The organism is Campylobacter concisus (assembly GCF_902460595.1).
GTDB classification, from domain to species: domain Bacteria; phylum Campylobacterota; class Campylobacteria; order Campylobacterales; family Campylobacteraceae; genus Campylobacter_A; species Campylobacter_A concisus_BL.
Window position 1 is genome coordinate 39,693 of the sequence record NZ_CABPVA010000003.1, and the last position, 52,390, is coordinate 92,082.

Annotated in this window: 56 protein-coding genes; 15 read left to right on the top strand and 41 right to left on the bottom strand. The window is 39.4% G+C overall.

Annotated features, from left to right (window positions below):
• From F3G86_RS06395 to F3G86_RS06430, 7 genes are all read left to right on the top strand, one after another.
• Positions 1-393: hypothetical protein (locus F3G86_RS06395; protein WP_223228569.1), on the top strand; the 393-nt coding region annotated here is incomplete at its 5' end.
• Positions 394-453: 60 nt separating this feature from the next.
• Complete coding sequence (locus F3G86_RS06400; RefSeq protein ID WP_149723356.1) at positions 454-855, top strand: hypothetical protein; 402 nt, start codon at positions 454-456, stop codon at positions 853-855.
• A 404-nt stretch (positions 856-1,259) separates the two neighbouring features.
• Complete coding sequence (locus F3G86_RS06405) at positions 1,260-1,607, top strand: hypothetical protein (protein WP_103643947.1); 348 nt, start codon at positions 1,260-1,262, stop codon at positions 1,605-1,607.
• Between the two features lie 10 nt (positions 1,608-1,617).
• A complete protein-coding gene (locus F3G86_RS06410; protein ID WP_148806279.1) occupies positions 1,618-1,956 on the top strand; it encodes a hypothetical protein in 339 nt (112 codons plus the stop codon).
• Positions 1,956-2,342 carry a hypothetical protein gene (locus tag F3G86_RS06415; RefSeq protein WP_149723357.1) on the top strand — a complete coding sequence of 129 codons (387 nt, stop codon included), beginning with the start codon at positions 1,956-1,958 and terminating at the stop codon, positions 2,340-2,342. Before F3G86_RS06410 ends, F3G86_RS06415 begins: the two co-directional genes overlap by 1 nt.
• Before the next feature lie 212 nt (positions 2,343-2,554).
• Positions 2,555-2,854, top strand: coding sequence for a hypothetical protein (locus tag F3G86_RS06425; RefSeq protein WP_149723359.1), 300 nt, complete (start codon positions 2,555-2,557; stop codon positions 2,852-2,854).
• Positions 2,855-2,858: 4 nt separating this feature from the next.
• Positions 2,859-3,197 carry a M15 family metallopeptidase gene (locus F3G86_RS06430; protein WP_149723360.1) on the top strand — a complete coding sequence of 113 codons (339 nt, stop codon included), beginning with the start codon at positions 2,859-2,861 and terminating at the stop codon, positions 3,195-3,197.
• A gap of 45 nt (positions 3,198-3,242) precedes the next feature.
• Here the strand turns inward: F3G86_RS06430 and F3G86_RS06435 are convergent, their stop codons facing one another.
• The 9 genes from F3G86_RS06435 to ileS form a co-directional block, all read right to left on the bottom strand.
• Entirely contained in the window at positions 3,243-3,596 is a 354-nt protein-coding gene (locus F3G86_RS06435; protein ID WP_149723361.1) for an MmcQ/YjbR family DNA-binding protein, read from the bottom strand.
• Positions 3,597-3,947: 351 nt separating this feature from the next.
• The gene (locus F3G86_RS06440; RefSeq protein ID WP_149723362.1) at positions 3,948-5,483 is read right to left on the bottom strand and encodes a flavocytochrome c; all 1,536 of its coding nucleotides are present in this window, start codon (positions 5,481-5,483) and stop codon (positions 3,948-3,950) included.
• 152 nt (positions 5,484-5,635) lie between these two features.
• On the bottom strand, positions 5,636-6,193 hold the full coding sequence (locus tag F3G86_RS06445) for a DNA-3-methyladenine glycosylase I (protein ID WP_149723363.1): 558 nt from the start codon (positions 6,191-6,193) through the stop codon (positions 5,636-5,638).
• Complete coding sequence (locus F3G86_RS06450) at positions 6,190-6,984, bottom strand: carbon-nitrogen hydrolase family protein (RefSeq protein WP_149723452.1); 795 nt, start codon at positions 6,982-6,984, stop codon at positions 6,190-6,192. The genes F3G86_RS06445 and F3G86_RS06450 overlap by 4 nt, the downstream gene beginning before the upstream one ends.
• Positions 6,977-7,168, bottom strand: a complete 192-nt coding sequence (gene xseB, locus F3G86_RS06455) for an exodeoxyribonuclease VII small subunit (protein WP_004317712.1) — start codon at positions 7,166-7,168, stop codon at positions 6,977-6,979. The genes F3G86_RS06450 and xseB overlap by 8 nt, the downstream gene beginning before the upstream one ends.
• Before the next feature lie 3 nt (positions 7,169-7,171).
• Positions 7,172-8,278, bottom strand: a complete 1,107-nt coding sequence (metX, locus tag F3G86_RS06460; RefSeq protein ID WP_149723364.1) for a homoserine O-acetyltransferase MetX — start codon at positions 8,276-8,278, stop codon at positions 7,172-7,174.
• Entirely contained in the window at positions 8,278-9,726 is a 1,449-nt protein-coding gene (gene guaB, locus F3G86_RS06465) for an IMP dehydrogenase (protein ID WP_103644816.1), read from the bottom strand. Before guaB ends, metX begins: the two co-directional genes overlap by 1 nt.
• A 4-nt stretch (positions 9,727-9,730) precedes the next feature.
• Positions 9,731-11,089, bottom strand: a complete 1,359-nt coding sequence (gatA, locus tag F3G86_RS06470; RefSeq protein ID WP_149723365.1) for an Asp-tRNA(Asn)/Glu-tRNA(Gln) amidotransferase subunit GatA — start codon at positions 11,087-11,089, stop codon at positions 9,731-9,733.
• Positions 11,090-11,188: 99 nt separating this feature from the next.
• Positions 11,189-13,945: an isoleucine--tRNA ligase gene (gene ileS, locus F3G86_RS06475; RefSeq protein WP_149723366.1), complete on the bottom strand. Its 2,757-nt coding sequence runs from the start codon at positions 13,943-13,945 to the stop codon at positions 11,189-11,191.
• Positions 13,946-14,040: 95 nt separating this feature from the next.
• On the opposite strand from ileS, the gene F3G86_RS06480 reads away from it, so the two are divergent.
• Positions 14,041-15,138: a CinA family protein gene (locus F3G86_RS06480; protein WP_021085289.1), complete on the top strand. Its 1,098-nt coding sequence runs from the start codon at positions 14,041-14,043 to the stop codon at positions 15,136-15,138.
• Between the two features lie 87 nt (positions 15,139-15,225).
• The gene (locus F3G86_RS06485) at positions 15,226-15,609 is read left to right on the top strand and encodes a hypothetical protein (protein WP_223228570.1); all 384 of its coding nucleotides are present in this window, start codon (positions 15,226-15,228) and stop codon (positions 15,607-15,609) included.
• A gap of 220 nt (positions 15,610-15,829) precedes the next feature.
• Here the strand turns inward: F3G86_RS06485 and F3G86_RS06490 are convergent, their stop codons facing one another.
• The 23 genes from F3G86_RS06490 to F3G86_RS06600 all read right to left on the bottom strand — a co-directional run bounded on the left by F3G86_RS06490 (position 15,830) and on the right by F3G86_RS06600 (position 38,144).
• A complete protein-coding gene (locus F3G86_RS06490) occupies positions 15,830-18,058 on the bottom strand; it encodes an MMPL family transporter (RefSeq protein ID WP_149723367.1) in 2,229 nt (742 codons plus the stop codon).
• Positions 18,055-18,573: a LolA family protein gene (locus F3G86_RS06495; protein ID WP_103605413.1), complete on the bottom strand. Its 519-nt coding sequence runs from the start codon at positions 18,571-18,573 to the stop codon at positions 18,055-18,057. The genes F3G86_RS06490 and F3G86_RS06495 overlap by 4 nt, the downstream gene beginning before the upstream one ends.
• A complete protein-coding gene (locus tag F3G86_RS06500) occupies positions 18,570-18,998 on the bottom strand; it encodes an acyl-CoA thioesterase (RefSeq protein ID WP_103603351.1) in 429 nt (142 codons plus the stop codon). The genes F3G86_RS06495 and F3G86_RS06500 overlap by 4 nt, the downstream gene beginning before the upstream one ends.
• The gene (locus F3G86_RS06505) at positions 18,995-20,605 is read right to left on the bottom strand and encodes a glycosyltransferase family 2 protein (protein ID WP_149723368.1); all 1,611 of its coding nucleotides are present in this window, start codon (positions 20,603-20,605) and stop codon (positions 18,995-18,997) included. Before F3G86_RS06505 ends, F3G86_RS06500 begins: the two co-directional genes overlap by 4 nt.
• Positions 20,602-22,158 carry an AMP-binding protein gene (locus F3G86_RS06510; RefSeq protein WP_149723369.1) on the bottom strand — a complete coding sequence of 519 codons (1,557 nt, stop codon included), beginning with the start codon at positions 22,156-22,158 and terminating at the stop codon, positions 20,602-20,604. The genes F3G86_RS06505 and F3G86_RS06510 overlap by 4 nt, the downstream gene beginning before the upstream one ends.
• Positions 22,148-22,693 (bottom strand): COG4648 family protein, encoded by a 546-nt coding sequence (locus tag F3G86_RS06515; RefSeq protein ID WP_149723370.1) that lies wholly within the window; start codon positions 22,691-22,693, stop codon positions 22,148-22,150. Before F3G86_RS06515 ends, F3G86_RS06510 begins: the two co-directional genes overlap by 11 nt.
• The gene (locus F3G86_RS06520) at positions 22,683-22,928 is read right to left on the bottom strand and encodes an acyl carrier protein (RefSeq protein WP_012140380.1); all 246 of its coding nucleotides are present in this window, start codon (positions 22,926-22,928) and stop codon (positions 22,683-22,685) included. Before F3G86_RS06520 ends, F3G86_RS06515 begins: the two co-directional genes overlap by 11 nt.
• 2 nt (positions 22,929-22,930) lie before the next feature.
• Positions 22,931-23,188 (bottom strand): phosphopantetheine-binding protein, encoded by a 258-nt coding sequence (locus tag F3G86_RS06525; protein ID WP_012140381.1) that lies wholly within the window; start codon positions 23,186-23,188, stop codon positions 22,931-22,933.
• The gene (locus F3G86_RS06530; protein ID WP_223228571.1) at positions 23,172-23,972 is read right to left on the bottom strand and encodes a lysophospholipid acyltransferase family protein; all 801 of its coding nucleotides are present in this window, start codon (positions 23,970-23,972) and stop codon (positions 23,172-23,174) included. Before F3G86_RS06530 ends, F3G86_RS06525 begins: the two co-directional genes overlap by 17 nt.
• Entirely contained in the window at positions 23,908-24,576 is a 669-nt protein-coding gene (locus tag F3G86_RS06535) for a beta-ketoacyl synthase chain length factor (protein WP_149723371.1), read from the bottom strand. The genes F3G86_RS06530 and F3G86_RS06535 overlap by 65 nt, the downstream gene beginning before the upstream one ends.
• A complete protein-coding gene (locus F3G86_RS06540; protein WP_012140384.1) occupies positions 24,576-24,992 on the bottom strand; it encodes a hypothetical protein in 417 nt (138 codons plus the stop codon). Before F3G86_RS06540 ends, F3G86_RS06535 begins: the two co-directional genes overlap by 1 nt.
• 12 nt (positions 24,993-25,004) lie before the next feature.
• Complete coding sequence (locus tag F3G86_RS06545) at positions 25,005-26,258, bottom strand: beta-ketoacyl-ACP synthase (protein ID WP_107917317.1); 1,254 nt, start codon at positions 26,256-26,258, stop codon at positions 25,005-25,007.
• Positions 26,258-26,977 carry a 3-oxoacyl-ACP reductase FabG gene (gene fabG / locus F3G86_RS06550; protein ID WP_149723372.1) on the bottom strand — a complete coding sequence of 240 codons (720 nt, stop codon included), beginning with the start codon at positions 26,975-26,977 and terminating at the stop codon, positions 26,258-26,260. Before fabG ends, F3G86_RS06545 begins: the two co-directional genes overlap by 1 nt.
• The gene (locus tag F3G86_RS06555; protein ID WP_149723373.1) at positions 26,970-27,413 is read right to left on the bottom strand and encodes a hotdog family protein; all 444 of its coding nucleotides are present in this window, start codon (positions 27,411-27,413) and stop codon (positions 26,970-26,972) included. The genes fabG and F3G86_RS06555 overlap by 8 nt, the downstream gene beginning before the upstream one ends.
• Positions 27,410-28,576, bottom strand: a complete 1,167-nt coding sequence (locus F3G86_RS06560) for a beta-ketoacyl synthase N-terminal-like domain-containing protein (protein ID WP_149723374.1) — start codon at positions 28,574-28,576, stop codon at positions 27,410-27,412. Before F3G86_RS06560 ends, F3G86_RS06555 begins: the two co-directional genes overlap by 4 nt.
• Positions 28,563-28,982, bottom strand: a complete 420-nt coding sequence (locus F3G86_RS06565) for a hypothetical protein (protein WP_223228572.1) — start codon at positions 28,980-28,982, stop codon at positions 28,563-28,565. The genes F3G86_RS06560 and F3G86_RS06565 overlap by 14 nt, the downstream gene beginning before the upstream one ends.
• Positions 28,966-29,487, bottom strand: coding sequence for a 4'-phosphopantetheinyl transferase family protein (locus tag F3G86_RS06570; protein WP_149723375.1), 522 nt, complete (start codon positions 29,485-29,487; stop codon positions 28,966-28,968). Before F3G86_RS06570 ends, F3G86_RS06565 begins: the two co-directional genes overlap by 17 nt.
• Positions 29,468-30,151, bottom strand: coding sequence for an ABC transporter substrate-binding protein (locus tag F3G86_RS06575; RefSeq protein ID WP_149723376.1), 684 nt, complete (start codon positions 30,149-30,151; stop codon positions 29,468-29,470). Before F3G86_RS06575 ends, F3G86_RS06570 begins: the two co-directional genes overlap by 20 nt.
• Positions 30,152-30,491: 340 nt before the next feature.
• Entirely contained in the window at positions 30,492-31,349 is an 858-nt protein-coding gene (locus F3G86_RS06580; protein WP_149723377.1) for a TPM domain-containing protein, read from the bottom strand.
• Positions 31,349-31,942 (bottom strand): LemA family protein, encoded by a 594-nt coding sequence (locus F3G86_RS06585; RefSeq protein WP_149723378.1) that lies wholly within the window; start codon positions 31,940-31,942, stop codon positions 31,349-31,351. The genes F3G86_RS06580 and F3G86_RS06585 overlap by 1 nt, the downstream gene beginning before the upstream one ends.
• Positions 31,943-32,051: 109 nt before the next feature.
• The gene (locus F3G86_RS06590; protein WP_149723379.1) at positions 32,052-37,073 is read right to left on the bottom strand and encodes a retention module-containing protein; all 5,022 of its coding nucleotides are present in this window, start codon (positions 37,071-37,073) and stop codon (positions 32,052-32,054) included.
• Between the two features lie 294 nt (positions 37,074-37,367).
• Complete coding sequence (locus tag F3G86_RS06595) at positions 37,368-37,775, bottom strand: hypothetical protein (RefSeq protein WP_012140396.1); 408 nt, start codon at positions 37,773-37,775, stop codon at positions 37,368-37,370.
• Positions 37,776-38,144, bottom strand: a complete 369-nt coding sequence (locus F3G86_RS06600) for an L-arabinose ABC transporter (RefSeq protein WP_223228573.1) — start codon at positions 38,142-38,144, stop codon at positions 37,776-37,778.
• A gap of 84 nt (positions 38,145-38,228) precedes the next feature.
• Here F3G86_RS06600 and F3G86_RS06605 point away from each other — a divergent pair, with 84 nt between their 5' ends.
• A complete protein-coding gene (locus F3G86_RS06605) occupies positions 38,229-38,750 on the top strand; it encodes an ATP/GTP-binding protein (RefSeq protein WP_087582932.1) in 522 nt (173 codons plus the stop codon).
• An 18-nt stretch (positions 38,751-38,768) separates the two neighbouring features.
• Here the strand turns inward: F3G86_RS06605 and F3G86_RS06610 are convergent, their stop codons facing one another.
• Together F3G86_RS06610 and dut are read right to left on the bottom strand one after the other, a co-directional pair.
• Entirely contained in the window at positions 38,769-39,509 is a 741-nt protein-coding gene (locus F3G86_RS06610) for an EI24 domain-containing protein (protein WP_149723380.1), read from the bottom strand.
• Complete coding sequence (gene dut, locus F3G86_RS06615; protein WP_149723381.1) at positions 39,506-40,201, bottom strand: dUTPase; 696 nt, start codon at positions 40,199-40,201, stop codon at positions 39,506-39,508. Before dut ends, F3G86_RS06610 begins: the two co-directional genes overlap by 4 nt.
• 129 nt (positions 40,202-40,330) lie before the next feature.
• Here dut and F3G86_RS06620 point away from each other — a divergent pair, with 129 nt between their 5' ends.
• Positions 40,331-40,519, top strand: a complete 189-nt coding sequence (locus F3G86_RS06620; protein ID WP_002940779.1) for a hypothetical protein — start codon at positions 40,331-40,333, stop codon at positions 40,517-40,519.
• Here the strand turns inward: F3G86_RS06620 and F3G86_RS06625 are convergent.
• Entirely contained in the window at positions 40,516-42,885 is a 2,370-nt protein-coding gene (locus F3G86_RS06625; protein WP_149723382.1) for an EAL domain-containing protein, read from the bottom strand. The two genes, F3G86_RS06620 and F3G86_RS06625, sit on opposite strands and share 4 nt — an antisense overlap.
• Positions 42,886-42,949: 64 nt before the next feature.
• Between F3G86_RS06625 and F3G86_RS06630 the strand changes: the two genes are divergently transcribed.
• Complete coding sequence (locus F3G86_RS06630) at positions 42,950-43,489, top strand: hypothetical protein (RefSeq protein WP_149723383.1); 540 nt, start codon at positions 42,950-42,952, stop codon at positions 43,487-43,489.
• Positions 43,490-43,507: 18 nt separating this feature from the next.
• Here F3G86_RS06630 and F3G86_RS06635 read toward each other — a convergent pair whose 3' ends face one another.
• Positions 43,508-45,868, bottom strand: coding sequence for a putative bifunctional diguanylate cyclase/phosphodiesterase (locus F3G86_RS06635; protein ID WP_149723384.1), 2,361 nt, complete (start codon positions 45,866-45,868; stop codon positions 43,508-43,510).
• A complete protein-coding gene (gene ciaB, locus F3G86_RS06640) occupies positions 45,861-47,705 on the bottom strand; it encodes an invasion protein CiaB (RefSeq protein WP_149723385.1) in 1,845 nt (614 codons plus the stop codon). Before ciaB ends, F3G86_RS06635 begins: the two co-directional genes overlap by 8 nt.
• Before the next feature lie 90 nt (positions 47,706-47,795).
• Between ciaB and F3G86_RS06645 the strand changes: the two genes are divergently transcribed.
• Positions 47,796-48,209, top strand: a complete 414-nt coding sequence (locus F3G86_RS06645) for an acyl-CoA thioesterase (RefSeq protein ID WP_021084995.1) — start codon at positions 47,796-47,798, stop codon at positions 48,207-48,209.
• A gap of 150 nt (positions 48,210-48,359) precedes the next feature.
• Positions 48,360-48,998: a Crp/Fnr family transcriptional regulator gene (locus F3G86_RS06650; RefSeq protein WP_149723386.1), complete on the top strand. Its 639-nt coding sequence runs from the start codon at positions 48,360-48,362 to the stop codon at positions 48,996-48,998.
• 7 nt (positions 48,999-49,005) lie between these two features.
• Here the strand turns inward: F3G86_RS06650 and F3G86_RS06655 are convergent, their stop codons facing one another.
• Genes F3G86_RS06655 through F3G86_RS06665 form a run of 3 tightly spaced genes read right to left on the bottom strand, consistent with a single transcriptional unit; the run spans position 49,006 to position 50,141 of the window.
• A complete protein-coding gene (locus F3G86_RS06655) occupies positions 49,006-49,473 on the bottom strand; it encodes a molybdate transport repressor (RefSeq protein WP_149723387.1) in 468 nt (155 codons plus the stop codon).
• 10 nt (positions 49,474-49,483) lie between these two features.
• On the bottom strand, positions 49,484-49,918 hold the full coding sequence (locus F3G86_RS06660) for a molybdopterin synthase catalytic subunit (protein WP_009295363.1): 435 nt from the start codon (positions 49,916-49,918) through the stop codon (positions 49,484-49,486).
• 1 nt (position 49,919) lies between these two features.
• On the bottom strand, positions 49,920-50,141 hold the full coding sequence (locus F3G86_RS06665; RefSeq protein WP_002941462.1) for a MoaD/ThiS family protein: 222 nt from the start codon (positions 50,139-50,141) through the stop codon (positions 49,920-49,922).
• Between the two features lie 84 nt (positions 50,142-50,225).
• Here F3G86_RS06665 and nspC point away from each other — a divergent pair, with 84 nt between their 5' ends.
• The gene (gene nspC / locus F3G86_RS06670) at positions 50,226-51,365 is read left to right on the top strand and encodes a carboxynorspermidine decarboxylase (RefSeq protein ID WP_149723388.1); all 1,140 of its coding nucleotides are present in this window, start codon (positions 50,226-50,228) and stop codon (positions 51,363-51,365) included.
• 295 nt (positions 51,366-51,660) lie between these two features.
• Here nspC and F3G86_RS06675 read toward each other — a convergent pair whose 3' ends face one another.
• Positions 51,661-52,257, bottom strand: a complete 597-nt coding sequence (locus F3G86_RS06675) for a DJ-1/PfpI family protein (protein ID WP_149723389.1) — start codon at positions 52,255-52,257, stop codon at positions 51,661-51,663.
• Between the last annotated feature and the right edge of the window lie 133 nt (positions 52,258-52,390).

Sequence of the window (52,390 nt, forward strand, 5' to 3'; positions counted from 1 at the left end):
ATAAACATGATTATTATCTTAATAGGGAGTATTATGCCAATATATAAAATAACTCAACAGCAGGGTAATAGAGTTATTACCTCCACGCTTGAAGCTAAAAGTGTGCCTGATTTGATAGCTTTTTTAACCGCCGTTTCTACTGCTGAAATCAAGTATATTTATAAGGTTGAGTTTGAAACTCAAAAAACAAATTTTCCACCTGATGACTTCAATTATAACAAGCAGTTTAAAGCTTTTGTTTCTAATAAAAATCGTATGTGTAAGCAAATTTTACTTCATAACGTTAAAAAGACTAAAAACGAAAATGAATTATCCACGCTTATAAAAACACATCTTGAAGTTGGTGGTTTAGCTGTTAAAGGGGTTTCTTGTTCTTTATTTATGGATAAGTAAAAATTAATCTTGCTTATCTATAATTACATTAATTCTATTTTTTAGAAAAAAAGGACTATTATGCTTAATAAATTTTTTTTATTATGTTTGTTTTTTAGTCTTTCTTTCTCTAGCTCAAGATTTGATAATTTTAAAAAGGCTTTTATGGATATAAGTTCTTCTGAAGCCGCTTTTGTTCTTTGTCGCAATTATTCTTATCTTGAAACAGTTTCTTGCAATGGTTATCCTCCTATTGTCGATAATGATAATTGTGTTGTCGAATATGTTTTATTTAATGATACTAATGCTTTACGTGAAGCCGAAACTTATCTTGATAAACAGTTTTGTTCGGTAGATTTTTTAAGAGCTTTTCTTTTCTCTAAAGCTACTCTTATAGCTAAATTTTATAATTCTAATGGTTCTTTGCAAAAAACTAAACGTTATAATCAGTATAACCGCCCAGCTTGCACCTTATTAAGATAAATTTATTCTCGTTTCTGTCTTCTATTCAAACACGGCATCACCACCGCTCTGCGGTGTGTGCCGTGTTTCCCCTTTCTTCCCCCTAAGCCTGCTTTTTATCTTTTGGTCTTTACCCTTTACCGATCCTTTTCCCTGCTTAATTGATTTCGTTTGCGTTGTGGCGTTAGTTTTCTGCTAATGGCTTGAAAGAACTTCAAATTTATAGTTTCTTTTTAGCTAGCTAACGCCACGCAAACACATCGCGGACGAAAACCGCTAGCGGTTTGAGCGTCGCTGAAGCGTCCGCTTAATATATTCTTAATTATTTAACTTCTTCTTTTCTGCTTAATATTCTCTTGTTTAAAACGTTTTAACAAAAAAAACAAATCGAAAAAGTCTAAATGACGAGAAAGGATATAAAAAGAATGTTAAGACAACAAATTGACGGACTTTATTCAAAAAGTCTTGTTTTTTCAACTGGTAGCGACGAAAGTGCTTTGATCCCACTTCTTGCGGGCAAAGTAGAAACATATTCGTCTTTTTTTGAAGGTGGTACGGCTGTAAGCGTTACTCCAAATCCATTAAATCGCAAAAGTGTTATCGTTGGTGCAAAAACTCCAACAGGTAGAGTTTCAACTATGATAACTATTCCACACGTTAAGCAAAGTTATATGTATCAAAATTTTGTAGCAGATTTTAAAAACAATCTTAATGCTAGTTTTGATGATACGACTAAATGCGATTACGTTACTTTGAAATTTGATAGGCTATAAGGAGTAAAAAATGGCTGAAAAGGTTTTAATTAAAAATACAATAAATGGCAGAACTTATAGTTTTTCTCTTCCTTGCTCTGGTGCTGAAAGTCAAACTTTTTGCGATAACGCTCTTGAAGGTACTTATCATATTCTTTACAGAGATGCCGAGCAAGGTAATTCAAATGAGCCTAGTGTTATTGAATACACTATTACTGGTAAAAATCAAGCAGGTCATAAGGCTACATTTAGCTTTTATTCAAAACCTAGCATCGATGAAGCTCAGGTAAAAACGGCTCTTGCTGGTAAAACATTTAACGGCGTCAAATTTGATGATATTTATATCATTGGCGCAAGAACTGTTAAATAATGTTTTCTCTTTTAAATCTTAGCTCTCTACTTAGTAGGGGGCTAATTATTCACATTTTCGCTTATTCAACTTTAGTTTTATATATATTTTTTCTTAGAAGTAGCATTAATGATCTTGAAATTGAAGCAACTAAATTAAAAGCTGATCTAGCTGTTGAAAAGCTTAATACTCAAAACGCTTTTTTAATCATTGATAATCAAAATTCTAAAATCGAGCAATTAAAAATCGATAGTGAAAAACTTTCTTTAAAAAATAGCTCACTAAGTCAAGAATTAAATAAACGTTTCAATGAAATTAAATTACCTAGCAATAGTGATTATTGTGAAAAAATGAAGTTTTATGATAATTTGCTTTTGGAGCTCAACAATGACTACTATAAGAAATAAAATTTACTTTTTTATCTTTCTCTCTTATATTGTGTTATTTGTTGGCTGTTCTGCTAAAACTCCGCAAACTACTATCCAAAAGGTCTATATTCCTATAAAGTGTGACGTAAAGCTTCCTAAAAAGCCTTTGTTTAATCCAGCTGATCCAGACAGCTTAAAGGGACTTATAATTTATTATATTCAGATAGAAAATTTATTAAAAGGATGTATAAATGGATAATTTTAATAAAGATGATGATTATTTAATCGTTGTTTTTATTATAGGCTTTATTGCTTCTATTCTAAATTTAGATCACGTCGATTTTAAAAAGACAAAGTATAAAATTCTTTCATTGCTTTTTAGTTCTCTTAGCTCTATGTTTCTTTGCTGGATAAGCTATGAAATATTTTTTTATTTTTTAAATACTTTTAAGGTTTCTCTTGCTCTTAGTGGCTTCGTTTCTTGGCGTGGCACTGAGTGGATAAATTCGATAATTGATAGAGCTATTAATAAAAAACTTGAAAAGGAGTAAAAATATGACACTTGGCGAAAATCAAGAAGCGTTCATGCGTGACGTTGAAAAACTTTTGATTTATCTTCATATTAACGGCTATTCTGTAAGGGGTGGCGAACTTGAAAGGACACAAGCCCAGCAAGAAATATACTATAATACTGGCAAAAGCAAGACGATGCAATCAAATCATTTAAAACGTTGTGCTATTGATCTTCATATTTTTAAAAATGGCGAATGGCTTCAATCTAAGCAAGACTTGCAAGAAATAGGCAATTACTGGGAGAGCCTAAATAGTCTTAATCGTTGGGGTGGCAATTTTACTTCTTTTTTTGATACACCACATTTTGAAAGAAATTGTTAAATGTTCTTGACATTTATCTTAAAATCTAAGGCTGAAAAATGGCTTTTATTTGCTTAAGCTAAAGCTTTCATCTATCAGGTCAAAAACGGTTTTTTGTGAGATTTTGGAGTTTAAATTTACGCTTATCCAGTACTTTTTATTCATGTGATATGCTTTAAAAATTTGCCTCTCGTCAACTAGCACCATGGCTAGATCAGGGCTACATTTTAGATTTAAAACCTCGATAATCTCGTCACTTTCAAGACCAAGCTTGCTAGCGCTTAGCTGCATAAGTAGCGCAAACCACTTATTGTTATTCTTGTGACGAAAGACACTAAATTTTGGATATTTTGGAAAAATTTGCTCACCCAAAATGTCAAATTTCTCTTTTATATATTTTTCAATCTCACTTCGTTTCAAATTTCACTCCGAAATAAAATTATTATTTTATTTAAATCCCCTGTCTGCTTGCAGTTACGAGGCGAAGCACGAGTAAAAACCTCTCGCACGTTAGAGATTGCTGTGCTTCACACAGGTTTAGTGATTTGTAAATTTTAAAATTTCATGAGCGAGCAATTTCGGCTCTAAATTTTGAGCTAAGCTGTAAGCGAAGCCAAAATTTAGTAGTCAATTCTTGTGAGCGAATGAAAGTTTTTAAATTTACTAATAAAAAACAAAATTTTAAACTCTGCACCGATAAATTTGGAGGCTAGCATCGCCCACTTAAGTCAATAGTAAGACAAACTGCCTCCAAATTTAGCACGAGTAAATTTAGATATTCTCCCCAGCTATCATGCCAAATGTTAAGCAGTCAAGTATCGCGCAGCTACCAAGCCTGCTAGCTCCGTGCGTGCCGCCAGTGATCTCACCAGCAGCGTAAAGTCCCTTGATCGGCTCATCGTCGATGTTTAGCACCTGAGCCTTGTTGTTTATCTTCACGCCGCCCATTGTGTGGTGAAGCTTTGGAGCGCCACGCATAGCGTAAAATGGAGCTTGTGAGATGGTGATGCCATCAGTTAGCTTGATTGGCTTGTCAAAATCCTCATCCTTGCCTTTTTTAACAAATTCGTTGTATCTCTCAACCGTTTTTTCTAGCTCACCAGCTGGCATTTTGTAGTGTTTAGCAAGGTCTGCTAGCGTGTCAAATTTCATTATGACGCCGTTTTTCATAGGATTTGCAAGGTCGCTCTCGACTAGCTTTGCAGCAGCTACTGAGTCGCATAAATTTATAGGATAGCTGTCGTTTTTAGCATCAATGATCCTAAACATAGCATCAGCTCTTATCTTGCGATCAGCTAGCTCGTTCATATAGCGTTTACCGGTCTTTGGATCGACTGAGATGCCGTATCTAAAGGCAGCTTGTGAGGCAAATTTACTTGTGATGCCGTTGCCTTTTTCGTCAGGGCATTTATATGGGATGTATTGTATCCAGCCGATTTGAACAGGCAAAGCACCTATTTTTAGGGCTGAGATCAAAGCTCCAGCAGTCGCTCCTGGGTGGTTTGTGGTGTCAAATTCAGGCACAGCGCGTGGGTCTTGAAGCTTTCTAAAAAATTTATCACTACAAAAGCCGCCGCTTGCTAGCACGACGCCTTTTTTAGCCTTTATAAATTTACGCTCGCCGCTTTTGTTCTCTTTGTCATCGCTAAATAGATTTTTATCAAATTTATAGTCATTTCGCACCGCAACGCCTACTATTGCGCCATTTTCATCGGTTACAAACTCATCAAATTTGCACCTTGTCCTAAGCTCGCAGCCTTGTAAATTTTTAAATGTCTCAGCTAGAGGCTGAACTATGCCAGAGCCGCTTGTGTTTTCGGTGTAATAAGTCCTTGGCACGCTGTGTCCGCCCTCAAGAAGTAGCTTGTCTAGGTATTTTGCGCCGTGTTTTACGGTGAAGTTAAAAGTATCAACCGCTCTATCAGCAAGGATGCCAAGAAGCTCCACGTGGTTTAGCCCAAGTCCAGCTTTGACGCAGTCTGAGATGAAAAGCTCTTTTGAGTCTTTGACTCCGTTTTTCTTTTGAAGCTCGCTGTTTGGCACGGCAAAAATTCCGCCATTTATTACAGAGTTGCCGCCAACTCGCCCCATTTTTTCTAAGATAAGAACCTTGTTGCCTCGCTCATTTGCCTTGATGCCAGCTGCAAGGCCAGCAAAACCACTACCTATGATAACGACATCCCACTCCTCGTCAAATTTGACATCTTTATCTCTAAAGACAGGCATATCGCTCGCATAAACTCCGCTTGCAGCAAGAGCCGAAACAGCACCAAATTTTATGAAATCACGTCTAGAAACTTTACTCATAGCGTCTCCTTTTTAGTATTACGCCAAAGCCTGTAAATTTTAAATTTACACCTTAGTTTTAACCCTTTGTGATTACTAAAATTATAGGATTATTTATGATAAAGATTACTTAAAATTATTTATTTTACATTAAGATTACAGTAGTAGCGAGCTTAAATTTTGCCTTTACAAAAGCACTCATTTTCGTGATCATCGATGACGCCAACGCCTTGTAAAAACGAGTAGATGATCACAGCACCTACAAATTTAAAGCCACGCTTTTTCATATCTTTTGAGATGCACTTTGAGAGCTCACTGCTTGCTGGCATGTCCTTAGCACTTTTTATGTTATTTATCACGCGCTTGCCATTTGTAAATTTATAGATGTAGTTATAAAACGAGCCAAACTCGGCACAAAGCTCTAAAAAAGTCTTGGCATTTTTTGGCAGAGAGTAAATTTTAAGGCGGTTTTTGATCGCTCTATCATCGCTTAAAAGGCTTTGAAGCTTTGCCTCGTCATAGCTAGCGATCTTTTTTGCATCAAAGCTGTCTAAAATTTGAGCAAGCCCAGCTCTTTTTCGTAGCACATAGTCCCAGCTAAGGCCTGCTTGAAAGCCCTCTAAAATGAGCATTTCAAAAAATTTCTTATCATCTTTGACCGCCCTGCCCCACTCACAGTCGTGATAGCTCTTGCTAAACTCGCTCTTTTTGGCCCAGGCGCAGCGCTTCATCTTTTAAATTTAGCCTCTATCTGCATAAAGCCCCAAGTGCTTCTAGCCTCGCTAAGTTCCTTTTTACTAAGCTCATCGATCATCATCTCTTCATTTTTGCCAAGCCTGTTCTTAACCTCGCCAAATGGGCTAATAAGCATCGAGTCGCCGTAAAAACTCCACTGCTCATCCTCGCTCTTGTGGCTCCCCACGCGATTTACACGAAGCACATAAACGTTGTTTGTAAAAGCTTTAACCTTTAAAAGCTCCTCCCAGCGCGCCTGCGAAAAAAACGTGCAAGCCGTTGGGACAAGCACGATATCGACCTTTTTAGCGCTCATATACGCCCAGCACACGTCAAAGTGTGCCTCGAAGCCAAACATAACTCCAACTTTAAATTTATCGTATGTAAAGATGGGCAAATTTAGCTCTTCGCTTGCGTTGCTAAAAAACTTCGCCTCGTTCCAGTGCGCGTAAGGCATGAGGATCTGCTGATCGTATAGCTTTACTTGTGTTTGGCTAAATTTGGCTAGGCTTTTAAATATCTCCTTGCCTTTTAAATTTATGATAGGTGCGATGATGTTTAGATCATACTTTTTTGCCATCGCAAATAGTGCCTCTTTTTTGCGCTCGCTCTGCTCTTTTATGAGGCTTTTTGGCATGGTGGCAAGCTCTTTAAAGAAGCTATTTAGCACGTATTCGCCAAGGACAACCAGCCTTGCGTTTTCGTCCGCGCAAATTTTAAGGTAATAATCAAGCCTCGCCTCGCTTAAGGGCTGCGTTGGTAGCTGAAGGGCGCAAATTTTACTCATCATCCACCTGCTTTATGCTAAGTTTTGCGTTTTCTAAAATTTCTCTTGCCTCGTTTAAGAGCTTTTTGCCCTGCTCGTGCAGCTTTATGCTGTTTTCTAAGCTCACATCATCTTTGTTTAGATCGTTTAAAATTTTATCAGCAAGGGCTAATTTCTCTTCAAAACTTTGCTCTTTTTGCTCCATTTTCTATCCTTTTAATATATTTTTTATATATCCATCAAATTTTTCTATCTCGACCAAAAAGGCGTCGTGGCCGTAGTTGCTATCTATCTCTATAAAATTTGTCTTTGCGCCTCTGCCCATTTCGCAAAGTGCATCATAAATTTCTCTCATGCAGCTTGGCGGAAAGAGTAGATCACCTTTGAAAGCGACTAGATGCAAATTTGCTTTGATCGGCGCAAGGGCGTCTTTTAGGCTATCGTAGTGCCTTGTGCAGTCAAAGATATTCATCATCTTTACGATATATAGGTAGCTTAGTGGGTCAAACCTCTTTGGGAAGTTATAGCCGTTATACTCCATGTAGCGATCTACCTGAAAATGTCCAAAAAGATCGTAAAGGCCGTCAGTTTCGACGTAGCTCCGTCCAAATTTTTTATCCATGCTATCAGGGCTTAAGAAGCTGATGTGCCCTGCCATCCTGCCGTAAGCCATGCCTTTTAGTCCATTTTTTCTTATAAATTCTGCGTCGTATTCGCCGTTTTTGAAATTTTCATCGTTTAAAATGGCTTCGATGGCGATTTTATTAAACGCTATCGCCCAAGGCTTCGTCTGATAGGTGCTTGCAAGCATTATGATATCTTGCGCAAATTCTGGAAACTCGATAGCGTAGCAAAGTGCCTGCATACCGCCAAGACTACCGCCTATCACGGCTCTTGCCCTTGTGATGCCAAGCTCGCTAAATAGCCTCATCTGCGCCTTTACCACGTCACTTATGGCAAGGACTGGGAAATTTAGCCTATACTCTTTGCCGCTACTTCTATCCACGCTTAGCGGCGAAGTCGAGCCAAAGCATGAGCCTAAGATATTTACGCAAATAACGTAAAATTTATCCGTATCGACCGCCTTTTTGCTGCCTATTAGCCCGTCCCACCAGCCAGCTTTCTCATCGCCTGCGTATGTGCCAGCAGCGTGGTGTGAGCCAGTTAGGGCGTGACAGATCACGATAACGTTGCTTTTATCAGCATTTAGCGTGCCGTAAGTCTCATAAATAAGCTTGAAATTTGATAGCATACGGCCACTCTCAAGATAGAGTGGCTCGTTAAATTTAATAGTTCTAGTTTGCAGGTCTAACACTAATTAACTTTGTAGTTTGGTGCCTCATGAGTGATAACTACGTCGTGGACGTGGCTCTCTTTTAGTCCTGCGCTTGTTATCTCGACAAATTCAGCTCTTTCTTGAAGAGTTGGGATATCTTTTGCGCCAACATAGCCCATAGCGCTTCTTAGGCCGCCTATTAGCTGATGTATCACATCTTTTATGCTTCCAGCAAATGGCACACGGCCTTCGATGCCTTCAGGCACCAGCTTGTCTTGAGCGGTGCCCTCTTGGAAGTAGCGATCCGAGCTGCCCTTTGTCATAGCGCCTATTGAGCCCATGCCACGATATACTTTGTACTGGCGACCTTGGAATGTTATAAGCTCACCCGGGCTCTCTTCGCAACCTGCAAGTAAGCTACCTGCCATAACGCAAGCTGCACCTGCTGCAAGGGCTTTTGCCACGTCGCCTGAGTATTTTAGTCCGCCGTCAGCGATAACTGGGATGCCATATTTCGCTGCTTCGCTTGCGCAGTCATCGATAGCTGAAATTTGAGGCACACCAACGCCAGCAACGATCCTTGTGGTACAAATAGAACCTGGTCCGATGCCCACTTTTATGCCGTCTGCTCCTGCTTCTGCTAGGTCTTTTACGGCTGCTGGATTTGCGATATTACCAGCTATGACATCGACTTTAAAATTTGCTTTTACCTCTTTTAAAGTGTCGATGATGCCCTTTGAGTGGCCGTGAGCTGAGTCTATGACGATGACATCTACGCCAGCATCAACAAGTGCTTTAGCGCGGTCTATCTGACCCACGCCAATAGCCGCAGCCACGCGAAGTCTGCCGTAGCTATCTTTGTTTGCGTTTGGATACTCTTTGCGTTTTTTTAGATCTTTTATGGTGATAAGGCCGTCAAGTCTGCCGTCTTTATCGACGATAGGTAGCTTCTCAACTCTGTTTTGAGAGAAAATTTTCTCCGCATCATCAAGCGTGCAGCCCTTTGGTGCGGTTATAAGCGGTGCTTTTGTCATGCGGTCTTTTACCAAAGTGCTCATATTTGTTTCAAATCTCAAATCGCGGTTTGTTAAAATTCCTATTAGTTTGCGGTCTTTGTCGATGACTGGAACGCCTGAAATATGAAGATCTGACATAAGGCTTAGAGCTTCAGCCACGGTCGCTTCTGGATTTATAAAAATAGGATCGATGATGACGCCACTTTCGCTTTTTTTGACGCGTTTGACCTCTTTTGCTTGGCTTTCGACGTCCATATTTTTGTGGATAACACCGATACCGCCGAGCCTTGCCATCATGATAGCAGTTCTATGCTCAGTCACCGTATCCATCGCAGCAGAGACGATCGGGATATTTAGCGTGACGTTTTTGCTGATCCTGGTTTTTACATCAACTTGCTTTGGCAAAATTTCAGAGTATTGCGGCACAAGAAGCACATCCTCAAATGTTAAAGCTCTCTTTACTATCTTCATATTTTTATCCTTTTATTGAATTTTCTAGGCTCTTAGCACCATTTATCAAGGTCTGTTCGTCCCACGCTTTTGCGATGAGCTGGGCGCTCACGTTTAAATTTTGATCATCTTTGCCAACTGGCACAGAGATAGCTGGTAGGCCTGCTAGATTTACGCTGATCGTGTAGATGTCACTTAGATAGGCTTGAAGCGGATCGCTGTGTGCTCCAAATTTATAAGCTGTGCTTGGGGCAACTGGCATGAAGATGAGATCATTTTCTTCTAAAATTTTCTCATACTGAGCTTTTATATGCGCTCTTGCTTTTTGCGCTTTGATGTAATAAGCGTCGTAATATCCGCTACTTAGCACAAATGTACCAAGCAAAATTCTTCTTTTTACCTCTTCGCCAAAGCCTTCTGAGCGTGAATTTACATATAGCTCTTTTAAATTTCTAGCATCTGCGCGTCTGCCATATCTCACGCCATCGTAGCGGCTTAAATTTGCGCTTGCCTCTGCGGTTGCGATGATGTAGTAGGCAGCGACGTCATATTTTGAGTCTTCAAAATTTGTGTAAGTTACGCTGTGGCCGTGCGATTTTAGCTTTTCGATGGCTAAATTTAAAGCGACTTTTGTCTGCTCGCTTGCGTTTTCTACGTAGTTTTTGATGACGCAAATTTTTAGTTTTTTGTTGCCATCTATCTTGTCGCTAACGCTCACAAATGGCACATCTGCGCTCGTGCTATCTTTTGGATCGTGTCCAGCGATCGCGTCATATAAAATGGCTGCGTCTTCTACGTTTTGAGCGATAGGTCCTATCTGATCAAGGCTGCTTGAGTAGGCGCCAAGGCCGTATCTGCTCACTCTGCCATAAGTTGGCTTAAGCCCCACACATCCGCAAAATGCCGCTGGCTGGCGGATCGAGCCACCAGTGTCGCTACCAAGTGCTGCTACTGCGAGGCCGGCTGCGACTGCTGCTGCTGAGCCACCGCTACTGCCACCTGGGACGTGAGCGTGATTTAGTGGGTTTAGTGTTTTGCCGTAAAATGAGCTCTCAGTCGTGCTTCCCATCGCAAATTCGTCCATATTTGTGCGGCCAAATGGAGCTAAATTTTTGCTAAGTAGCTTCTCGATAACGGTTGCGTTGTAAGGCGCTACGTAGCCTTGTAAAATTTTAGAAGCACAAGTGACGCTCCAGCCTTTTACTTGAATGTTGTCTTTTATAGCGATAGGCACGCCCTCGCCTAGTTTTGCGATCTCTAAATTTGCTAGCTGCTCGACATAAGCGCCAAGCTCTTTTTCTTTTATGATCTTCGCCTCAAGCTCGGCTCTTAAATTTTTTATCTCTTCAGCTGAAAATTTCAAAGCTTCTTTTAAAGTTACCACTATTTTTATCCTTTAAATTTATTAACCAAAAATATGCCAAACAAGCTAACAACGACCACCGCAGCGATCGTTGCTATTATGATAGTTGCGCTTACTGGCTCACTTAGCACTTATGACCTCTTCACATCTTGGGCATAGCGCGTCTTCTTTGCTAGCGTTAAATTTCCAGCATCTTGGGCATTTGTGAAGGTTGCTTGCTATGATCTTAAATTTATCGCCCTCTAGCTCAAACTCGGCTAATGGCTCGCTATCATCATAAGGCCTAACTGAGCTTACCATATAAAGATCAGCCACTTCGCGCTCGTCGTAGCTTGTGATGTTGTGATTTGTAGTCTCCAAGCTTAGCTCTAGAGTTGATTTTATCTTTTTCTCTTTTTTGAGAACGTCCACGATCTCGTTAAATTTCTCCCTGCTGGCAAAAAGTAGCTCATCTTCAAAGCTAAGGTCAAATTTGATTGGCTCATAGACTAGGTCAAACGCGTCTTTTGCCTCGCCTTTGATGATCTTTGGAGCGTAGTCCATCACCTCATCAACGGTGTAAGTAAGCGTTGGAGCGATGAGTGGGAGCAATGTCTTTGTGATGATCGCCATTGCGCTTTGAGCTGATCTTCTTCTTGGGGCGTCTTTTGCGTCGCAGTAAAGTCTATCTTTGCAAACATCAAGATATACGCCGCTAAGATCGGCTGAAAGGAAATTTAAAAGGATATTAAAGCCCTTTGAAAAGTCGTAGTTTTTAAAGCAAGCGCTCGCCTCGTCAAAGACCTTTTTGGCGCGTGCTAGTATCCATTTATCAAGGATATTAAACTCTGTATTCAGGCTCTCAAGGTCATTTACGTTTGCTAGTAAAAAGCGGATCGTGTTGCGGATTTTGCGGTATTGCTCGCTTATTTGTTTTAATATATCTTCGCTTATTTTTAGATCACTTGAATAATCACTCATACCAACCCAAAGGCGTAAAATTTCGACGCCGTGAGTTTTAGCCACATCTTGTGGAGCGATAACGTTGCCCTTACTTTTACTCATCTTCTCGCCTTTGGCATCGACGGTAAAGCCGTGAGTTAGTATGCTCTCATAAGGTGCGTGAGAATTTACAGCTGTGCTTACTAAAAGCGAGCTTTGAAACCAGCCTCTGTGCTGATCTGAACCCTCTAAATACATACTTGAAGGGTATTTGCCAGCGTCGTACTCATCGCTTTGCAAGACCGCATGCCATGTCGAGCCGCTATCAAACCATACGTCAAGGATATCCATCACTTTTTCTAAATTTTCAGCTTTGTATTTTGAGCCTTTTAGTAAAAGCTCGTCTATGCTTAGCGCCCACCACGCATCAGCGCCTTTTTCTTTAAAGATGCCTGCGATGTGGTCTAAAATTTCACTATCAAATATAACTTCTTTTGTCGCTTTGTCTCTGAAAAACGCGATCGGCACGCCCCAGTCACGCTGACGAGAGATACACCAGTCTGGGCGATTTTCTATCATCGAGCCTATTCTTTTTATGCCCACGCTTGGGTAAAATTTAACCTTTTCAAGCTCTTTTAGCGCTGTTTGTCTAAGCGTTTTGCCGCCTAGTTTTGCCTCGTCCATAGCTATAAACCACTGCTTTGTCGCTCTATAAATGACAGGCTTGTGCGTTCTCCAGCAAAATGGATAAGAGTGTCTAAATTTAGAGACGCTAAGTAAATTTTTGCCAAGTAACTCTAAAATTTTCTCATTTGCTTTAAAGATGTGCATACCGATAAACTCGTCTACCACGTCACTTCTAAATAGCCCGTAATGTTTTATGCTCTCATCGTAGCAACCACCGTCATCAACTGGCATCAAAATTTCACTAAAACCATACTTCAAACATACGTAGTAGTCGTCTTCGCCGTGACCTGGAGCTGTATGAACAAGTCCAGTACCGCCGTCCATCATTACGTGGTCGCCTAGTAAAAATCGTGACTTTCTGCCATTTAGTGGATTTATCGCGTGAGTGTTTTCAAGCAGGCTTGATTTAAACTCTTTTTTGATCTCACCCTTGCTTAGACCACTCTGCACAACGCTTTCAAGTAGTGGCTTTGCAAAGATCAAATTTTCAGCTGTTAGGACGTAAATTTCATCTGGATTTAGGCTTATAGCTTGATTTGCTGGAAGTGTCCAAGGCGTAGTCGTCCAGATGACAGCGCTTGCCTCTTTTACGCCAAGCTTTTCTAGTGCGTCGCTATCAAGACCAAAGGCTACATATATTGAGTAGTCCTCTTTTTCCTCGTACTCGACCTCGGCTTCAGCTAGCGCTGATCTAGCCGCCCAGCTCCAATAAACTGGCTTGCTTCTCTCTACTAAAAGCCCCTTTTTAGCGATCTCGCAAAGCGCTTTGTAGATGTCAGCTTCAAACTCAAATTTCATCGTCATGTATGGATTTTCAAAGTCGCCGATGATGCCAAGGCTTTTAAATTCATTTCGCTGAATGTCTATAAATTCTCTCGCGTGCTGCCTGCAAAGCTCCCTGATCTCAACCTTGCTAAGCTCTTTTTTCTTATCGCCAAGCTTTACTTCGACTTGCTGCTCGATAGGCAAACCGTGGCAGTCCCAGCCTGGCACGTAGCGGACGTTTTCGCCGTAAAAATAGTGCGTTTTTGTGATGATATCTTTTAAAATTTTATTTAACGCGTGGCCGATGTGTAGGTGTCCGTTTGCATACGGAGGGCCGTCGTGGATGTTGAAGTTTTTAACCGCATTTTGGCGGTTTTTCTTCATTTTTTCATAAACCTTGCGCTCTTCGTACCATGATTTTAGTCTTTGTGGTTCATTTTGTGGGAGATTTCCGCGCATCGGGAAATTTGTCTCTGGGAGTAAAAGTGTCTCTTTGTAGTCCATTTTTTACCTTGATTTTAAAATTTGCTAATTTTACACCTGTGCTGGTTAAATCACACTGAAAAATAGTATAATGAGGCAAAAAAAGGAGCTTAAAAATGAGACAAAGTATCTTGATAATAGGCGAAGATCTTGAGATAAATAGAGAATTTCTAAACTACATTTTTCAAAGTTACGAGGATCATTTTGGCGAGCTTGGAGTGGTTAGTTTTGCTCCAAAAAATAGCAAAGAGCTACCTTTTATCATCGAAAATTTATCAAAAGATTACGACTTTGTAAGCATTTTTGGCTCAGATGAAAATTTTGCCATCGCCGCAAAAATCGTAGCGACGCTAACTGGGGGCTCGCTTGAGCTAAAAGATAGCACGACACTTGCGCTTAAAGATAGCTTAGACTACTCAAAAAATAGCTTTTTAGCTAGCCTAAACAACGCTCAGATAAATCTCGTAAAAGCTAATCCAAATGAAGAGCTGGGCGAGTTTTTAGTCGAGTACGAGCCTGATTTTAGCTACTTTCATCTAATAGACATCGACGCAGATAGCGCGAAGATCCTTATGCTGCCACTTGCTAAAACTTACGAGGTCGATATCACCATTGCGCAGATCCTGCCAAATTTGATACTAGTAAGAGCAAAAAGTAATAAATTTGGCCAGATCGAGAGCTTTTTGCAAGGAGTAAAAACGCTATTTTCACAAAAATTTATCCCGCAAAAAGATGTGATCAAATTTGTAGCAAATAGGCTCATGCAAAAGGGGCTTAAAATTTCATTTGCCGAGTCTTGCACGGCTGGGCTTGCAGCGGCGAAATTTGCAAGATATGGAGGCGTCTCGGCTAGCTTTGATGGCTCATTAGTAACCTACGCAAATCACATAAAGCACGAGTGGCTGGGCGTTGAGGATGAAATTTTAGATACTTACGGAGCTGTGAGCGAACCTTGCGTAAAAGCGATGATAAAAGGCACACTAAGCACGACAAATGCGGACTTTGCGCTTGCCATTAGTGGTATCGCAGGACCTGGTGGGGGCACAGCTAGCAAGCCAGTTGGCACAGTCTACGTCGCAGCTGGCGATAGAAGCGGCAACATCGAGGTTGAGAGACTTCTTTTAAAAGGCGAGCGCAACTACGTTAGAGAGCAAAGCGTCCTGAGCGCCTATCTATGCCTACTTCGCCTAAAAAGCGAGATATTTTTCGCATAAAATTTATATTTTTAAAAATTGCACTAAATTTAACGGCGAAATTCATAACAAAATATCAAGAAAAAAGCCAAATTTAGGAGACTAAAGATGTTTAAAAAGATATTGTTTCTCGCCGTTGGTGCGTTATTTGCATTTGGTGCTCTAGCTCAAGCAGGCGAGATAAAAGCAAGCGACTCACCCTTTGGTTACGCTAGCATTGGTGCAGAGCAAAATTTTGGCGGATACGCCGGCAAAGAGAGTAAAGAAGTCGCCATCAAAGATAGGCAAGAGCTCGTAAAATATGTCAAAATGGGCGGCTACGTCATCTATGTGGATGGGCTCATAGACCTTAGCGAAGACAATATCCCACAAAATGGCAATAGCGATGGGCTGGATAAATTTATAAGTGAGATTAGTGGTGGTGAGTTTAGCTCTTATACCCAGTTTATGCAGGCTTACGGTGCTTCATGCCATGCAAATTTAGTGCAGTAATGGCACCATTTTTGAAAGCTACAAATAGAGCTTTCTAAAAAAGGCAGCACTTGCGAAAAGCTAACTAAGCCACCATTTGAGCCACCATATAAATTTGAGCTCATAAAAGGCTCAAACGTCCAAAACGATGTATATAAAAACGCAGGTACAGGCAAACTAGCCGTTATAAAATAAAACCAAAGCCCCGAGCTAGCTAAACGCTTGGGGCATAAAAACAAAGCTAAATTTTTATATTTTTACAAGATAAAACACTGGCAATTAGCCCATATATCAGCACGCAAAGGCTAACACTTAGCCCAAAAACGCTAAGAGCGGCGGTCTGGCTAAACGAGAGTGTGAAAAACGAGATAAAACTCGTGATAAATGCGCAAAATATCCCATAAATTCGCTCTTTTTCGCTAAGGCTCTCATTTAGCGCAAATATCATGTAGTCAATCCCCACAGCACTTGCAAGGATGAGCCCAAAGACGCCAAAAATGCTTAAATTTATGCCAAAAATGGCAAAGATAAAGAGCGTAAGAAGCACGCCAAAGATGATGATGCCCATGACAAGCGCCGAAACAAGCGCACTAAAGTAAAACCACAGCAGTAAAAACGCGACCACAAGCGCTGCTATTTTTAGTTTTAGAGCTAGCTCTTTTGCCTGCGTTAGGCTCTCATTTAGTGATCTAGCAAAATTTAGGCTAAAAGCGTTGTTGCGAGCTAGCACCTCATCACTTTGCGCCCCTTTTACAAAGCCACTCGCGTAGGCCACGCTTGCATTTTCATCAAGCACAAATTTTTTAAAATCCTTCATCGATTTTAAAGCTAAAATTTCACCAACACCAAGCTCTTTTTCGCTCAAAACCTTTAAAATTTCACTTCGCACTTCATCTTTGCTAAAGCCAAATTTCTCATAAATCGCGTAAATTTGCTCATCATCAAGTGCCTTTTTAAAGGCCTCTTTTAGCTCAGACTGCTCGCTTTTACTTAAAAATATATCGCTTAGTGAGCTCTCATCTTTTATCAAATTTCTCTTTTTTAGCTCATCTAAAAGGCTCTTTTCGTCTCCTAAAATGTCACCTCTTGATCTTGTCACTATCATCGTATTTTGGTTGTTGCCAGTTAGACTTAAGATATAAGAAGAGTCCGCTAGCAGGCTCTTTGGCATGTTTGAGTAGTCTTTGACGTTTTCGCTTTTTGATAAATTTTTAAGATCAAAACCAAGAAAAATAGCTAGCAAAATAAGTGAGATAGCTAGAAATTTAACCCCTAAATGCCTTGCAGCCACGTCTGAGAGATCACAAAATTTAGTTAAAAACGCATCAAAAACCTTTGATCTATAAAATTTCACTCCCTCAAAAACTAAAGGCATGAAAAAGTAGCTAGCTAAAAACGCAGCAACTAGCGCAAATGCCGAAAAGAGCGCCACTTCTTTAAGTAGCCTAAGATCAGAAAAAGTAAAAGCTAGATAGCCACTAAGCGTGATAAGTAGGCCTAGCAAGAAAATTTTTAGCATATTTTTTATGCTGCTAGCCCTGATCGCTTCGCCCTCGTTTTTGCTAAGCCAGTGCAAAATGTAGTCAAACATGAGCCCGATTAGGCTTGTGCTTATTAAAATAGTAAGGATATTTAGCTCATTTAGGCAGAGCAAAGTGCCTGCAAAAGCGACACTAAAGCCAAATGCAGCTATAAATATCACATAAAAAATTCGTAAATTTCTAAAAGCAAGTATCAAAAATATAGCGGTCAAACTAAGCGAAACAGCGCTCATATAAAGGCTCTCGTTCTCATTTTTTTGCTTTGAAAATGCCTGATAAAGCGCACTTGAATGCACAAAAAGCTCGTTTTGTCCAACTTTTAGCGCTTCTAGCTCGTTATAAAATTTTATTATCCCCTCGCTCGAAGCGCCACTTTTTAGCTCGCCTTTTAGTAAGAAAAAGCTCTTTGCACCGTCCTTTACCTCAAGCATGAGATCTGCTAAATTTAAGCTCACATTGCCATTTTTTGCGCTAAAGCCGCTACTTAGCAAGAAAAAATCATCATTTATTTTTAAAAGCCTAAAGCTAAAGCTGTTAAAAATTTCCTCTGCGCGCTTTTTGAAAAAGGTGTTTTTGTCACTCTTTAAAAGCTCTAAATCATCCCTACTTAAAAGTGCGATCTTTGAGCGGTTGATGTCACTTTTTATATCATTTAAATTTACGTCGATGTTCGCCTCAAAGCTCTTAAAAAGCGAGCTTTTAAGCGCTAGGCTTTGGACATTTTTGGCTAGCTCTTTGGAATTTACAAGTACTAAAAAATTTGACGCCATCTCATCTTGCACCTCTTTTAGCACCTTTGCCTCTTTGGCGTCTTTAAAATTTATCAGCGAAAAGATGTCAGTTTGGACGTTTTTTAGGCTCGTAAGCGAATATCCAAGCGAGCACAAAAAAACAAAGATAAAAGCCAAGATCGTGGCTAGTTTTTTCATTTTATACTAAACTCATTTAGCGTTTTATCGCCGCTTACCTCATCAAGCTCGATCTTTTTTACCGCTTTATCACCGCTTATCTTTATAGATTTAAAAATTTGTTTAAAGAGTAAATTTTTAGGACTTAGCTCTATGCTCCACTCTTTTAGGCTGCCGCTTGTTTTTATATCAAATTCTTTCCTAAGCTCGCTCTCATCGAGGCTGATGATAGCAAGAAAGAGTTTTTCATCAAAATTTGCGCTCGTCTTTTCAAGCTTGCCATTTTCGTTTTTAAAAATGCCATCTTTATTTATAAAAACCTTTGAAGTAACAGGCTCAAGCGTATCCCAGTAAAGACCGCCCTTTTCTAGCCTAAACTCGCCTGAGCTTTTTATGCTTTTGTTAAAGCCAGCCAAGCTCTTTGTCTGCGTGAAATTTCCGCTTACTCCATCTGTTTTTACTATATTTTTAAGCTCACCTAGCTCATAGCCAAAGCAAGATATAAAAATGGCTAAAAAAAGAGCTATTTTTCTCATCTTTTCTCCTTTTCATTGTAGGCTTTAAGCGCCTTTTTTAGGGCTTCTGGCATCTCAAAGCAAGTTTGCAAGCTATTCATCTCGATGACAGCTTGGGCTGTATTTGCCTCGCTTAGTTTTTCGCCCTTTTCATTTTCTATAAGGTAGTGAAATTTCAAAAACGTTTCGCACTCGCTAAGCGTCGTCGTGACCTTTATGACGTCGTTAAAAAAGGCTGGGCGCACGTACTTTACGTCAAGTTTTACGATAGGAAAGGCGTAACCATCTTTTTTCATAGCGATGTAGTTGTATCCTAGCTTGTCAAGTAGCTCACAGCGCGCCATTTCTAGGTACTTGACGTAGTTGCCATGCCACATCACCTCCATGCTATCAACGTCAAAAAACGCCACTTTAAATGTGCTAACGTGTGAAATTTTCACTCTCATCTCCAAAAATCAAAAAAGTTAAACCACTGCGATGGGTTCTTGCACGCTCTTGCTTCAAGCTGCCTTACATAGCTTTGAACGTATGGCAGGACGCTTGCCTTGCGGTCTCTGCTAAGCTTTATCTCATCAGCGATATCACTTAGCTCGATATCAAATTTATCGCCCTTTTTTATGCACCAAAGTGCGCTCACTTTTACTCCCAAGATGCCAGCTAGCAAGTATGGGCCGTAGTTAAATTTAGCCTCCTTGCCAAGAAAGCCAAGCCTTATAAATTTATCTCCATTAAGCGGTGTCCTATCGCCCATTATGCCGATATTTACGCCATCTTCAACCGCCTCTTTTAGCTCAAGCATAGCAGCCGCGTCGAGCTTTTCAACGCTGATTAGTTTGATCTGCCCCTTGCTGATCTGCTCTAAAATTTTATAAAAATTCTCACTTCCCTTGCTATAAACCAAGATGATCATGCGAAAATTTGGCGATCTAAGCGAGAGTGCCTTGCAAATTTCTACATTTCCAAGATGGCTTGTAAGCACGATCCTGCCACGCTTTGAGGCTTCAAACTCATCTTTTATGCTATTAAATTTACTAAGCTCTAGCTCGCTTTCAAGCACGCCATTTTGCCATATACGAAATTTGTCACATATTGCTATACCAAAGTCGTAAAAGTTACTAAAAACGCCAGTGACCGGCTTTTTACCGCTAAATTTCTCTACATTTAAAAGAAATTCTCTTATATTTTCTCTCTCAACTTTTGAAAAGAGATAGTAAAAGCAAACGACGATGATAACGATAGGTTTTATGAGAAATATAGGCAAATTTCTAGTTAAAAATAGGCTAACTCTAAGAAAAAATTCGTTCGATCTCTCGCCCTTTTGCCACCATATGTATTTATCTTTGCCAGTGATCTTGCTAAGCAAAAATGGGGCTAAATTTAGAAAATATCTAGCGTGCATGAGACTTATTAATGCGTTATCTTTTAGCATTTTAAAGTGCGAAACACCGCCAGCCTCGTAGCGTACTTTTAGCGCTATCCACTTGATCTCTACGCCAGATCTTATGGCATTTACCAAGATCTCCATGTCAAATTCCATCCTATTTGAGCTGCTTTTAGAGATCGCGCCCTCAAGCTCTTTTAGAGGATAAATTCTAAAACCACACATCGCGTCTTTGATGTCAGAGCTTAAAGAGTTGATCTTGACCCAAAAATTTGTGATCTTTCTACCATAAAACCTCGACTTTGGCGCGTCTTCGCCGTATATTGGATCAGCCATGATTAGATCATTTGGATATCTTTTGCTAAGCTCTAAAAACTCCGCTACCTCACTTATGTCGTGCTGAAAGTCAGCGTCGATCTGAAATGCATGCGTATAGCCATTTTGCAAAGCGTGCCTAAAGCCATCTTTTAGCGCAGCCCCCTTGCCGCCGTTTTGGGCTCTTGTTAAAATTTCTACACCAAATTCGCTCAAATTTTGCAAAGCTTTTTTTGAAGCTTCATTTGAGCCATCATCGACTATCAAAATGTGTAGATCATATCTTGCAAGCGCCTCGCAAAGGGCTTTGATCTTTTCTGGATGGTTGTAAAATGGTATAAGAAAGAGCGTCTTCATAAGCCCAGCTTTATCCTACCGCAAGCACTTCTAGCGCCGTTACAAAATATCTCAAAATAGACCTTCTCATCTCTTTGCGAAATTTCTATACAAAGCTCGTCATTTGGCCTTACAAATTTTAAAAATTTCAAATTCTCCACCACGCATTGATTGCCTATTTCTGCGCCAAGCTCTCTTGCAAATTTAAATACAAAATCAAGCTGCACAAAGCCAGGCAAAAGTGGCAAATTTGGAAAATGCTCCATAAAAATGCCAAGTGCTGGGCTTAGCTTTGTCTTAAATTTATAGACGCCATCCTCGCTACTTTTCTCCCAAGAAAGCTCCTCGTTTTTTTCTAAAAGAGCTTTAAAATTTGCCTTTAAAAACTTGCCCTGAGCGTTTTTGCAAAGCGAACTAACGATCTTGAAATATCTAACACTATTTTTAAACTCAGGCCTTAAAAGCTCATTTAGCCTTGCTACAACGCCCTTTTTGCCACTATCTCTAAAGAGCTTCACCCCCTCGTCGCTAAGCTCCAAAAGCGCAGCTAGACGCTTAAATTTAGGATGCGTGTCGCAGTAGCAGTCTTTTAAAAGGCCACTTTCAAACATCTTATTTTCGATGCTTATTAGATTGACCCTTTTGTCGTTTAGCTTAACGATCCTATCGATCCTGCCTTTTAGCGTGAGCCTGCCGCCATCTATCTGCGCCCAGTCGCTAGTTTGGAAAAACTCGCACCACGGCGAGCTCACATTTAGCGCCTCGTCCTCGCTAAGACCAGCCTTTACCTTGCTAAAAAGCAAGAGCTCATCGCCTAAATTTCTAGCAACTATGCCAGTTTCGGTGCTGCCATAAATTTCAATTATCCTAGCGCTACTTAAGCTTTCTATCTTTGCTCTTAGCTCGCTCTTTAGTGCCGAGCCTGCGCAGATGATGTTTTTTAGCCCTGAAATTTCAGCCGCTCTTGGACTAGAAACTAGCGTTTGAAGCAGGACTGGGCTTGTTACAAAGCTTAAATTTGTAAGGTCAAGCTCAAAGATCGCTTCTGGGTAGTTTAGCTCCTTGCTAACGGCTTTTGCGCCAGAGATGAGTGGCAAAAAGACTTTAAATGTAAGGCCAAACATATGCTGGTGCGAGACGCTAGCAAAAAATTTATCACCCTCGCCAAATCCAAGCTCATCTTTTAAAAATAGCCCCTCATCTATCATCGCGCCAAGTTTTTTTGGAATATTTTTGCTATTTCCTGTCGAGCCCGAGGTCTGAAGAAAAAATGTAGAATTTTGATCAAATTTTAGCTCCATGCTCTTGCTAAAGTCTAAAAAATCACCAAAATTTTCATCATTAATGACAAATTTATCCCCGCTATATATCGGCTTTGCAAGCAAGATAGGTTTTACGCCAACCCCAAGTGCTCCAAAAAAAGCGGCGCAAAAGTCAAAGCTCTGGCTTAAATAAATTTCTATCTCGCTTAAATTTTTCTCTTTTAAATTTGCCCCAAAAGTAGCCGCATACTCGTAAAGATCCTTGTTAATATCCACAAATTTAAATGCCTTTAGACACTTTTTAAAATCCATTTTCCCTCTTTAAAATAAAAATTTTACGATATAAAATTTCGCCAAAAAACAAAACTCCCATCAAGATATAAGATACAAATGAGCAGTAAATGCTCCAGTAAATTTTATCCTCAAACTGCGCCAAAACAAAGGCGAGAACTGCGTTAAAAACGAAAAACCAGCACCAAATTTTAGTTAGCCCTCTTGTATAGCTAACGACCTTTTCATCTATCTTTTTCTCTTTTAGCCTAGCAAGCCTAGTTATCACCGCCTCGCCCTTTAAGCTGTAAAAAAATACCGCCAAAAAGCCAAGACTTACGATACTTGGGTATAAAAGCGCTAAATTTACGCTTCTAAAAATAGCGCAGACTGCAAAAAATAGCCCGGCTGCTAAGCAAACCTGCCTTGTTTTAGCGCTTTCAAAATAAGCCCTAGCCAGCCAAAGAGCGCATAGCACGCAAAAGATAAATGTAGCACCCTTTTGCCAAAAAAATAGCACCAAAGGATAGGCGATGCTTGCTAAAACTAGCGCTACTTTTACTATCTTATGCTTCAAATTTCTTTGCTACGGCTTTTACGATATCATCAAGCGTTTTTACGTTTTTAAAATCCTCTGGCATCAGCCTATAACCAGTTTGGCGCTTGATGTAGTCAATCATATCAATAGCATCTATACTATCTATCTGCAAGTCCTCATATATCCTAGTTTCAGGCTTTATCTTGCTCTCGTCTATCTCAAAAAGCTCGATCAAAGCCTTCTTTAAAATTTCAAAAATTTCTACTTCGCTCATTGTTATTTCCTATTTTCATAAATGTATTTTGCAAGAGAAGATACACTAAAGAATATCTCTTTTAAATTTGCTGTCTTTGAGTCAAGCACGAGGCCATATTTTTTCTGCACGGCAAGCCCAAGCTCTAGTGCATCTACGCTGTCAAGGCCTAGCCCCTCGCTAAAAAGCGGCGCATTCTCGTCGATATCGCTTGGCTTCATATCCTCTAAATTTAAGCTTGTAATGATCAGCTCTTTTATCTCATTAACTAGTTCTTTCACTAAATTCCTCCTTATAAATTTTACTTATCTCTTCGTGTAGCGCCCTCGCCCTTACTGGGCTTGGCCTATCTTTTAAAAACTCACTAACTTCAAATTTCTTTAGCTCTTTGAAGACGTACTTTATCTTTTCATCTGGCGTTTTGTACCATGGCTCATTTTTTCTAAGGCTTCTTGGAGCCATATTTATACCAACGCAAAGCACGCTAGACGCGCCCTTTATGCCCATATACGCGGCCGCTTTATGAAAGATGATCTCCTCTTTTGTGCGTGTGCCCTCTGGGAAAATGAGCAAATTTTCGCCGCTTTTTAAAACATCTACGCTTTTTTGTAAAAATTCCTCATTATTTGTGTTTGGTATGTAGTTGCACGCCCTAATCGCCGCAAATAAAAATATATTTTTGCCAAGCTCGCCCTTTACGATGCAGTTTATCCTTTTAAATTTTGAAACCAAAAAGACCACATCAAGCAGCGAAGGGTGGTTTGCAATGACTAAATTTGAGCCGCCATTTAGCTTTGTAAGCTCAAATTTATAGTCCAGATACCCACAAATTTTAGTAACTTTTATAAAAAATCCCCAAGAAACTCTAACTAGATCTCGGCATAAATTTTGCATAAATTTAAATTTATTTAGCTCAAGAAGCACGACTGGCACGAGCAAAAGGTCGCCACTTATGCAAATTAGCGCAAAAAAGAAAAATAAAAATCCAGCTCTTAAAATTTTAAGGCTCATAGCTAAAATTCCAAGACGCGAAATGACTGTTACTTTGCCATGTTTTTGCCTCATTTGGGTCAAAATTTACGATGAAGCTTTGCAGTAAATTTTCTGAAATTTCTTCTTCTTTTTCCACTCTTTTTAGAGTTAAAACTCTCTTATCTTTTGCCTTTGAGACGACAAGAGCTAGCATAAATGATGGCTTTTTCTCATCAAAATAGCTCTGCGATATCGACTCATGATAGGCAAGTATGAGCACCTTTTCATATCCGTCATTTAGCCTCAAAAACGCAGCTTGCAGCGCATCTTCTACTGGGCTAAATGATGAGATGGCTAGAATTTCATTGTGATTTTTAGCTTCGATGCTAAGAAGCGACGAGATAGCGTTATGCACAGAGAGCGAAAACGACGTTGGCGATACTGGCTCAGCCTTTGCAAGCGCAGTTTCTAGCTCAAAACAGCGATTTATCTCGCCCTCATAAGAGCTAAAAATGACTGGCATATTGATACTCTCAAAACTACTAAGCAGGCTAAAAGCGCACTTTGCAGCACTACTTAGCCTTCTTCTTTGCATGGGCGGGATCTTTGCTAGATCAAATTCTTTTTTGTATCTAGCTAGATCCTCGCTGATCTCGCCATAAGCTATAGCGTCATAAAAATCAACTTGAAATTTCATTATTTCGCGATGTCGCCTCTTAGTGTGACGCCAGACATCAAAGAACCGCTGCCGCACTGAAACTGAGTTTTAGAGTTAAATGGCTGTTTTTTGTAATATCCAGTCAAATTTACAACCTTCGTGCCACCCTCTTTAACCGCTCTTTCTTGAAATGACTTTAAAGCAGAGAGAAGTGCGATCTGGCAAGCCTCTTCGTCGCTTTTGTTAAAGCCATTTGTCTTTTTGTTTGACGTTAGATCTCTTACGATCACCTTGCCAGTGTATCCTGTGCCAAAGCTGATGCTAACGTTTGGTAGCAAAAATTCTTTAGCCTTTGGGCCGTTTAAGAAGTCTAGTGAGTGGTACTTCACGTCATCTCTAGCGCTAAGGCTTGAGGCAAATGCCAAAACGGCAACTAATGAAACTAATCTTTTCATTTTCTATCCTTTTTAAAATTTGTTATCTACTCTTTTAAATATCAAAGATGTATTTACACCGCCAAATGCAAAGTTGTTACTCATCACAAAGTCCGTCTTTATCGGTGTTGGCTCCTTTAAGTAGTTTAGCTTTGCACACTCAGGATCAGTTACGTTTAAATTTATAGTTGGGAAAAATAGCTCTTCTCTCATCATCATTATGCTTGCTATCGCCTCCAGCCCGCCACAAGCACCAAGCGTGTGACCAAGATAGCTTTTAAGTGAGCTAATGGCGATATCCTCTCCAAAAAGCTCGTTTGTAGCGATACTTTCAGCTATATCGCCATGTTTTGTAGCGGTAGCGTGGGCATTTACGTAGCCTATGCTTTTTGGCTCTAGTTTTGCCGCGCGGAGTGCTAGGCTCATCGCCGCTTTCATCGTAGCACTTTGTGGTCTAGTGATGTGCGTGCCGTCACACGTAGAGCCAAAGCCAACGACCTCAGCGTAAATTTTAGCTCCTCTTTTTAAGGCGCTCTCTTCGCTTTCAAGCACTAAAAATCCAGCTCCCTCGCCAAGCACCAAGCCATCTCTATCTTTTTCAAACGGCGTTGGTGTCAAATTTGGCGCGTGGTTTTTGACACTAGTCGCATAGAGCTTGTCAAAGACGTACGCCTCGCTCACGCAAAGCTCCTCAGCCCCACCAGCTAGCATCATGTCTATGCTGCCATTTTTTATGCTCTCATAAGCGTAGCCAATGGCGTGTGAGCCGCTCGTACATGCCGAAGATGTAGGGATGATACGCCCTTTTAGCGAGTAAAATAGCGCGATATTTGCCGCTGTGGTGTGAGGCATCATTTTTATGTAGGTATTTGCGTTAAATCCGCTATCCATGTCCAAAACTAGTTTTGCCATGTCAAGTATAGAGTCGGTGCTACCAGTGCTTGAGCCACTCGCCACGCCCATCCTGCCATCTTGCACGCTTGGGTCTAAATTTGCAGCCTGCAAGCCTTCGCCATTTAGCAAGCCAGCATCTTTTAATGCAAGTCCAGCTGCGTGCACGCTATAAGTTGAGACCTTGCCAAGGCTTCTTAGCTGTTTTCTGTCCCACTCCTGCGGATGTTTGTAGTCTATGATGGGTGCTGCTAGGCGTGTGTTTAGCTCCTTATAGTCCTCCCACTCGCTCATATATCTCACGGCGTTTTTGCCTGCAAGAAATTTAGCCCTCATCTCATCCCAGCTGTTGCCAAAAGCACTGACTGCGCCGATACCTGTGACAAATACACGCATTAGCAAAGTCCTCCATTTACGCCGATAACCTGCCTTGTGATGTAGCTAGCCTCGTCGCTTAGTAGAAATTTAACAAGTCCAGCCACCTCGTCTGCCTCGCCAGCTCTTTTTGCAGGTATGGCCTTTAGCACTTCGTCTAAGAAGTCGCTATTTAAAATTTCTTCGCTCATATCTGTCTTTATAAGCCCAGGTGCCACGCAGTTTACTGTTATGCCCCTGCTGGCAAGCTCGACTGCAAGGGCTTTGCTAGCTCCTATGATGCCAGCTTTGCTAGCTGAGTAATTCACCTGACCTCTGTTACCAATAACCCCTGAAACAGAGCTTAGCGTCACTATCCTAGCTGGCTTTCTAGCCCTTATCATGGGCATTAGCGCTGGTCTTAGGACGTTGTAAAAGCCATTTAAATTTACATCTATCACGTCAAACCACTCTTCGTCACTTAGCCCTACAAAGGTATTATCCCTTGTTATACCAGCATTTAAAATAACGCCATAATAGACGCCATTTGCCTCCATATCAGCCTCTATGGCCTCTTTTACTGCAGCAGTGTCAGCCACGTCAAATGTCATAAATTTAGCCCCAAGCTCACTAGCCATCTTTAAAAGCTCATCGCTCTTGCTTCTTGCATGAAGCACCACTTTGTATTCATTAGCAAGGCGCCTAGCGATGCTAGCTCCTATACCTCTACTTGATCCAGTTATCAATACTCTATTACTCACTAAGTGCCTTTTTTACAAATTCTTCATCAGGGCTCATCACGTTTAAAACCGCCCTTGCGCCAAGCTCACCATTTACAAAAAGCTCGCTGTCATAAACGCCAAATCCGCTCTCATCTTGGATCGAGCACTTTGAGGCGATCACTATCTCATCGCCCACTTTAAAATACGGCCTAAAAATTTCAAATTTTCTACTTCCTAGCAAAAAGCCAAATATCGCCTTCTCGCCGCGCAGCTCACGCATCTTTGAGTCGTAAATCCCAAGGCTTTGAGCCATCATCTCTATCGCCTTTTGCGTGTGAAATCTCCCCTCTTCTAAAAAGGGATTTTGCTCATTTATCACACTTCTCACTTTTATGCTCTCACAAGGGATAAATTCTAAAATTTCATCGATCAGGGTTATGGCGCTGCTGTGCGGTAAATAGTCACTTATCATCATCTCACTCTTTTAAATATTATCGCGGCGTTATCTCCGCCAAAGGCAAAAGATAGCGACATCGCCGTCTTTACGTCAAATTTAGTGCCGCTTTTTACTAAATTTATAGCCTCCAAGCTCTCATCATACTCGCCGTCATAAACGTGTGGCGGCAAGAGGCTATTTTCCTCCATGCAAAGCATGGCGCAAATGGCGCTTTCTATTGCTCCAGCAGCCCCAAGCGTGTGACCGATCTGTGGCTTTAGCGTGCTTGCAAAGGTGGTGCCAAGCGTTAAATTTACAGCTTTTGCCTCCATTTTGTCATTTGCCTGCGTGCCGGTGCCATGTAAATTTACATAGTCTATGCCGCTCATGCCAGCTCTTTTTAGCGCGTCCTCTATGCAATTTACCGCCATTTTAGCGCTAAAATCAGGCTGTGTCATGTGAAAAGCATCGCAGTTTGAGGCTGAGCTAGCGACTACGACGTTTGAAATTTCATCACGGCTTAGCAAAAATAGCCCAGCTCCCTCACCGATATTTATCCCCTCTCTATTTTTAGAAAAGGCCTGACTTGGGGCGCTACTTAGGATGCTAAGCGAGTTAAAGCCGTTTATCGTAAGCGTATTTAGACTATCGACGCCGCCACAGATGACCGCATCACAAAGCTCGCTCTCAATTAGCCTTTTTGCCTCAACAACCGCCTTAACGCCCGAGGTGCACGCAGTCGATACGCAGTAGCTTGGACCACTAAGCTCGTAAAAGTCGCTCACAAACTCAGCCACGTTTGCAAGGCAGTTTCTGTTTATGCCAAACCTGCTTTTATCAAAAAATCCAGTCGCGATATAGCCTTTAAATGGCTCAAAATTCTCCTCAACACCGCTTGTTGTAGTGCCAAGAACTACTCCCACTCGGCTTTTGCCATATTTTTTGATCGCTCTTTTTATCTCATCACCCACCTCTAACATCGTGCTTAAAAGTAAGGCGTTGGTGCGAGTTTTGAAGTGCTCTTTAGTTTTGCTTGAAAAGCTAGGCAAGGCGCCATTAAATTTACCCACCAAAAACTCATTTTGTGGGTGAAATTCAGAGCTTTTGCTTAAAAATCTCTTGCCACTTAAAAGCGAGCTTAAATTTTCATCACCACTACTACCTGCGGCGCTGATAATGGCTGGTTTGCTAACGTAGATCAACGCTTTTTACCTCATAAATTTGATCATCTATCATAAATTTTTGCTCATTTTTTTCATCTTTTATCATCTCAAGCACCTTGATAAAAAGCTCATTGTAGGCGCTATTTGGTGGTAAGAAGCCCAAATTTGCAAATGTGCCGTCCTTTAAAACTCGCCTAGCTTCTGGTGCGCCAAGTGCGTTTACAAGGCTAAATTTATACTCGTTTTCGCTATTTTGCACGTAAAGCATTAGCGGCCCTTTTGATGAACTAACCTTAAATGCCTTTAAGCTAAAATCCGCCAGCTTTGGCGCATCAAATTTCTTCGCACAGCCAAAAGCTAGAAGCGTTACCGCAAGGATCATAGCTATCTTTTTTACAAGCACTTTTTGCCTTTTTAGTGTTCTAAAATCATAAAAATTTAACAATTATATCTTTGCAATGCTTAAATGCAAGGCAAATGATAAATAGATTATTAATAATCAAGTATCTTCTCTCCATCTCGTCAAATTTAACGCTAGCAAGATCACTAAAGGCTAAATTTTTGGCTTTTATCACAGCCTCTTTTGCGGTGTAAAATTCATAAAATTTTTGCATTTTGTCTTTTGCATTTGCGTAAATTTCGCTCTCTTTTTTACTAAAGCAAAATTTGATCACTCCGTCAAAATTTCGATCTTTTAGCTCCTCCACATCTACGCCAACTTTTTCTTTTGAGATAGCCAAAACGGCGATATTTTCTTTGTGAGAAAGGCAAATTTTGCCCCGTTTTTTTGCTCTAAATTTTAAATATCTAGAGAGTTTAAATGAGTTTGAATTTACTAAATTTGGATATTTTTTTAGCTTTCTACGCTCTTTTCTAGAGAGCATTTTTGGGCTAAATTTCTCAGCCTCAAAGCCGACAAAAAGATAAATTTCACCCTTTTTTATAGGCATTTTCAACTCTTTTTTTATACTCTTTTGCACTTTCAAGGACCTTACTAAACTCGCCACTAACCGCCCTTAAAGCGTCATTTTGAAGCTCGCTCTCATCTTTAAACGATCTAATCCTTGGCGTAAAAATGGCCTCATCCTCTCTAAAATCAGCCTCTTTTAGATCAAAATTTAAATTACTTATTTTGCTATTTAAGATATGCAAGGCGCATTTTCTTGGTCCAAAGATGAAATTTCGCTCATTTAAGGGCTTCAAGCTCCTTACCAAAATGCCGCCATAAAGCGCTGGCTCGCTCTTAAAAGAGATGTCAAAACCAAAGTTGTGAAAGTAAATTTCGCCCGCTTCGCACGATCTTTTGTAGGTGTTTGCATCAAAGCAGGTGTAAATTTCAAGCTCGCTAAATTTATACTCCGCGCCGCTTACAACGAGGGTCTTGCTTTGCATCAGCTCACGCAAAAAGCTCTGAAATTTTGCATCAATATGTGCTTTAAAGCCCGCTATTTTAAGAAGCTCCTCTCTTTGGCTCTTGTCTAAACTTTTAAAACCATCTCGCCTAAGTGCTTGAAATTTTTCTTTATCAAAAGAACTTTGCTTTAAAAACTCACTAAGCATCGCCACTAGATCAAATTTAGCAAAATGGCTTTTAAGTAGCTCGCCTGATAGCATTTTTGCTCCTAATTTTTTGGCATATTTTAAGAAATTTAGCTTTTATATGCAAATATCTGGTCCAAAATCTTTGAAATAACTTCTCAGTTTGTAAATTTTTTATCCAAAAAGGGAGACAAGGGGACTCGAGTTACGAGGCCGTCCCCTTATCCCCTTTTTAAATCCTCCAATCCCCTCGCACGTTAGAGGTGCATGCAATGGTGCTGACGCACTGCATGCGGTTAGAAATTACGACAAATTTTATTTATCAAGTCAGATGAGTGTCAATTAAATTTTAAAATTTCGTGAGCGAGTAATTTCGGCTCTAAAATTTGAGCTAAGCTATAAGCGAAGCCAAATTTCACCAGCTGCCGCTGGCTCCGCCTCCACCAAAGCCGCCACCTCCGCCACTAAAGCCACCTCCTCTGCCGCTTGAGCGACCGCCCCCTCCATTTGAGTCTGAACCACCTCGTCTAAAGCCCATTGGCAAAGAGCCACCTTGGCTATTTTTCTTAAAAACGTCTTTTAATATTAGAAAAAATACCGCAAATATAAAGGCAAAAACGCCAAAGATGATAAGGTAGTTTTGCACGCCAAATCCTTGCTCAAGTACGGTTGATACAAGCCCAGCAAAGCACGTACTAAAGCCAGTTCGCATAAAAAATTTGCCAAAGATCACAGAGGCAAAACAAGAGAGCATGCCAGCAAAAAAGGCAAACACGCCAAAAGGCAAGTCGCTAAGGCTAGTTTTGTTACTAAATTCCTCGCCGCTAGCCACTTTTATGATCGCCAAAACGCCATCTTTCACGCCTTCGCTCATCTTGCCATTTTTAAACTGAGGTATCATCACGCTATTTATGATCTGGCTTGAGATGGCGTCAGTTAGCGCCCCTTCAAGTCCGTATCCAACCTCGATGCGGACCTTTTTCTCATTTGGAGCTATCACTAAAAGCACGCCGTTACTATCTTCTTTTTGACCTAGTTTGTAGCCTCTAGCTATTTCAAGCGATAGCTCCTCAATGCTCCTGCTTTCAAGCGAATTTAAAGTCACTATGGCGATTTGCGTGGTGCTATTTTGCTCGAAATTTTGCACTAAATTTAGAAGTTCATCTCTTTCGTTTTGTGAAAAGATATGAGCCTCGTCGTTGATCTGCTCATTGAAATTTAGAGCAAAACAAAAGCTAAATGCAAAGAGTAAAAGGCTAATGATTTTTTTCATTATTTCTCAAACGAAACTTTTGGGTTTTTCATATCTTCACTGCTAACCTCGATGCCTTGTTTTGGCTTCATCTCTGGGTAGAAAATGCCTACTATAAATTTACCTGGAAAGCTTCTAAGGGCTACGTTATACTCTTTTACAGCCTCGATGTAGTCGCGTCTTGCTACGCTTATGCGGTTTTCTGTGCCTTCAAGCTGGCTTTGGAGTGAGAGGAAATTTTGATTTGCTTTTAGCTCTGGATAGCTCTCGCTAACTGCCATTAGCCTGCTTAGAGCTGAGCCTAGCTGACCTTGAGCTGCCATAAATTCTTTAACCTTTGCCTCATCGCCAAGACTGCTTGCATCGATGCTTACTTGCATGCTCTTGCTTCTTGCATTTGCCACGTCTTCAAAGACCTTTTGCTCGTGAGCTGCGTAGCCTTTTACAGTTTCAACTAAATTTGGCACGAGATCGGCTCTTCTTTTGTATTGATTTAGCACCTGAGACCACTTCTCGTTGGTGTTTTCATCAAGCACTACAAATGAATTTGCGTATTTGAAAGCGCCAAAAACAAGTGCGGCGATGACCACAACTATGGCTATTAAATTTTTCATATTTTCTCCTTTAAAAGGGGTGATATTAGTAAAATAAGGCTTAAAAAATGATGTAAATTTGAGGTTAGGTAAGTGAAGTGAGTGCTTAGAGTGCACTCACTTTTTGGGATTATAGGTCTGTTTGGATATTATCTTCAATGATAATATGTACTGTTTGACCATTTACAGTATCGTTGCTTGTGTAGCCTTTTGAGCCAAAGTCAGCATTTACTGTTGAATCTTCATGCCACTTATCTTTTATATCTACCTTGCTAGTGCTATCGCCTCTGATCTTAAGGATAGTGTTGATGTTATCAGTCATAGCAAAGATATCTTTTGCGTCAAATTTGATCTCAGAGTTGCCTTTTAGCTCGATCCTTTCGATGCTCTCAACTTTTGTGTTAAGGTCAGTAACGCCACTAAGATCTACGTGAGAAGTATCTCTAAAGACGATCGTATCAGATGTACCCTCTCCACCTTTCATCACTTTGCTTGGATCATAATCCATTCTAAAGTCTTCAAGCTCTATGCGAAGTGTATCGCTATGAGTTTTATTTACAAGACCGCCTGGAGTTTTAAGCGTAGCATCTACTTTTAGATCATAAGCTGATCTTGCGTTGATGTCTAGTAACTGATCAAATACGCCTTTACTCATATCATCTGCTGTTAGTACATGATTTACTGTTTTTGTTTGAGCGTGATTGTCTGGATCAGTATATTTGATCTCAACTGTATCACCTACTCTTGCATCATCGCTAACATAAATTTTAACTGGCGTTGTATCTTGAGTTTTATTATTACCGCCAAAATTTTCGTTGCCATATAGATGTCCGTCTCTATTGCCATCTTCGCTAAACTGCATACCTCTTATAGCGTCCATCTCAACTTTTGCATGATCCTCTGTGCTTACAGTAGTTGTTCCATCAGATAGAGTGACTTTCGCTTTTGTCTCTTGTCCTACTGCGATAGCTGCATCAAGCTCAAGTGGTTTGCCGTTTTCAAGAGTGATCTGGCTGTGATCAGCTTGATTTTCTAGTACGATATTGCCAAGTGGATCTTTGCTAAGAACTTTAAATTCTTTAGTCACAGGCGTTGTGCTACCAGCATTTGTGATCTCAACTTTTATGCTATCGCCAGCTATTACGCTACCAGGGAGAGATACACTTACTTTTGAAGTATTACTACTTGTCTCATCTCTTGTGATAGTACCATTGTCGTTTGCATCAGCTGCTATGCTTACACTTAGACCTTTACTGCTTAGCTGTGCTAGTTTTGCCTCTGCGTCAGCATGTGCTGTTTGATCATCTTGAGTAGTTATAGTCGCATCTACTTTTGTCTTCTCACCTGGCTTCATAGGGACATTATCTACTTGTATGGTGTTAGTTTTTGTGATATCTTGTGGTGTTCCACCATTTATTATATCAGTAGCAGTGATTTTACCATCTGCTGTTTTAGTTATTTTAAATTCTCTACTTCCTAGGGTGCCAGTATTTGGATCAACATAATCAACTTTTACGTGATCGCCTGTTACAACGTTGTAAGGCACTTTTACGCTTACTGTTGTAGTTTTTAGGTTGTTATCTGATATAGCCTCATCTCTGCTTAGCTCATTGTTTCTATTAGCATTATCTTCGTTGAAAATTACGCTTAGCTCGTTATTGTCTATAGGCTCTAGTTTCGCTTGTGCTGATTTAGGTGCGATATTAGGTATCTCTACTTCAACCTTAGCAGGATTTGTAACGCTTACAGCGATACCAGGTATCTTTAGTAGGTTGCCTGGTGCTAAAGGCACATTGTGCCCAGGTCTATCTTCTATAGTTAGCACGTGGCTATTGTTGCTAGTTACTTTATATGTAGTTGGCACGCCATTTACTTTTACAGTAAATGTATCACCTGCATGTAGGTTACCACTTGGTAGAGATACAGTTGCAGATGTCTCTTTAACCTTACCATCTGAGTTTGCCTCATCTCTGCTTAGTTTGCCATTTCTATCTTTGTCCTCATCGATAAGTACATAGAAATTTGTACCACCATTACCATCAGCATCAAGTAAGATATCGCTACCAGCTTTTACCTTATCAACACCTGTTGCATCGCTAACTGTTGCACTTACCTTGCTTGTTTTATCTTCCTCAAGCGGTACTGTATACTCAACAGCTTTATTGCCAACTACATTTAGACCATCTACTGTGATGTTACCCTGAGCGTCTTTGTGGATAGTGTGACTTGTAGTAGTTGGTGTGCCATTTTCTATGCTTGTAGTTATCTTTAACACGTCACCATCTACAACATTGCTTGGTAGTTTTATGGTAGCTGTGGTTTTATCTAAAACACCATCCGAATTTGCTTCTGCTCTATTTAAAATTCCGTTAAAGTCTGCATCCTCTTTAAATATAACAGTCATATCATCGTGAAGATTTTCAAGGGTGGCATGATTTGTTACTATAGTTTTTGCATGATCTTTAGCATCTGTAAATGTTGCTTGAGCCTCAGTATTTTTACCTTCGCCTATTACTATGCCTGGGACTGTGATTTTATTATCACTATCAGCTGTTATAGTATCAGTGCCATCTGTTAGAGTAATGCTATTGCCATTTCTTGTGATAGTAAATTCTTTTTGTAAAGTTTTGGTGCCATCAGCTTTAACCTCAAGTATCATCTTGTCGCCAGTTATCACGTTATTTGGCACTTTTACTTTTAGATCAGTCTTATGAAGATCACTATCTTTCATGCTCTCATCTCTTGTGATAGATGTATTAGCATCAATGTCTTCACCAAAGAAAATTCCAGAGTCATCAAGCTCTGTTACGCTTACGCTATTTGTTCCAGTAGCACTTTGAACATCATCTTTATCGATGATAGTAGCTGAAATTTTGGTCTCAGCTCCTGTTAATGTACCAACATGAGAAATTTTAAAGCCGTTGTCGCTTACTGCTACATCATTGCCATGCTCATCTGTTATCTTAACGCCTGAAGCATCTTTATGAACATTAAATTTAAGCGTTCTATCTTTAGTTGTGCCATCAAGCTGTGGCTCAGTGATCTTAACTTCGATCCTATCGCCATCTACTGCATTTTTAGGGATCTTGATAGTTGCAGTTGTATTAAATTCATCACCATCAGCAGCCGAAGCTTTTCTGCTCATAGTTTTTGAGTTATGCGCCTCATCAAAGATAACCTCAGGTGCTTTTACATGCTCTAAGCTAGCTGAAACTTCTGGCTCATTTATATATGTATTATGTCTGCCTGGTGTCATATTTGTGATGCTAGCTTTGATAGTGGTATCTTGTCCGTGCCTTAGATCAAATCCTGGCACTTCAAATGAGTATTGATTAAAGCTCTCTTTTGTCAATGGGAAATTTTGTCCGCCATTGCCGATCTCAGTTATACTTGTTACCTCACCTTTATCATTCATATTTATAGTGAAATTTCTTGTATAAACGCCTTTTGTAGGCTCATTTATAGTAAGTGTAACTATGTCACCATTGTCTATTTTGTTTGGAAGTCTTATAAGAGCCGTTGTCTCATTTACTTCATGCTCATCCATGCTCTCTTGTCTTGAAATTTCATGAAGAGTATCTTGCTCTATAAATTTTATCTCCATGTTTCTGCCGATAGGTATTACATTGTCTTTGTTAGACTCTGCACTCTTTGGTGTACCATCTGCAGCTACGACATGAGCACTTGCATAGTTCCATACGTCAGGGAAGACTGGTAATGATGTATTTACCATATGGTTATCAACATCTGCTTGTGTAAGAGGCACTATTTTTGTTGTATCGTGTTTTGTTAGTGGATCGGTATAAGTTATAACAACTTTATCACCTACTACAACATCTTTTGGAAGGGTTACTTCAACAGTTGTGCTTCTAAAGTTTCCATCTTTGCTATTTTCGAAGTCGTCTATGCCGCCATCATTATCGCGATCTTCAGTAAATGTTAAAGTTGGTCTTACATCTGGAGTAACATCATCAGTTGCTATATCGCTCTTCCAAGTGTTAGAGTTTGTGCTATCAGTAACATAAGCATCTACTTTTGAAACTTTACCCTCAGCAACTGGCATGTCTGTTATCTTATAGCCATTATTGATTATATTTTGATCGATAGTAACTACTTTATTTTCAGTAGTACCATCTGGTTTTGTTAGAGTAATGTGAAGTTTATCTCCAGGGATAACATCACTTACTTTTATAAGTACTGGCGACTCATTTTGTTTGCTGTCATTGTTGTTTTCTGTATAAGTTAAAAATTTATCGTTATTTCTATCTTCTGTAAATTCAACGCTTACGCTTGATTTTGTAGGAGTTACGTGATCTTCACTACTACCACCAGTGTTACCTTGGAAATTTGTAACACTTGCTTCTACTTTTGAGTTTTTACCTGGCTCTACAGGTGCGTCTATAGGATAGCCATTAGTTATGATAGCTGGAGTGATGGTTATGTTTGTTGTAGTTTCATTACCATTTGGATCAGTTACAGTGACTTTTAGTATATCACCAGCTCTTACTGTACCGTCATTTGGTACTGTGATAAGAACTTTAGACGTATTTATATCTGTATCGTTTCCATGCTCAACTCTACTTAAAGTGTGGTTGCCATTTATATCATTTATAAATTTAACAGTAGGTGCGCCAGGGATTATATTAGCGTTTGCGCCATTATCACCATTATCACCATCGTTGCCATCATTATAGCCGCCTATTGGGCTATCGTATGAAGCAAAAGCTCTATTTGTATCAGTTAAATTTCTATAATTTTCATTGATGTTTGAGTAGTGACCACCCTCAGCAAATCTAGCTTCGCCAAGGCTAACGCCATCTCCACCACCAGCAGCAGCATTACCACCAGCAGCAGTCTCTTCAAGTTTTGTTAGATCACCGCCGTTTAAAATAGCATTTTGTAAAGCGCTTATATCAGCTAAGCCCTCAGCGCCTATCGTATTTGGATTTAAAGAAAGCGTGTCACTGCCTAGTACAGTTAGCTCTTTGCCGTTATTTGCAACGATAGTTACTTTGTCGGCTGCATCGCTAGTTTTGACACTCTCGCCCATATAAACGATGTCGCCAACTTTTAGCTCTCTCTCGTTTCCGTTTTGATCAACTGCGACCGCCTTGCCACTTAGCGATTTTACTACACCCGCTTCTTTAGCCATAAAACTCTCCTTATATAATTTTTTCGGCGATTATATAATAAGAGTGAGGCTGGGGATATTAAGTAAAATTTGGGTAAATTTAAGTTTATTTTTAGTTATTTAATACTCTTTTATCACACTTTAATATTTTTAAAATTCCCCCTAAAAAAGGCATTTTGCGTAACTTTTGTGTAAAAAATTTTTTAAAAAAAATTTATATGGTACATGTACCTTTCGTTTCATGAAAGCGTTATTCTGAACGCCTTAAGAAAGAGCATCTTTTAAGCTAACACGAAAATATTATGCGATTTTTAGCTACTTTTGCCAAAAAATTTTCTTGCCAAAGCCTAGAGTATTGCTCGTAAATTTAACCTTTTCAAGGCTTATAGACCAAATTTTTGGATCCATTGCTTTTGCGTAAAAAAATCTTTTAAAGTAAATTTCTCGCTCGCTTGCGCTAGCCTCTCTCATCACCCCTTGAAACTGCACGCCCTCTATCTTACCAACGATCTTCGTATCAAGAGCGATGGTGCCAGCAACGAGCTTTGAGTTTTTTAAAAATTTGATATGTGAGCTCTCATCAGAGCTAGCCAGCAAAAGGCAAAAATTTAGCTCATCAAAGGCGTAAAATGCGCTAAAAGCGTAAGGCTGACCCTCATCATCAATAGCGCAGACACTTGCAAGGTGCATCTTTTTTAAAAATTTAACTATCCTCTCATCCATCTAAATTCCCCTAAAAATGTCAAGAATGGCTTGAAATTTAAAGATGACTATGGCGATTATTAGCATCCAAAGCACGAAAATAATGAGTTCTATTAGAGTAAATTTATCTTTTGTAACCTTTTTAAAAGCAAGCATTGTTAAAAATGCTCCAAAAAAGCCACCAATTAGCGAAAAATAGTGGATCGCATTTACCTTTACGAAGCTTGGCAAAAGCCCTTTAAAAAATAGTGAAAACATTAAAATGGCAAGTAAATTTGAAAGTATCAAGTAGTAGCCAACGACTGGCAAAACAGGCCAAAGCTTAGCAAAAACAAAGCTTAAAACAGTGATAAGCATCAGCAAAAAAACCCTAGTCCCAAAACAACACATCGCCCATCCTTTTTTGACGCATTTTACAAAATTTTGCTTTATGAAATTAAAATTTTGCCGATTTAGCCTCAAAAGGATTTAAAAATGCAAACAAATTTTTACTCTCAAGGAAGCTACAACAACATGAGCTTTTCGATGAAGACTAGCTCAGGTGACGAGATAAGTTTTTCAATGTATGACAACAAAAATTTAGAGTTTTCAAGCCAGAAAAATGGCACTTCAAGCCAAAGAAGCCTAACTCTAACGCACGAATACGGCTATGAGTTTTTATATAAAGGAAACGGCATAGACGAGCAAGATATGAAAGAAATCGAAGAGGCGATGAAGCAAATTCGCCCACAGGTTGATGAGTTTATGAAAAATGTCAAAGAGGGCGATAAGATCGCAGGTAGCAGTCAAAGCATAAGCGAGCTTTCAAACAAGATCAAGCAGATGTTGCCTGACGCAAAAGATCTGGATCACAAAAATTTCATAAATGACAATATGCTAAAGATGTTTGACGAACTTTTAGCTAAAAATGATGCAAATAAAAATCTACTAAGTGCGACAAAAAGGTTATTTGATACCTTGCTTGATGAGAGCAAAAAAGTATCTTACTACGCTTAAATTTAGGGCCTTTTGGCTCTAAATTTTTATAAGCGCCTCTCTTTGATAAAAGAGGTGCGACAAGACTATCACGAAATAAAGCTGAAAAAATAATCCCACAAGCGGCACAAGCGAGATGAGATAAAATAAAAGCGTAAAAACTATAAATTTAACCCCACCGCCTTCAAGCAACGCTAGCTCAAATTTATCGCTATCAAGTGTGTTTGAGCCAACATCTATGAGTAAAAGTTTGTAGTAGATGTAAAAAAACGGCACGTTTATGATAAAGAAATTTAAGACTGGCACAAACAAAAGTGGCAAGCAAACGAGCAAGATCCCAAGAAATTTCATGATCTCAACCATCATCACCTTTAGCACTCTAGCCGTGCTAGCCTCGCTTTTAAGCACGTAGTTGTAGTGTCTTTTGTTTATCTCTTTAGCCACGACTGGCGTTAAAAAGCCAGCTACGATTAGGGCGATCACGATGCTAATGATGATCGTTAAAAAGGTACTTAGAACGTAAAAAAGTATGCTAACTATCCACTTTGTAGCGCTAAAGCTTAAAATTTTAATAGCTATAAAAGATAGCGTCGAGTTTGACTCTAAAAAGGCGAAATTCTCGTTTTTAGCGCCATCGCTTAAAAAGTCAAATATCTCGCCGCCTCCCCAGATGCTTAGCCAAGCTAGGCAAAGTATGCTAAGACAAAGCGGCAAGATCGATAGTGTTATAAATTTGGCTGTAAAAAAGTCTTTAAAGCCAAGGCGAAGAAGATTTATCATTTTACCTTTTTGTACTCGCGCTCAAGTGCGGCGTAAATTTCATCTATCTTACTAACGCCATTTGATAAAATTTCGCTCATCACTTCGTTATCTTCACGTCCGTTCCAAATTTTCTTATAGCTTCCCTCTTTGTAGCCGTTATTTTGGCGGAAGCGATTTAGCACGTTTTTAGCGATGTAGCACTCATAAAGCGAGTATAAATTTACGCCACATTTTAAAGACATTGAGAAATAAATTTTAAAGATATCAAAGATGTCATAGTCAAAGCCGCTGCACTCATGTATAAGCATCTCAACGTCGTTCATGATCTCATAAATACTCTCATCTTCGACCTTTAATGGCTCTTTGCAAAAGTCGCTAAACCCGCTTGCTTGGCAGATATCCTCAGCTAAAGTCTCAACATCGCCAAGCTGTTTTGCCTTGTAAATTTGTAGCGCTAGGCTCATTATAAAGTGCCAGATATCGACAACCTCGATGCGTAAATTTTGTTCATCAGTCTTGGCATCTATGCTCTTCCAATGCTTCCACGCAAAGCTGTCAATGAGCTCAGCACACTCCATATATATGCAGCGCCTCCAGCTTATGAGTTTATTTTTATTTGTATAGCCATTTTCCCAACCAAGCCCGTTTGTCTCGTCATTTAGGCTTTGTTGCATCTTTAACATCTCTAAAACAATAGTTCTTTCATCCATTTTTAAACCTTTTAAATTTTAAATGATTATAACAAAAAACAATTAATGCTTAAACGACAAGCTTGACCCAAATCATCTTAATGCAAGCTTACAAGATGTAAAATCACCCAAAATTTCAAAGGAGAAAAGATGAGAGAGAAAGATCTAGTAGTTTGCAACGTTTGCGGACTAAAAAGCAGCGATGATAAAAATGCAGTTTTCATCCACGCTCACAAAAACGGCGAAGAGGTCGATATCTGCACAAGCTGTATCCCAAGCGTGATACATGGCTCAGGCATGGTCGTAAAATCAAACGAAGAGATAAAGGCTGAAATTTAAATATCAGCCACCATGTGAGAATTCTGCCTTAAAGAATTCTCAAACTCCTCCGCACTCATCGGACGAGATAGGAAGTATCCTTGCATTTCATTACAATTAAGCTCTTTTAAAAGCTCTTTTATCTCGTGGCTTTCCACGCCTTTTGCTGTCACTTTTAGCTTCATTGATTTTGCTATATTTATGATAGCAGCGACTACTTGCATATCTTTTTTATTTATCACTGACTGAGCGACAAAGTCATTTGCTATCTTTATGCGGTCGATCTTATACTTTCTGATATAGACAAACGACGTATATCCAGATCCAAAGTCATCTATACAAACATCTATACTATTTTTCTCTAAAAGTGAGAAAATTTTATCAAGCGTTTCATTATCGTTTTGCCATATACTTTCACTAAATTCGAGTTCAAACTGCTTTGGATTTAGGTGGTGTGAGTTTAAAGTTAGCATAAATTCATTTACAAATTTTTCAGATGTGCTTTGAATTTGCGCTACGTTTATGCTTATTTTTGGCATTTTTAGCTTTTTGTTTTGCCACCTTACGGCTTGTTCTACTGTTTTTGAGACAGCAAGCGTGCAGATGTCGTTTAAGATGTCGCTATTTAAGCTAGCTATATCCATAAACTCGCCAGCCTCTTTTTGTCCATACTCTTTTGACTGCCATCTAAGTAGCGCTTCTACGCAGATGATCTTTAAATTTTTAATGTCATAGATCGGCTGAAAATATACCTCAAAATCCTCTTGTAAATTTGCTTTTTTAAGAGCTATCTCTATGTTTGAGCTTTGTTGTATCTCGCTATCTATCTCATTATTATAAACCATTGGGTTTTTAGCTGGGTTTTGCTTAGCGTAGTACATCGCCATATCAGCTTTTTTGATGATATTTCTAGGATCGCTGATGTTATCTCTTGTGACAACGTGGATACCAACGACACTCTTAATCGCAAAGTGATACTTATCTATTTGCAAAGGTTTTTCTATCGTATCTCTTAGCTCCATACCAAGCTTCATGCGTTTAGTGTGGCTATTTTCTTCCATTTTCGAAAGCACGATAAACTCATCAGCGCCGATCCTTGCGGTGACCTCTTGTCTGTTGCAAGCTTCACGTATGCGCTTTGCTACCGCTTTTAAAATTTTATCGCCAACCTCGTGTCCGTAAGAGGTATTTATATTTTTAAAGCGACTTATATTTATATAATAAACTGCGATCTCTTGCTTCTCACCCAAAACGCTACACATACCTTTTAGCTCATTTAGCAAGGAGTCTCTGTTGCCAAGAGAGGTTAGATAGTCTTTTTCAGATACGCCCTCTAAGCTTAAATTTATCATCTCAAGTTCGTTTGTCTTTAGGTGCTTCTCTTTGTTTTTAGCATCATGTAAATTTTGCTCTGCGTTATATATCTCTTCGCTTTGATCAAGTACTTTCATAAAATAGCTAATAACCGCCCCAGCTACAACAACAAAAATTATAAGCAGATCAACATAAGATGAGAGATCAGTTTTTATTAGTATTAGTGCAGCTGAAATAATAGGCACAAGCTTAGATGTTGTTTTTATGCCAACATCTGCTGCGCTTATACGCTTGTTATCACCCCTTAAGTAAAAAGCCCCGAGCATTAAGAGAAAAAATGGCACAAGATAGATAGAGTGCAGAGTAAAATCATGCCCTTTGTTTATAAGCTCATTATAAAAAACATATAAATTTAATAGCGTAAAAATCGCACTTGCTATTATCAAAAAAAAGCCGCTATGCCTAATATAAAGATGGTTGCTATTAAAAATTTCACTAAGAGCGATGAATAAAATAGATAAATTTACAAAAATAGCAATGCTAGCAGCAAGCTCGCTAGGGCTTTTAGGATGGATCAATATATCAAAATCACCCATATCGCCAACAATGCAATAAGCAAGCGTGAAAACTAGCAAAAGCACATTAAAGCTATCGGCTAGAACTAGGATCTTTTTATCACTAGCTATAAATTTGACCACAAAAAATATACCAACAGCGGCCAATAGTAAAAACATAGGGAGTAGATCAAAAAAATGAAGATAAGAAATTTGCTCTTTGCTTCTTAAAAGAAAGTCTTCATTGACACTCCTAATGGCATCAATAATAGTCCAGATAAAGACTCCAAAGCATGCAGCAAGCCAGTGCATAGCTTTAAGCTTTGATCTGTTCATAGAGATGTAGATACCAAGAACTACAAGACCAAAGCCAAAAAATATCAACAAATTTTCAAAAATTTTATAGTTTAAGATGCCGGCAAACTGAGAAAATATAAAAAGAGCTATAACGGCATAGAAAATTTGTTTTTGTCTTACGATAAGTGACGAATTTGACGTAAAAAAAATGTTTCTCTCCATTGTTTATTCTGTTTCAAACCTTATTTTTAGTTATAATTTTGCAAATTTTTCTTTAAGGTTAATCATGAAATGTAATATCGTCTTATCTGGAGAAAATTTAATAGACTACCAAGCATTTAATCTATTTTTCTCAAAAAAGGCTAGAAAACAGTATTTTATAAATGTTTTTATGATTTTTACGGAGGCTATTATAGCTGGATTTGTCGCTGATATGCTTTTAAAAACTAAAATTTTTACTATTATCGGCGTCATTTTTGCTATTTTTTGGATCATTTTTTATCCAATTTTTTTAAAAAATAGACGAAAATCGGTGCTAAAAAGCTTAGAAATTTCAGACTTTAAAAAAGAGATGATCTTTGAAGTAGATGAGAAAAATTTGGCATTTTACGAAAATGAGCCAAAAGAAAATGAAATTTTTGACATAAAAGATGTAAGTGAAATTTACGAGCTTAAAAATATCTTTGTCATCTTTATAAATGAAAAAATCCACCTCGTCTTGCCAAAAAACAAAGAAACTTTAGAGCTAGTAAAAGCGCTTATAAAAGAGAGCAAAAAAGAGCTACTACTTTTTGAAAATTTAGACTACAAAAGCGTTATGGGCTAAGCTTGTAAATTTACAAGCTTAGATGTGATCAAGCGTGCTTCTTATAAGCTCTTCAAAGTCTTTAGCGTTCATCGGCTTGCCCCAGAAATAACCTTGTATCTCATCGCAGCCTAGCTCTCTTAAAATTTCAAGCTGAGTTTCATCCTCAACACCCTCAGCGATCGTCTTTAGCTCGATATTTTTAGCTAGCGTTATAACGCTTTTTACAACGTCTCTATCGATCTCATTTATAGCGATATTATCAACTAGCTCTTTTGCGATCTTTAGCCTATCTAGCGGATACTTTTTGATGTAGTTCATCGATGAAAAGCCAGTACCAAAGTCATCGATCGAGATGCTCATGCCTTTATCTGAAAATTTCTTTAAGACTGTTTGCATGATCTCTTCGGCATTGACGAGGCTTGCCTCTGTAAGCTCGATATCAACGCACTTTGGATCCATGCCAAATTCTTCGACATAGCCAAAGATGTCCGATGCAAAATTTACATTATCAACCTGTTTTGGCGAGATATTGATGCCAACTTTTAGGCTGATGCCATACTTTTTGTTCCAGTAGCTCATCTGCCTTATAGCCTCTTTTGCCACCCATATTCCTATTGTATTTATGATAGAGCTTTGCTCAGCTACTGGGATAAATTTAGCCGGACTTACAAAGCCTTTTACTGGAGAGTTCCATCTTATAAGAGCCTCAGCACCTATTATCTTTTTACCATTTAGTAGATACTGCGGCTGAAAATTTAGGCTAAATTCCTCATCAAAATTCATAGAATTTAGCAAAATTTCTATGTAGTTTTTCTCCTGAATAATCTCTTTTATATCATCATAAAAGACATATTTTGTATTAACATCTCTTTTGGCTGCATCAAGTGCAGCTCCAGCTTGCATGATGAGATCATCAGCTAAAATTTCACTTGTTTGAGTTGAGCTAACGCCAACCTTTGCTCCAAGAGCTATCTTATAGTCGCCAACTGAGATTTGCTCGGATATGATGTTTAGCAGATAGTATAAAAATTCTCTATAATGCCCTTCATTTTTTTGCTTTAAAACTATCATAAAGTCATCACCACCAAACCTTGAGATGATAGCACCTTCTGGCAAGATAGCTTTGATATTTTTAGAAAGTTTTAAAAGCACCTCATCACCCACGTAGTGACCGTATGAGTCGTTTATAGCCTTAAAATGGTTGATGTCGATACTATAAATATCTATCTTCTCACCAAGCGCTTTAGTCTTTATCATCTCTGAAAGTTTGCTTAAAAATGACTGTCTATTTAAAAGTCCAGTGAGTGAGTCAAATTCGCTAAGCTGCCTTAAGCGCTCGTTTTTTTCTTCAAGCTCTCTTAAACTATCTTGGATCTCTTCATCTAGTTTAGCGATGATATGCCTTTCAGATCTAGCTAGATCCCTCATAGCAACTGTGCTTGAGATACTATAGATTAGCGCTGCATAGGCTAGCAAAACCATAAGTAGAAAAACTATCCAAACTGAGTAAATTTTATCTGTATTAGTAGCTCCTAAAAAAAGTAGGGATACGATAAGCAGGGTGATAAATTTATATATAAGCGCCCTTGTATAGTCTTTTCTATAGCTTCTTATCTTGATATTTGCCTCGTTTTCCTTTAGATGCAAGCAAGCTACAAATATAATAAAAAACGCAACTTTAAAGAAAAACTCGTAATGAACATTTGTGCCGCCATGTGTCAAAAAGGCCTTTGATGAGTAGTATGCGTCGCAAATGCAAATGATAAGCAAGGCTAATAGATATAAAAGTAGGCTAACTCTTTTATAGCTAAAAACTGGTTTTTTTGATACAAAATTTAGTGAAAATGCGACAACAAAGACAAAGCAAAAGATAAAAATATCCATTATGATGTATGAAAGGCTAGTCACGAATTCTTTATTAAGCGCTACTGCTAGACTTCTATCAAAAACTACAAACCAAAAAAAACTAACCGTTATAAGCATCAAAGCAAGCGCATCTACCACGACTTGCTGCCATATCACTCTTTTTAAAATTCTTGCAAAAAAAGCAATAGCAGATACAAGAAACATAAAAAATGGGATCAAATATAAAATTTGCATAAGATCCGTGCGGGAGATGTTTCCTTGCATAAGAAGCGATCTATCATAAAGCAATAAAAGGATATCAGCCAGCGCCCAGCTCGCGATAGCCAAAAATATATAGGTCCAGTATGAGTTTAAATTTCTACTACTTTTTAAGAAAAAGAACAAAAATAAGGCGATCACTACATCAGTGCCGACCGATATAGCTGTCAGATAAAACTGATCACCCAGATAAATAGCAGAAAAATAAGCAATAATCAGGGCAAATATAAATAAAAACGAGCCGTTGTGAAAATTTGTTATCCTATCAAGCACGGCCACTCTCCGCTTCCTGGGCTAGCTTTTGCCACCTTTGCCACTCGCCGCTATCATCGACGTCGTTGCCGATAGCCTCGTACCTAGCGTAGAAATGCTCAACAAATTTCTTGCACTCTTCATCTTTTGGCAGATAGCTTAGCTCATCTTTTTGGCAAAATTTCTCCAAAAACGTGCTCGCATCAGCTTTTTTGGCGTATGTTTGTGCTAGCTCGTAATAGTTCTCTAAGCAAATTTCTTTAAATTTAGCGTAAGCTTGCTCACTCATATCCACGCTTAGTGTGCCATCAAATTTAAGCACTCCAGCCCTAAAAAGTAGGCTAAGATGTATGAGCCCCTCGCAGTAATAAGCCCTCACCTCATCGACCTTTCGCCACGCTATAAGCCCAACAGCGCGGGCTATTAGCTCGTGAAAGACGGCCATTTTATACTCCGCCTCTTCGTGCAAGAAGAAATTTACTAGCCCGCCAGTCGTCGCCTTATACTCTTCTATAAATTTAAAGACGCCACTTTTATTCATACTCATCTCAGTATCAAGTCCGATAAATAAAATGTGCCCAAACTCATGGCCGATCGTTGAAATTTCATATACTTTTTTCCAAATTTTTGGCTTTAAAAATAAAATTTCCCTACCAAAATCCAAAAATTCCTTGCTAAAAATTTCAGCCCCAAGCTTCATAAAAGGCTTTGCCTTTGCGCCCTCGTAGACGTGATTTACAAAAGCAAAAATTTTCTTGCCACATTTTGCGCTCACACTCTCGTCATTTGGCACGACTTGAGCGCTAAAAAGCCCGTTTAGCTCCGCTGCGTAATAGATCATCGGCACGCTTATATAAAGCTGCGTTCTAGCGATATTTTCGCCAACTGCTTTGTTTGTCACGGCATTGTCAAATTTGATCTTTTCGCAAATGCTTTTGTAAGTTTTTGTCACCTTTTCTTTAAATTTAAGCTCGTCAATGCCCTCGCTATCGACCAGCCTGATGTCCCACTCAAGCGCAACTGCGCGTGTGTAAGCATCCTCGTAGTACTCCAGCGGATGGCCTGGCTGAAGCGCGCCTTTTACATCCATCCACGCTATCTCAGCCTCTTGCCAAGCGTTTATCACCTTTGCATTGTCCTCTTCGCAAAAGGCATTTTGCAGCTTTTCAAGGTATTTTACGTAGGATTTTTGCTCGTCATTTTGAGCTAAATTTCTTAAAATTTCAAGATTTTTTATAAATACTTTTTTAAGCTCTCTAACCTCATCTTTAAAGGCAAGCGCGTAAGGCAAAAAGCTAAATTTCTCGCCCTCTTTGCAAACTGCGCCGTAAGTTCTATCAGCCCTAACGCCGTTACTATCACACTGAAATAAGCCGTTTTTAGTGATAAACTCATTTGCCTGGCTTAGATCTTTAAATTTAGCTTCAAACTCTTTATTTGTAGTGTCTATTATCTTATCTTGCCATGAAATTTGCCACGAATTTAGACTAAGTCCAAGCTCGTGCATAGCCTCAACAAAGGCTTGATAAAATGAGTCTAAAATTTGCTCATCTTTTGCTTTTTTTATAAGCTTTGAGTGTAAATTTTCATATAAATTTCTAACGTAGCCATAGATCAAATTTAGCACGCGTTTTTGCTCGTCCTCGCCTAAATTTAGCTTTTTTAGCTCATTTTGAAGTGGATCAACTTTAAGATCAACTATCCTTCTAGCAAGGGCTAGTTTTTGGCTTGGCGTGCCAGTAAGACCACAAATTTTCACAGCATCAGCTATGATCTTGTCATCTAAATTTTTATAAATAGCGTTTAGCTTGGATTTTTGCTCTTTTGTAAGTTCATTTAGTCTTTTAAAATCATTCATCTTTTCATCCCTTAAAGTTGCAGGATTTTAGCATAAAGCCATTAAAATTTGCTACAATTTACCAAAAATTTAAAATCTAAAAGGCAAAAAATGGACATTTTAAAGGACTTTGGCGAGCCACGCATCAAGCAAGTGATGCTGCCAAAAGATACAAACTCAGCTGGAAATATTTTTGGTGGCTGGATAATGAGTCAGATCGACCTTGCAGGTGCTCAGGCAGCTAGAGAAATTTCGCCTGAGCGAGTTGTGACTATTTCGATGAAAGAGATCATCTTCAAACAACCAGTCTTTGTTGGCGACGTGCTAAGCTGCTATGCAAAGATCATCGCAGTTGGCAAAACATCGATAACAACGCAGATAGAAGTGACTGCGCTTAGGCTAAATGACGGTGGTTTTAGAGAGACTATACACGTCACAAGTGCGACTGCTACCTATGTCAGTGTGACAAAAGATGGGCACAAAAAACCGATAGATGAGAAGCTAAAAAAGCTCCACGGCTTTTAAAATTTGGTTGCAGTTTATGCAACCAAGACCCTCGAATTTATCACTATTTTTAAAAGAATTTGAAAAAAATTGACTTCAAAAAAGATAAATTTCAACTTATTTAAATGCTTTATAAAGTAAAATCAGCCCTTACACTTTTTTGGGAGAAAGATGAAAAAATCACGCTTAGGGCTTTTACAAACGCATATTTTAGATATCTTAACACAAGATGAGCTGGAGAAATTTGAGTTTAAAGAGCTGCCAAAAACAAGCACGATCTACACCGAAGATATCGAGATCATCGTTCTAAAAACCGGCTCAGCAAAGCTCTCATTTTTTGAAGATGGCGAGGAATTTATCCTTTATCATTTAGAAAAAAACAATATCGCCATACTTGATGATAACTGCGCCTTTGAAGTGCTTGAAGATGCCCAAATTTACGTCATTAGACTAGATAATATCGGCGAAATTTTGCACAATCAAAAAGCTGCAAGCGAGATCCTAACAACCACTCTAAACACCATAATCGTGCAGCGCCAGATCACAAAGTCGATACTCTTTGAGGACGCAAAGGGCAGGATCGCAAATTTCTTGATCGAGCTTGCAAATGAGCAAGATCTAAAACAAAACGGCTACCAATACGTGTTTTTGCCATTTTCTCTAAAAGTGCTCTCAAGCTTTGTTGGTCTCAAGCGCCAAAGCGCCTCAACAGCCTTTAATGAGCTTATCAAAGACGACATCATCAGAAAGATCACACCGCACGAATTTCTCATCATCGACCACGAAAAACTTGAAAGTTATACGAATTAAAAAGCTTTTACGCCCTATCTTTAAATTTAGCCAGCCTATCTCGAAGCTCTTTTGAAAGTGTGAATTGCGAAAGCTCATATCTGTCAAAAATAACGATCATATCATCGCCAAGTGCCTGAACTAAGCCAAAACACGCATCTCTACCCAGGCGATTTTTTCTAAATTTAACACTTAGCGCATCGACCTTTTTCTTATCGCCAAAGCTCTTAATGGCGATCTCGTCGATATCTTTGAAGAAAAATTTGATATTTTTTGAGCCTTTTTTTATGACAAATCCATCATCATCTATCTCAAAAAAGTTGTTTTGCAAGATCTTTCTCACGCAAAAAAAGGTTGAAATGGCGCCAACGATGACACCAAAAAGAGAGGGCGTACCAAGATCAAGATAAAAGTAGCTAGCGACGCTAAAGACAAAGAGCCCAATCCCAAAGGCTAGTGCCCAAAAAACATCTTTTTTACTCTCTTTGGTTATCATTTTTGCCCTCTTATGCCAAAAGTCCAGCGCCATTTATCGCTTGGCTGCGCTCTTTGGCGTAAATTCTCTCGCCATTTATCACGTCATATTTCCAGATCGGCGCATTTGCCTTAAAGTCCTCGACAAACTCGTTTATAAGCCTTAGCGCGACCTTTCTTTGAGGGCTTACTACACCTGCTACATAAGAGCTCGTATGCACTGGCACGTCGCCTTTTGAGTGAGCAAAGAGCACGTAGGCATTTTCTTTTTTGGCTCGCTCTTGCCAAGCATCTAGCCATTTTTTAAGGATCGGCTCATAGATATCAAAGCTAAGCGCCGAAATCCCGCCCTCTTCGCGCACTATGCCAACAAATGTAATGAGCGCGCCGCAGTTTTTATCCTTAAATTTATCATACCACTCGTTTGTGATGCTTTGAACGTCCAAGCTTCCATTATAAATTTGCATCTTAGCCTCCGCAAACTGGCGGTAAGATAGAAATTTTATCGCCTGATTTAAGAGCGAAATTTATATCGCTTACGATCTCGTCATTTACAGCCACAGCGCAGATATTTAGCCACTTTTTAAGCTCCTCTTTCTCGCTTAAAGCCGCTTTTACCTCGCCTAAATTTTTCGCTTCTACTTTTATACTCTCAAGCCCGATAGGCCCAAGAAATTCGATCTCTACCACATTTTATCCTTTGAAATTTTTGCTGATTTTACTTAAAAATAAATTTAGATATACTTATTTGAAAATTTACAAAAGAGAAAGAAAATGGACAAAATTTTAAAAAGCATAAAAACCCCAGCCTACGTCTGCGAAGAGGCAAAAGTACGTAAAAATTTGGAGCTTTTAAAGTATGTAAAAGAGCAAAGTGGAGCTAAAATTTTAGTAGCTCTTAAAGGCTTTGCATTTAGCGGAGTGATGGATATGGTGGGCTCATACCTTGACGGAGCGACTTGCAGTGGGCTTCACGAGGCCAAATTTGCAAGCGAATACGTAAAAGGCGAGATCCACACGTATAGTCCGGCCTTTAAAGATGAGGACTTTGATGAAATTTTAAAAATTTCAAAGCACATCACCTTTAACTCTTTTGCTCAGTGGCAAAAATTCAAGGGTATTGCCTTGCAAAATGGCGTCATCTGCGGCCTACGGGTCAATCCAGAGGTCTCACTTGCGCCGACTGATAGCTACAACCCATGCGGTAAATTTAGCAGGCTTGGCATCACGAGGGCAAATTTTAAGCCAGAGCTTCTTGATGGCATTAGCGGGCTTCATTTTCACGCACTTTGCGAGGAGAGTGCGAGCAGCTTACAGGTCGTGCTGGAGGCATTTGAAGAGAAATTTGGCGAGTTTATACCAAAGATGAAGTGGATAAATATGGGCGGTGGCCATCACATCACAAGGGCTGATTACGACGTGGAGCTGCTTATAAAGATAATTAGGCGTTTTCGCGAAAAATACGGCGTAGAGGTCTATCTGGAGCCAGGCGAAGCGGTGGGCTGGCAAACTGGCTTTTTGATAAGCAGCGTGCTTGACATCGTGCATAACGAGAAAGATATCGCCATCCTTGACACCTCAGCTGAGGCGCACATGCCAGATACCGTGCTAATGCCCTACCGACCAGCCGTTAGGGGCGAGAGTGAAAATGGCGAATTTACTTATAGATTTGGCGGAAATACCTGCCTAGCTGGCGATATAGTGGGGCTTGAGGCGGGCGATGCGGAGTATAAATTTGATAGTGAGCTAAAAATTGGCGACCGAGTCATATTTGAAGATCAAATTCACTACACGATCGTGAAAAATACGACATTTAACGGCATAAAACTGCCTGATCTGCTACTTCTAAAAGAAAATGGCGAGGTTAAAATGATCCGTGAGCTAGACTACGAAGAGTATAGGCGCAGGAACTAGAATTTTGCTTTTTGAAGGTAAATTTGGCTTTTTAAATTTAAGATAGGTCAAATTTATCTGGCTTGTAAATTTTGCCAAAATGGCTTTAAACTGCTTAAATTTAAAAATTTATCTTGAAGCTATTTTCGTTTTCAAAATTTAAACTTATTAAATTTGGCAAATTTAAAGTCCGATTACGAACTCCAAAATGATTTAAATTTATTATCTACAAATTTTATCTTGACACTTTTTATTAAAGCTATCTTAGCTTGTTATATTTTTTAAAATTTAGTAGATTTCTGACTTTATCTAAAATTTAATACCCATAAATTTTGGCAAATTTATCTATCTTTGAGCTTTTTTGCCAGTTGTATTCAGTCTCGTTTGCGATCTTTTGGGCTAGCTCCTTGCCAAAATGATCACTGATAAAGCCAAGCGCCATATCCATGCCAGCAGCCACGCCTGAAGCTGTGTAAAACTTACCAGCTCTCACCCACCTAGCGCGCTCTTGCCATTTTACCGCCCTGCCGCAACTTTTTACCCACTCAAGCGATCTTTTATTTGATGTGGCTTTTAGTCCGTCAAGCTCTCCAGTGCGAGCGATGAGCGCCGAGCCTGTGCATACGCTTAGGCAAAATTTAGATGCCAAAACGCACTCTTTAAGCTTTAAGATAAACTCACTATCATTTACAAGCGCCCTTGTGCCCTGACCTCCAGGGAGTAGCAAAACGCTCTCTTTTGGCATCTTGCTAAGCTTTTTTGTTTTTATAAGAAAGCCTTGCTTGCTTCTTTTCATCCCACCATCAAACGAAACATAGCTTATCTTCATCTCAGGCACCCTTGCTAAAAACTCAACCGGACCCATGAGATCAAGCGTCTCGTAGTCATCAAAGATAAGAGCGTAAATGTCCATTGCTTCGCCTTTTAATAGAGATCTAAAATGCTTTTGATATTTTAATTCAACTTTTAGAAAATATAAATTTAATAAGGTATTTTGAGTTAAAAAGCTAAATTTATAAAGCATTAGCTTTTTGATAAAAATATTC

Bases quoted from the DNA above. Each gene is read 5' to 3' on its own strand.
- F3G86_RS06400 (WP_149723356.1), top strand. From the start codon at position 454: ATGCTTAATAAATTTTTTTTATTATGTTTGTTTTTTAGTCTTTCTTTC.
- F3G86_RS06405 (WP_103643947.1), top strand. From the start codon at position 1,260: ATGTTAAGACAACAAATTGACGGACTTTATTCAAAAAGTCTTGTTTTT.
- F3G86_RS06410 (WP_148806279.1), top strand. From the start codon at position 1,618: ATGGCTGAAAAGGTTTTAATTAAAAATACAATAAATGGCAGAACTTAT.
- F3G86_RS06415 (WP_149723357.1), top strand. From the start codon at position 1,956: ATGTTTTCTCTTTTAAATCTTAGCTCTCTACTTAGTAGGGGGCTAATT.
- F3G86_RS06425 (WP_149723359.1), top strand. From the start codon at position 2,555: ATGGATAATTTTAATAAAGATGATGATTATTTAATCGTTGTTTTTATT.
- F3G86_RS06430 (WP_149723360.1), top strand. From the start codon at position 2,859: ATGACACTTGGCGAAAATCAAGAAGCGTTCATGCGTGACGTTGAAAAA.
- F3G86_RS06440 (WP_149723362.1), bottom strand. From the start codon at position 5,483: ATGAGTAAAGTTTCTAGACGTGATTTCATAAAATTTGGTGCTGTTTCG.
- F3G86_RS06445 (WP_149723363.1), bottom strand. From the start codon at position 6,193: ATGAAGCGCTGCGCCTGGGCCAAAAAGAGCGAGTTTAGCAAGAGCTAT.
- F3G86_RS06450 (WP_149723452.1), bottom strand. From the start codon at position 6,984: ATGAGTAAAATTTGCGCCCTTCAGCTACCAACGCAGCCCTTAAGCGAG.
- xseB (WP_004317712.1), bottom strand. From the start codon at position 7,168: ATGGAGCAAAAAGAGCAAAGTTTTGAAGAGAAATTAGCCCTTGCTGAT.
- guaB (WP_103644816.1), bottom strand. From the start codon at position 9,726: ATGAAGATAGTAAAGAGAGCTTTAACATTTGAGGATGTGCTTCTTGTG.
- ileS (WP_149723366.1), bottom strand. From the start codon at position 13,945: ATGGACTACAAAGAGACACTTTTACTCCCAGAGACAAATTTCCCGATG.
- F3G86_RS06480 (WP_021085289.1), top strand. From the start codon at position 14,041: ATGAGACAAAGTATCTTGATAATAGGCGAAGATCTTGAGATAAATAGA.
- F3G86_RS06485 (WP_223228570.1), top strand. From the start codon at position 15,226: ATGTTTAAAAAGATATTGTTTCTCGCCGTTGGTGCGTTATTTGCATTT.
- F3G86_RS06490 (WP_149723367.1), bottom strand. From the start codon at position 18,058: ATGAAAAAACTAGCCACGATCTTGGCTTTTATCTTTGTTTTTTTGTGC.
- F3G86_RS06495 (WP_103605413.1), bottom strand. From the start codon at position 18,573: ATGAGAAAAATAGCTCTTTTTTTAGCCATTTTTATATCTTGCTTTGGC.
- F3G86_RS06500 (WP_103603351.1), bottom strand. From the start codon at position 18,998: ATGAGAGTGAAAATTTCACACGTTAGCACATTTAAAGTGGCGTTTTTT.
- F3G86_RS06505 (WP_149723368.1), bottom strand. From the start codon at position 20,605: ATGAAGACGCTCTTTCTTATACCATTTTACAACCATCCAGAAAAGATC.
- F3G86_RS06510 (WP_149723369.1), bottom strand. From the start codon at position 22,158: ATGGATTTTAAAAAGTGTCTAAAGGCATTTAAATTTGTGGATATTAAC.
- F3G86_RS06520 (WP_012140380.1), bottom strand. From the start codon at position 22,928: ATGAGCGAAGTAGAAATTTTTGAAATTTTAAAGAAGGCTTTGATCGAG.
- F3G86_RS06530 (WP_223228571.1), bottom strand. From the start codon at position 23,972: ATGAGGCAAAAACATGGCAAAGTAACAGTCATTTCGCGTCTTGGAATT.
- F3G86_RS06535 (WP_149723371.1), bottom strand. From the start codon at position 24,576: ATGAAATTTCAAGTTGATTTTTATGACGCTATAGCTTATGGCGAGATC.
- F3G86_RS06540 (WP_012140384.1), bottom strand. From the start codon at position 24,992: ATGAAAAGATTAGTTTCATTAGTTGCCGTTTTGGCATTTGCCTCAAGC.
- F3G86_RS06545 (WP_107917317.1), bottom strand. From the start codon at position 26,258: ATGCGTGTATTTGTCACAGGTATCGGCGCAGTCAGTGCTTTTGGCAAC.
- F3G86_RS06555 (WP_149723373.1), bottom strand. From the start codon at position 27,413: ATGATGATAAGTGACTATTTACCGCACAGCAGCGCCATAACCCTGATC.
- F3G86_RS06570 (WP_149723375.1), bottom strand. From the start codon at position 29,487: ATGCCTATAAAAAAGGGTGAAATTTATCTTTTTGTCGGCTTTGAGGCT.
- F3G86_RS06575 (WP_149723376.1), bottom strand. From the start codon at position 30,151: ATGCTATCAGGCGAGCTACTTAAAAGCCATTTTGCTAAATTTGATCTA.
- F3G86_RS06580 (WP_149723377.1), bottom strand. From the start codon at position 31,349: ATGAAAAAAATCATTAGCCTTTTACTCTTTGCATTTAGCTTTTGTTTT.
- F3G86_RS06585 (WP_149723378.1), bottom strand. From the start codon at position 31,942: ATGAAAAATTTAATAGCCATAGTTGTGGTCATCGCCGCACTTGTTTTT.
- F3G86_RS06590 (WP_149723379.1), bottom strand. From the start codon at position 37,073: ATGGCTAAAGAAGCGGGTGTAGTAAAATCGCTAAGTGGCAAGGCGGTC.
- F3G86_RS06595 (WP_012140396.1), bottom strand. From the start codon at position 37,775: ATGGATGAGAGGATAGTTAAATTTTTAAAAAAGATGCACCTTGCAAGT.
- F3G86_RS06600 (WP_223228573.1), bottom strand. From the start codon at position 38,144: ATGTGTTGTTTTGGGACTAGGGTTTTTTTGCTGATGCTTATCACTGTT.
- F3G86_RS06605 (WP_087582932.1), top strand. From the start codon at position 38,229: ATGCAAACAAATTTTTACTCTCAAGGAAGCTACAACAACATGAGCTTT.
- F3G86_RS06610 (WP_149723380.1), bottom strand. From the start codon at position 39,509: ATGATAAATCTTCTTCGCCTTGGCTTTAAAGACTTTTTTACAGCCAAA.
- dut (WP_149723381.1), bottom strand. From the start codon at position 40,201: ATGGATGAAAGAACTATTGTTTTAGAGATGTTAAAGATGCAACAAAGC.
- F3G86_RS06620 (WP_002940779.1), top strand. From the start codon at position 40,331: ATGAGAGAGAAAGATCTAGTAGTTTGCAACGTTTGCGGACTAAAAAGC.
- F3G86_RS06625 (WP_149723382.1), bottom strand. From the start codon at position 42,885: ATGGAGAGAAACATTTTTTTTACGTCAAATTCGTCACTTATCGTAAGA.
- F3G86_RS06630 (WP_149723383.1), top strand. From the start codon at position 42,950: ATGAAATGTAATATCGTCTTATCTGGAGAAAATTTAATAGACTACCAA.
- ciaB (WP_149723385.1), bottom strand. From the start codon at position 47,705: ATGAATGATTTTAAAAGACTAAATGAACTTACAAAAGAGCAAAAATCC.
- F3G86_RS06645 (WP_021084995.1), top strand. From the start codon at position 47,796: ATGGACATTTTAAAGGACTTTGGCGAGCCACGCATCAAGCAAGTGATG.
- F3G86_RS06650 (WP_149723386.1), top strand. From the start codon at position 48,360: ATGAAAAAATCACGCTTAGGGCTTTTACAAACGCATATTTTAGATATC.
- F3G86_RS06655 (WP_149723387.1), bottom strand. From the start codon at position 49,473: ATGATAACCAAAGAGAGTAAAAAAGATGTTTTTTGGGCACTAGCCTTT.
- F3G86_RS06660 (WP_009295363.1), bottom strand. From the start codon at position 49,918: ATGCAAATTTATAATGGAAGCTTGGACGTTCAAAGCATCACAAACGAG.
- nspC (WP_149723388.1), top strand. From the start codon at position 50,226: ATGGACAAAATTTTAAAAAGCATAAAAACCCCAGCCTACGTCTGCGAA.
- F3G86_RS06675 (WP_149723389.1), bottom strand. From the start codon at position 52,257: ATGGACATTTACGCTCTTATCTTTGATGACTACGAGACGCTTGATCTC.